The 57,671-nt window shown below is 67.0% G+C and carries 46 protein-coding genes (1 of these 46 only partly in view); 17 read left to right on the forward strand and 29 right to left on the reverse strand.

What is annotated here, in order from left to right:
- Positions 1-1,564 carry the 3' end of a hypothetical protein gene (locus RUU78_RS19785; RefSeq protein WP_313919367.1) on the forward strand. It extends 2,219 nt beyond the left edge of the window, so only the last 1,564 of its 3,783 coding nucleotides appear in the window; its start codon lies beyond the left edge, outside the window; it ends in the stop codon at positions 1,562-1,564.
- Positions 1,565-1,755: 191 nt separating this feature from the next.
- Here the strand turns inward: RUU78_RS19785 and RUU78_RS19790 are convergent, their stop codons facing one another.
- Positions 1,756-3,420 (reverse strand): YifB family Mg chelatase-like AAA ATPase, encoded by a 1,665-nt coding sequence (locus RUU78_RS19790; RefSeq protein WP_313919370.1) that lies wholly within the window; start codon positions 3,418-3,420, stop codon positions 1,756-1,758.
- Between the two features lie 393 nt (positions 3,421-3,813).
- On the opposite strand from RUU78_RS19790, the gene RUU78_RS19795 reads away from it, so the two are divergent.
- Both RUU78_RS19795 and RUU78_RS19800 read left to right on the forward strand, forming a co-directional pair.
- A complete protein-coding gene (locus RUU78_RS19795; RefSeq protein WP_313919372.1) occupies positions 3,814-4,731 on the forward strand; it encodes a hypothetical protein in 918 nt (305 codons plus the stop codon).
- Positions 4,732-4,767: 36 nt separating this feature from the next.
- Positions 4,768-5,064: a hypothetical protein gene (locus RUU78_RS19800; RefSeq protein WP_313919374.1), complete on the forward strand. Its 297-nt coding sequence runs from the start codon at positions 4,768-4,770 to the stop codon at positions 5,062-5,064.
- Between the two features lie 686 nt (positions 5,065-5,750).
- On the opposite strand, the gene RUU78_RS19805 is transcribed toward RUU78_RS19800, so the two are convergent.
- A complete protein-coding gene (locus tag RUU78_RS19805; RefSeq protein WP_313919375.1) occupies positions 5,751-6,701 on the reverse strand; it encodes an alpha/beta hydrolase in 951 nt (316 codons plus the stop codon).
- Between the two features lie 112 nt (positions 6,702-6,813).
- Here RUU78_RS19805 and RUU78_RS19810 point away from each other — a divergent pair, with 112 nt between their 5' ends.
- Both RUU78_RS19810 and RUU78_RS19815 read left to right on the forward strand, forming a co-directional pair.
- Positions 6,814-7,650, forward strand: a complete 837-nt coding sequence (locus RUU78_RS19810; RefSeq protein ID WP_313919376.1) for an AraC family transcriptional regulator — start codon at positions 6,814-6,816, stop codon at positions 7,648-7,650.
- Between the two features lie 357 nt (positions 7,651-8,007).
- A complete protein-coding gene (locus tag RUU78_RS19815) occupies positions 8,008-9,453 on the forward strand; it encodes an Hsp70 family protein (protein WP_313919377.1) in 1,446 nt (481 codons plus the stop codon).
- Between the two features lie 99 nt (positions 9,454-9,552).
- Here the strand turns inward: RUU78_RS19815 and RUU78_RS19820 are convergent, their stop codons facing one another.
- Entirely contained in the window at positions 9,553-10,410 is an 858-nt protein-coding gene (locus tag RUU78_RS19820) for an alpha/beta hydrolase (protein WP_313919379.1), read from the reverse strand.
- Positions 10,411-10,598: 188 nt separating this feature from the next.
- On the opposite strand from RUU78_RS19820, the gene RUU78_RS19825 reads away from it, so the two are divergent.
- Positions 10,599-11,102: a GNAT family N-acetyltransferase gene (locus RUU78_RS19825; RefSeq protein ID WP_313919382.1), complete on the forward strand. Its 504-nt coding sequence runs from the start codon at positions 10,599-10,601 to the stop codon at positions 11,100-11,102.
- 43 nt (positions 11,103-11,145) lie between these two features.
- Here the strand turns inward: RUU78_RS19825 and RUU78_RS19830 are convergent, their stop codons facing one another.
- Positions 11,146-12,114, reverse strand: coding sequence for a hypothetical protein (locus RUU78_RS19830; RefSeq protein WP_313919383.1), 969 nt, complete (start codon positions 12,112-12,114; stop codon positions 11,146-11,148).
- A 494-nt stretch (positions 12,115-12,608) separates the two neighbouring features.
- The gene (locus RUU78_RS19835) at positions 12,609-12,866 is read right to left on the reverse strand and encodes an accessory factor UbiK family protein (protein WP_313919385.1); all 258 of its coding nucleotides are present in this window, start codon (positions 12,864-12,866) and stop codon (positions 12,609-12,611) included.
- A 304-nt stretch (positions 12,867-13,170) separates the two neighbouring features.
- On the opposite strand from RUU78_RS19835, the gene RUU78_RS19840 reads away from it, so the two are divergent.
- Both RUU78_RS19840 and RUU78_RS19845 read left to right on the forward strand, forming a co-directional pair.
- Positions 13,171-13,509: a P-II family nitrogen regulator gene (locus RUU78_RS19840; RefSeq protein WP_313919387.1), complete on the forward strand. Its 339-nt coding sequence runs from the start codon at positions 13,171-13,173 to the stop codon at positions 13,507-13,509.
- A gap of 86 nt (positions 13,510-13,595) precedes the next feature.
- The gene (locus RUU78_RS19845; RefSeq protein ID WP_313919389.1) at positions 13,596-13,925 is read left to right on the forward strand and encodes a hypothetical protein; all 330 of its coding nucleotides are present in this window, start codon (positions 13,596-13,598) and stop codon (positions 13,923-13,925) included.
- On the opposite strand, the gene RUU78_RS19850 is transcribed toward RUU78_RS19845, so the two are convergent.
- Both RUU78_RS19850 and RUU78_RS19855 read right to left on the reverse strand, forming a co-directional pair.
- Positions 13,909-16,302, reverse strand: coding sequence for an ATP-binding protein (locus tag RUU78_RS19850; protein WP_313919391.1), 2,394 nt, complete (start codon positions 16,300-16,302; stop codon positions 13,909-13,911). The two genes, RUU78_RS19845 and RUU78_RS19850, sit on opposite strands and share 17 nt — an antisense overlap.
- Positions 16,299-17,504: an EAL domain-containing response regulator gene (locus tag RUU78_RS19855; RefSeq protein WP_313919393.1), complete on the reverse strand. Its 1,206-nt coding sequence runs from the start codon at positions 17,502-17,504 to the stop codon at positions 16,299-16,301. The genes RUU78_RS19850 and RUU78_RS19855 overlap by 4 nt, the downstream gene beginning before the upstream one ends.
- A gap of 392 nt (positions 17,505-17,896) precedes the next feature.
- Here RUU78_RS19855 and gltB point away from each other — a divergent pair, with 392 nt between their 5' ends.
- From gltB to RUU78_RS19875, 4 genes are all read left to right on the forward strand, one after another.
- Positions 17,897-22,354, forward strand: coding sequence for a glutamate synthase large subunit (gltB, locus tag RUU78_RS19860; RefSeq protein ID WP_313919395.1), 4,458 nt, complete (start codon positions 17,897-17,899; stop codon positions 22,352-22,354).
- The gene (locus RUU78_RS19865) at positions 22,351-23,772 is read left to right on the forward strand and encodes an FAD-dependent oxidoreductase (protein ID WP_313919397.1); all 1,422 of its coding nucleotides are present in this window, start codon (positions 22,351-22,353) and stop codon (positions 23,770-23,772) included. The genes gltB and RUU78_RS19865 overlap by 4 nt, the downstream gene beginning before the upstream one ends.
- A gap of 74 nt (positions 23,773-23,846) precedes the next feature.
- Positions 23,847-24,185: a hypothetical protein gene (locus RUU78_RS19870; RefSeq protein WP_313919399.1), complete on the forward strand. Its 339-nt coding sequence runs from the start codon at positions 23,847-23,849 to the stop codon at positions 24,183-24,185.
- A 7-nt stretch (positions 24,186-24,192) separates the two neighbouring features.
- A complete protein-coding gene (locus RUU78_RS19875) occupies positions 24,193-25,332 on the forward strand; it encodes a DUF2167 domain-containing protein (RefSeq protein WP_313919401.1) in 1,140 nt (379 codons plus the stop codon).
- A gap of 93 nt (positions 25,333-25,425) precedes the next feature.
- Here the strand turns inward: RUU78_RS19875 and RUU78_RS19880 are convergent, their stop codons facing one another.
- Entirely contained in the window at positions 25,426-26,142 is a 717-nt protein-coding gene (locus RUU78_RS19880; RefSeq protein ID WP_313919403.1) for a 2OG-Fe(II) oxygenase, read from the reverse strand.
- Positions 26,143-26,212: 70 nt separating this feature from the next.
- Here RUU78_RS19880 and RUU78_RS19885 point away from each other — a divergent pair, with 70 nt between their 5' ends.
- A complete protein-coding gene (locus RUU78_RS19885; RefSeq protein ID WP_313919405.1) occupies positions 26,213-27,496 on the forward strand; it encodes an acetyl-CoA C-acetyltransferase in 1,284 nt (427 codons plus the stop codon).
- A gap of 122 nt (positions 27,497-27,618) precedes the next feature.
- Positions 27,619-28,767: an RDD family protein gene (locus RUU78_RS19890; RefSeq protein ID WP_313919406.1), complete on the forward strand. Its 1,149-nt coding sequence runs from the start codon at positions 27,619-27,621 to the stop codon at positions 28,765-28,767.
- A 122-nt stretch (positions 28,768-28,889) separates the two neighbouring features.
- Here the strand turns inward: RUU78_RS19890 and RUU78_RS19895 are convergent, their stop codons facing one another.
- The 18 genes from RUU78_RS19895 to RUU78_RS19980 all read right to left on the reverse strand — a co-directional run bounded on the left by RUU78_RS19895 (position 28,890) and on the right by RUU78_RS19980 (position 48,875).
- Complete coding sequence (locus RUU78_RS19895) at positions 28,890-29,468, reverse strand: YkvA family protein (protein WP_313919408.1); 579 nt, start codon at positions 29,466-29,468, stop codon at positions 28,890-28,892.
- A 189-nt stretch (positions 29,469-29,657) separates the two neighbouring features.
- The gene (locus RUU78_RS19900) at positions 29,658-31,469 is read right to left on the reverse strand and encodes a phospholipase D family protein (RefSeq protein WP_313919409.1); all 1,812 of its coding nucleotides are present in this window, start codon (positions 31,467-31,469) and stop codon (positions 29,658-29,660) included.
- Between the two features lie 16 nt (positions 31,470-31,485).
- On the reverse strand, positions 31,486-32,061 hold the full coding sequence (locus RUU78_RS19905; protein ID WP_313919411.1) for a YceI family protein: 576 nt from the start codon (positions 32,059-32,061) through the stop codon (positions 31,486-31,488).
- An 11-nt stretch (positions 32,062-32,072) separates the two neighbouring features.
- Positions 32,073-32,549 (reverse strand): histidine phosphatase family protein, encoded by a 477-nt coding sequence (locus RUU78_RS19910; protein WP_313919412.1) that lies wholly within the window; start codon positions 32,547-32,549, stop codon positions 32,073-32,075.
- 67 nt (positions 32,550-32,616) lie between these two features.
- The gene (locus RUU78_RS19915) at positions 32,617-34,350 is read right to left on the reverse strand and encodes a serine hydrolase domain-containing protein (protein ID WP_313919413.1); all 1,734 of its coding nucleotides are present in this window, start codon (positions 34,348-34,350) and stop codon (positions 32,617-32,619) included.
- 146 nt (positions 34,351-34,496) lie between these two features.
- Positions 34,497-35,132: a ParA family protein gene (locus RUU78_RS19920; RefSeq protein ID WP_313919415.1), complete on the reverse strand. Its 636-nt coding sequence runs from the start codon at positions 35,130-35,132 to the stop codon at positions 34,497-34,499.
- Between the two features lie 94 nt (positions 35,133-35,226).
- Positions 35,227-36,921: a gamma-glutamyltransferase gene (gene ggt, locus RUU78_RS19925; protein ID WP_313919417.1), complete on the reverse strand. Its 1,695-nt coding sequence runs from the start codon at positions 36,919-36,921 to the stop codon at positions 35,227-35,229.
- Positions 36,922-37,019: 98 nt separating this feature from the next.
- Complete coding sequence (locus RUU78_RS19930) at positions 37,020-38,411, reverse strand: hypothetical protein (RefSeq protein ID WP_313919418.1); 1,392 nt, start codon at positions 38,409-38,411, stop codon at positions 37,020-37,022.
- Positions 38,412-38,644: 233 nt separating this feature from the next.
- Positions 38,645-39,364 carry a glycosyltransferase family 2 protein gene (locus RUU78_RS19935; RefSeq protein ID WP_313919419.1) on the reverse strand — a complete coding sequence of 240 codons (720 nt, stop codon included), beginning with the start codon at positions 39,362-39,364 and terminating at the stop codon, positions 38,645-38,647.
- Between the two features lie 91 nt (positions 39,365-39,455).
- Positions 39,456-40,175: a DUF3379 family protein gene (locus tag RUU78_RS19940; protein WP_313919420.1), complete on the reverse strand. Its 720-nt coding sequence runs from the start codon at positions 40,173-40,175 to the stop codon at positions 39,456-39,458.
- Entirely contained in the window at positions 40,172-40,684 is a 513-nt protein-coding gene (locus RUU78_RS19945) for a sigma-70 family RNA polymerase sigma factor (RefSeq protein ID WP_313919421.1), read from the reverse strand. The genes RUU78_RS19940 and RUU78_RS19945 overlap by 4 nt, the downstream gene beginning before the upstream one ends.
- 81 nt (positions 40,685-40,765) lie before the next feature.
- Positions 40,766-41,641 carry a ParB/RepB/Spo0J family partition protein gene (locus tag RUU78_RS19950; RefSeq protein ID WP_313919423.1) on the reverse strand — a complete coding sequence of 292 codons (876 nt, stop codon included), beginning with the start codon at positions 41,639-41,641 and terminating at the stop codon, positions 40,766-40,768.
- 8 nt (positions 41,642-41,649) lie between these two features.
- On the reverse strand, positions 41,650-42,444 hold the full coding sequence (locus RUU78_RS19955) for an AAA family ATPase (RefSeq protein ID WP_313919425.1): 795 nt from the start codon (positions 42,442-42,444) through the stop codon (positions 41,650-41,652).
- Positions 42,445-42,460: 16 nt separating this feature from the next.
- Positions 42,461-43,090 carry a 16S rRNA (guanine(527)-N(7))-methyltransferase RsmG gene (rsmG, locus tag RUU78_RS19960; protein WP_313919427.1) on the reverse strand — a complete coding sequence of 210 codons (630 nt, stop codon included), beginning with the start codon at positions 43,088-43,090 and terminating at the stop codon, positions 42,461-42,463.
- A 125-nt stretch (positions 43,091-43,215) separates the two neighbouring features.
- Positions 43,216-43,686, reverse strand: coding sequence for an SPFH domain-containing protein (locus tag RUU78_RS19965; protein WP_313919429.1), 471 nt, complete (start codon positions 43,684-43,686; stop codon positions 43,216-43,218).
- A 149-nt stretch (positions 43,687-43,835) separates the two neighbouring features.
- On the reverse strand, positions 43,836-45,437 hold the full coding sequence (locus RUU78_RS19970) for an ABC transporter ATP-binding protein (protein ID WP_313919432.1): 1,602 nt from the start codon (positions 45,435-45,437) through the stop codon (positions 43,836-43,838).
- The gene (locus RUU78_RS19975) at positions 45,434-46,324 is read right to left on the reverse strand and encodes an ABC transporter permease (protein ID WP_313919433.1); all 891 of its coding nucleotides are present in this window, start codon (positions 46,322-46,324) and stop codon (positions 45,434-45,436) included. The genes RUU78_RS19970 and RUU78_RS19975 overlap by 4 nt, the downstream gene beginning before the upstream one ends.
- On the reverse strand, positions 46,317-48,875 hold the full coding sequence (locus RUU78_RS19980; RefSeq protein ID WP_313919434.1) for an EAL domain-containing protein: 2,559 nt from the start codon (positions 48,873-48,875) through the stop codon (positions 46,317-46,319). The genes RUU78_RS19975 and RUU78_RS19980 overlap by 8 nt, the downstream gene beginning before the upstream one ends.
- 286 nt (positions 48,876-49,161) lie before the next feature.
- Here RUU78_RS19980 and hemB point away from each other — a divergent pair, with 286 nt between their 5' ends.
- On the forward strand, positions 49,162-50,148 hold the full coding sequence (gene hemB, locus RUU78_RS19985; RefSeq protein WP_313919435.1) for a porphobilinogen synthase: 987 nt from the start codon (positions 49,162-49,164) through the stop codon (positions 50,146-50,148).
- On the opposite strand, the gene sfsA is transcribed toward hemB, so the two are convergent.
- On the reverse strand, positions 50,145-50,843 hold the full coding sequence (sfsA, locus tag RUU78_RS19990) for a DNA/RNA nuclease SfsA (protein ID WP_313919436.1): 699 nt from the start codon (positions 50,841-50,843) through the stop codon (positions 50,145-50,147). The two genes, hemB and sfsA, sit on opposite strands and share 4 nt — an antisense overlap.
- A gap of 57 nt (positions 50,844-50,900) precedes the next feature.
- Between sfsA and RUU78_RS19995 the strand changes: the two genes are divergently transcribed.
- The gene (locus tag RUU78_RS19995; RefSeq protein WP_313919438.1) at positions 50,901-52,082 is read left to right on the forward strand and encodes a class I SAM-dependent rRNA methyltransferase; all 1,182 of its coding nucleotides are present in this window, start codon (positions 50,901-50,903) and stop codon (positions 52,080-52,082) included.
- Positions 52,083-52,456: 374 nt separating this feature from the next.
- Here the strand turns inward: RUU78_RS19995 and RUU78_RS20000 are convergent, their stop codons facing one another.
- The gene (locus RUU78_RS20000; protein ID WP_313919439.1) at positions 52,457-55,378 is read right to left on the reverse strand and encodes a hypothetical protein; all 2,922 of its coding nucleotides are present in this window, start codon (positions 55,376-55,378) and stop codon (positions 52,457-52,459) included.
- A 205-nt stretch (positions 55,379-55,583) separates the two neighbouring features.
- Positions 55,584-56,432 carry a DUF4097 family beta strand repeat-containing protein gene (locus RUU78_RS20005; RefSeq protein WP_313919440.1) on the reverse strand — a complete coding sequence of 283 codons (849 nt, stop codon included), beginning with the start codon at positions 56,430-56,432 and terminating at the stop codon, positions 55,584-55,586.
- Between the two features lie 149 nt (positions 56,433-56,581).
- Between RUU78_RS20005 and RUU78_RS20010 the strand changes: the two genes are divergently transcribed.
- A complete protein-coding gene (locus RUU78_RS20010) occupies positions 56,582-57,601 on the forward strand; it encodes a class 1 fructose-bisphosphatase (RefSeq protein ID WP_313919492.1) in 1,020 nt (339 codons plus the stop codon).
- The last annotated feature ends 70 nt before the right edge of the window (positions 57,602-57,671 follow it).

The raw sequence follows: 57,671 nt of genomic DNA on the forward strand, positions 1-57,671 counted from the left end.
TCCGACCCGGCCCAGCGCCGGTAGCGCGCCGTTTTCCGCCAGCTGGCTGCTGGCCGAGATGCTTGGCCTCACGCGCGACGGTGGTCGCTATGTCTACCTTTCCGACGGCGGCCATTTCGAGAACCTCGGACTGTACGAGCTGGTGCGGCGACGCTGCCGCTTCGTGCTCTGCGTCGATGCCGGCGCTGATCCGACACGCTGTTTCGCCGACCTGGGCAACGCGGTGCACAAATGCCGCGTCGACTTCGGCGCCGACATCCGCATCGACGTGAGCGCGCTCAAGCCCGGCGCCGACGGCTACAGTCCGCGCAGTTGCGCCGTCGGCAGCATCGCCTATGCGGACGGCAGCAGCGGCACGCTGCTGTACCTCAAGCCGACGCTGACCGGCACCGAGCCCACCGACGTCGCGCACTACGCGAGCGCGCACCCGAGCTTTCCGCACGAATCCACCGCCGACCAGTTCTTCGACGAGGCGCAGTTTGAAAGCTATCGCCGCCTCGGCGATTTCGTCGCGACCTCGGCCATCATCCCGGCGCTGGAACGGGCCGGCGCAGATGCGGCGACCGCGCCGCGCGCGGGACTCGGCGTGCACGACTCCGGCCTCAAGGAACGCGTCCTCGTCGAGCTGCGCCACCAGTGGGTCGCGCCGATCGGCGGACTGCAGCAACGCTTCGCCGCGCACGGCAAGGCGATGTCGCAACTGTTCGAAAAGCTGCGCAGCACGTCGGCGCTGGCGATCCTCGACGCGCAGATCTATCCCGCCTGGACCGACCTCGTCGCGGCCGATGCGACCGCACCCGCCGACGCGGCCAAGCCCCATGCGCGCCGCACGCGCCTGCCGGTCGGCGCGGACTTCCGCTGCTGCTTCTATTTCTGCCAGGAGCTCATGCAGCTCATGGAATCGGTCTATCACGACCTCGATCTGGAACGTACCTGGCAACATCCCGACAACCGCGGCTGGATGAATGTGTTCCGCCACTGGAGCTGGGCGCCGATGTTCCGCATCGCCTGGGCCGCGAGCGCGCCGACCTATGGCGCGCGCTTCGTCGCGTTCTGCGAAATCCGCCTGGACCTGCCGCGCATCAACGACGCGGTAAAAGTCGACGAACTTCGGCCGGACCCCGGGCAGGGCTGGCGCGAACAGATCGACGCGCTCGCCGACAGCGGCGTGATCAACCATGTCGAGCGCGGCATCCTGCTGTCCGACGCGCTGGGCGTGCTGCAGAAACCCGACGCGACTCCGCGGCTGTTCGTGCTGCGCCTGAAATGGAAACAGGTGCTTTCACGCAGCGCCGAACACATTCACGACAGCACGCTCGGCGTCGCCGTCGTCGACGGCAGCAGCCTGCGCACGCTGCGCATCCAGGACCACCTGCGCAAACTCGGCCTCGGCGCGGAATTCATGCGCCTGCTACTCGCCCGCGTGCATCTCCAGCGCGTGGAACTGCGCAGCGGCCACTACGGCGCCGTCGGCGTGGTCACGGCGCGCGAGGCGGTGGCGTTGCAGCAGCAGATCGAGACGCTGTGGCAGCAGGCGTTGAAGCATCGGCGGGCGGAGGAGTGACGAGGCGGACGTCTATATACGGCAGGCGGCAGGCGGATAGGTGTGCGAAGCCGACACCGGCATCAGCAGCGACGGACACCGAATGATGCGGGTTGCATCAGCGAGGAATGATCCACGAGCGTCGCGATGGCGGGCAGAATGCAGGCAGCCAAGCAACCGCGGCTGCCGCGTTGTTTCTTGTCGGTCGCCGTTCAGCGCCTCCGTTCCATGTGCCGGTACTGGATCGCTTCGGTCAGATGCGCGGTGCCGATACGCTCCTCACCATCGAGGTCCGCAATCGTGCGCGATACGCGCAGCAGACGATGGTAGGCGCGCGCCGACAGGCCGAGCGCATCGACCGCGCGTTCGAGCAAGGCACGGTCCGGCGGTCGCAGCGGGCAGTCGCGCTCCGCTTCACCGGTGTTCAATGCCGCATTGGTCTTGCCGGCGCGATCGAGCTGCTGCTGCCGCGCCGCCGCGACACGCTGGGCGACACACGCGCTGGTCTCGCCGTTCGCGCTCATGGCGTTGAGCTCGGACAAGGGCACGCGCGGCACTTCGAGTTGCAGGTCGAGGCGGTCCAGCAGGGGACCGGAAACGCGTGCGCGATAGCGCTGCACCTGATCCGGTGTGCAGCTGCAATTCCCGCGCGGATCGCCGGCGTAGCCGCACGGGCACGGATTCATCGCGGCCACCAGCTGGAACGCGGCCGGGAACTCGGCCTGGCGCGCCGCGCGCGAGATCAGGATGCGGCCTGTCTCCAGCGGTTCCCGCAATACGTCGAGCACATGCCGGTCGAATTCGGTCAGTTCGTCGAGAAACAGCACGCCGTGATGGGCGAGGCTGATTTCACCCGGACGCGGGATCGAGCCACCGCCGACGAGTGCAGCCGCCGACGCGGTGTGGTGCGGCGCGCGGAACGGACGCTGGCGCCAGCGCGCGATGTCCACGCCCTGCCCGGCCACCGAGCGTACGGCGCAGGACTCCAGCGCCTCGCTGTCCGACAGCGGCGGAAGGATTCCGGGCAGGCGGCTTGCGAGCATGGTCTTGCCGGTGCCCGGTGGACCGACGAACAGCAGGTGATGCGCACCGGCCGCCGCGATCTCCAGCGCGCGGCGCGCCTGCAGCTGGCCGCGCACATCGGCAAGGTCGGCAAGCAGTGGCTGGCGCGAAGGCTGGGCTGCTGCGACCGCGCCTGGCGCGGTGCCTGATGTCGAACGCGATGCCGGACCGGATGCCGCACCTGAAACTCGGACCGCACCCCCATGCGACGTTAGCCCCGGCGTTTCGCCCGCGGCCGCATTGCGCGCAAGCGCATCGGCCGCCGCCATCTCGGCGAGCGCCACTGCCGCACGCGGCAACTCAGCTAGACCACGCAGATGCGCGCAGACGTCGAGCAGGCTCGCCGCCACACGCACATCCGCGCTGTCGATCAGCGACGCTTCCGCAACGTTCGCCAGCGGCACGACCGCCTGACGCCCGGCCGCCTGCGCCCGCAGCAGCGCCGGCAATACGCCGTTGACGGCGCGCAGCTCGCCCGACAACGCCAGCTCACCGACGAATTCGCGCGACTGCAATGCATCACGCGGCAGATGCCCCGACGCCGCGAGGATGCCCAGCGCAATCGGCAGATCGAAACGGCCACCGTCCTTCGGCAAATCCGCCGGTGCCAGATTCACCGTCACGCGCCGACCCGGATAGTCGAGCCGCGCATTGAGTATCGCCACCCTCACGCGATCCCGCGCCTCCTTCACCGCCGTCTCCGGCAAGCCGACGATCGAAGTGCCCGGCAGTCCGCCGGACAAGTGCACCTCGACCGTGACCGGCGGTGCGGAAACGCCTTCCTGCGCACGGGAGTGGACGATGGCGAGGCTCATGGCGACGCTGCTCCATGATGCAGCGCGCGCGCCTCGGGTCCTGGGCGACGATGGATTGACAGTTTGTGCATAGTGCGATCTTGTTGCGATCGCATGGGGGATGCATCGTGGAATTTCGGGGCGGGGGGTCGGAAAGTTCCGGGACGCAATTTCGAATGGCTGGCCCGGACCGACAGCCCGCGTCTTCTGATCCGACGCCAGCGAGCCGCTCCTGCCAGATAGGTAGAACTGGAAAACACGAGCCACGCGTACCTACCCAAGCCGCTCCGGGCGCCGGGTACGCTTTGCTCGTCTTTCACGATGGGTGTGTTCGAGCGCTGGGTGAGAGAAATCATGCAGCGAAGGCCGCTTCAGTGCGGTTGTGTCCAAAACCGAAAACGACAGGGGAATCCTATGCGCCGGTTAGTTGCAGTTCTGCTCTCGATGTCGCTGCTCGCAACGGGCGGCTGCGGACCGGCAATTCGCGGTGGCCCACCGTCGACGCTCGACGTGCCGGCCGACACGAGCGACACCGACCGGACGAGCAAGATGCGTCTGTCGTTGGCTGGCCGGGATCTGCTGCTCGCCGATACGGACGCCAAGCGCAATGACGTGCTTGGGCCGCGTCTCGTGCTGATCGATCAGGTCTACGAGACCTACGTCTCCAACCTCCGCCGCGACAAGGCCATCATGGATCTTGCGACCGGTCTGGCCGGACTTGCGATCGGCGTCGCCGGCACGCTGACCGACGGTGTCACCGCAAAGACCAACTACGCCGCGGCCGGCACGCTGCTGTCCGGCGGTGTCGCGATCGTCGATCAGACGCTGTTCTACGAACAGACGGTGCTCGCACTCGTCGCGGCGATGGATGCCAGCCGCGCGCAGGTGAGGCTGACGATTGAAACAGGCATGACCAAGGATCTCGACACGTATCCGGGCCGCGATGCGTTCCGCGATCTGCAGGCCTACGAGCGCGCCGGCACCCTGCTCGCGGCGATCAGCTATGTCAGCGCCACGTCGCGCGGTATCCAATCCGATGCCGAAGCGGATCTCAAGAACGTGCGCGACATCGTGAAGCTGTCGCCACAGCAGATCGACCTCAAGGCGTGCTCGACCCGCAGCCTGTTCACGGCGAACCCGAAGCGCACAGCACCCGCGCTGCTGAAGGCCGCCCAGGCGCTGGGGGTCACTGTCGACGACGCGGACAAGTCAGACGCTGACAAGATCGCGGCGCAGCTGCGCGCCTTGAACCGGGATGCCGACCCCGCAGGCGTCGCGAAGATAAACAAGGCGCTCGCCGATGCGGGCGTGCTCAACGACTGCACCTCCTGACCAGACATCGCAACCTTGGACAAGGCAGGTATAACCATGTACTACCGAACCATACCGACGAATCTCGCGGTCAATGACATTACGACACTGATCGTCGGCGAAGAGGCCGGCGCGTCGAAATTCATCGACAACAAAGTCACTTTTCTCAAGACATCGGCCGACAAGACCGGCGGCCTGAAGAACGTGGCTCAGTTCCTCGCGCTGGACGACAACATTCCGGCGCCCCCGGTCGTCATCGTCAGCGGCGATGCCAAGCCCGACGGAAAAGCGCTGCAGTGGACCGGCGCCATGCTCGTCAAGGGCACGATGAAAATCGTGGAGATCTATCGCTGACGGCGTTGTGTTGCCCTGCTGGAACGTGATTCGTTGGTCGCTGTACGCGCATGCGCAGGGTCGTCGTTCGCGGTTTGCAATCTCATCGGGATCGGCGGTATCGACGCGTGGCGGAATCCCTCTCCGAGCGGATGAGCGGCCGCGCAGACTTCGTAAGGTCACAACAGACGAGTGCGGTCGACGACGCGGTGTGGTGCGGTGCTCGAAACCGGCTATGACGGCGAGCTGGTTGCACGGGCGATGGTTTGTCCATGCCGGGATCGTGGAGCAATCGCATTGCGTTTGCGTCGTCGGATTTCGGGTCGGGGGGTCGGAAAATTCCGGTGTGCGAGGTCAGCTGGCGTTTCGCGATGCGCGCCGGATCGTGGAGCGACCAAATCCTCGTCGTGCCGGATCATGGGTGTCCGAATCCTCGTGGGTGTCCGAATCCTCGGCAGATCCTCGTCGCAGCGACAGCGCGGGTCCTGGCCGAGCGCGCCGCCGAAGCGCGCTTGGTTTAGCTTTTCGCCGGGAGCGCCACATTCCTCCGCTGAGTTCGCGCAGCGTTCCGAGTCTCTGGCTCCCATGAGAGGCTTTCGTCAGTCCGAGCGGCGCTCACAGGTAGTGCGCCACGCAAGCGCCGAAGGGCGACCCAAAGAAAATGGCCAGGCCCGCATGCGGGCCTGGCCTTGTATTTCTGGGGGGGATTACTGCTTGAGGAACTCAAGCAGATCCTGGTTGAGCCTGTCCTTGTGGGTGTCGGCGAGGCCGTGAGGTGCTCCCGGATACACGATCAGCTTGGCGCCCTTGATCAGCGCTGCCGAAGCACGGCCAGAGCTATCGATGGGGACGATCTGGTCGTCGTCGCCGTGGATGACCAGGGTTGGCACGTCGAAGGCCTTGAGGTCGTCGCGGAAGTCAGTTGCCGAGAAGGCAGCGATCGAGTCGTAGGTGTTCTTGTGGCCACCCTGCATTCCCTGCGCCCAGAACGATTGGATCATGCCTTGGCTGGGCTTCGCACCGGGGCGGTTGAAGCCGAAGAAGGGGCCCGACGCAATATCCAGGTACAGCTGCGAGCGATCCGCCAGCGACGCCTTGCGCAGACCGTCGAACACTTCCAGCGGCAGTCCGCCCGGGTTATCGGCAGTCTTGAGCATCAGCGGCGGGACAGCGCTGATCAGAGCCGCGGCCTTGACCCGGCCCGTGCCGTGCCGGCCGATGTAGCGCGCCACTTCACCGCCGCCGGTCGAGAAGCCGACCAGCGTGACGTCGCGCAGGTCGAGCGCTTTGATCACCGCAGCGAGGTCGTCCGCATAGTGGTCCATGTCGTTGCCTTGCCAGGGCTGGCTGGAGCGTCCGTGGCCGCGTCGGTCATGCGCCACGACGCGGTAGCCCTTGTCGGCCAGGAACAGCATCTGGGACTCCCAGCTGTCAGAGTTCAGCGGCCAGCCGTGGCTGAAGGTCACCACCGGGCCACCCTTCGGGCCCCAGTCCTTGAAATAGATCTGCACGCCGTCGGGCGTGGTCACATAGCTGCCGCGGACCGCCTGCTGCGAGGTCGGTGCGGCGCCCTTGGCCTGAACGGCGTTGGCGGCGACGGCACCCTGGGAGGCGACCGCGAGGGTGGAGGCGGTGAGCATGCGAGTGAACAGGTTCATGGTGGGTCCTCTAGGTGGCTGGAAGGTTTGCCGGTTGGCGAGGCCTACTTTCCTGCTTCCAGCCGGCCGCAATGAGCCATAGAGTCCTGAAAACTTGTCCGAGAGTATTGCGATGGGCGACCGGCTGGCGGCATTGATCGAACGTTTCCCGGTGACGGCCCAGGTGTTCCATGCCGGCGCGCTGTGCGGAATCAACGCCCTGGACGCGGACGGGGACGCCGGCCAGCTCCACCTGGTTCGCCAGGGCCCGCTGGAGGTGGTGCACGGTCATCACCGGCAGGTCGTGGACCAGCCCAGCCTGTTGCTCTACCCCCGGCCGCTGGCGCACCGATTCATCAGCGACTCCGAGCGCGGCGCGGACATGGCTTGCGCCAACCTCCGGTTCGAGGGTGGACTCAGCAACCCGATCAGTAGTGCCCTGCCCGAATTCATCTGCCTGCCGCTGGCATCGGTCGCGGGCGCGGAGCCGGTGCTGACACTACTGTTCGAGGAAGCCTTTGAAAGCCGCTGCGGCCGCCACGCGCTGGTGAACCGCCTGTTTGAAGTGCTGATGATCCAGATCCTGCGTCAACTCATGGAGTCGGGGGAGCTGCGCAGCGGCATGCTGGCCGGACTGTCCCATCCTCGTCTGCGCAATGCGCTGATTGCGATGCATGAAGCCCCCGCGCAGGACTGGGGCCTGGACAGGCTTGCTTCCGTGGCAGGCATGTCGCGCAGCGTATTTGCAGCCCAGTTCCGCGACACCCTGGGCCTCACGTCTGGCCAGTATCTCCAGGGGTGGCGCGTTAGCCTGGTACAGCAGGCGCTGCGCCGCGGCCGTCAACTCAAGATGGTCGCCACCGAAGTCGGATTCGGTAGCGAGGCCGCTCTGTCGCGCGCTTTCAAGGCGCATTGTGGAGTATCGCCGCGGGAATGGCGTCGGAGGACTGGGCAGTCCGGCTCGACCTGAGCAGATCGATGTCAGGCGAAAACGCCGGCAGAGCCCAGGGAACATTGAACCGGCGAGCATGCGCATCTCGGTTCCGCATGTCTCACGTCGTAGACACCATGCGCTGCAGGCCTGGCATGTATATCGGCGATCCAACGACTGAAAATTGACTGAGGAATGTCAGGGCGTACGCTTGCAGAAATTTGCGTGAACCCACCGATGAGACGATGAGCTGCACGCCCATCATGTCGCCGATCGAGTGCGCGCAGGTTCGCCCGAGCCTCCGGAATCGCCAGTAGGCGTCTGTGCCTCGTGCTACACGCGACAGGCACGGCGCCGCTCACTACACTCCCGCGCCCCGCGAACCCCGGAGCCGTGATGCAGATCGGTATCGATTTTGGAACCAGCTATTCGGCGGCGGCCGCCTATGTCGGGGGCCGGCTCGAGGGGATTCGCTTCGGCGAGCAGGATCAGTTCCGCACGGCGGTGTTCTTTCCAGCGGCGGTGCCGGATCCGGCGGATTTCTATCTCGATGCTGAGCGCGAGCGGGAGGTCCAGGATTATGTCCGCTCGGCCCGGGCGGATCAGCGCAGCGTGTCGGCCGCCCGCCAGCAGCGCCGCGACGAGGCCGAAGGACTGAGCGGAGGGGACAGCGGCGACGCGCGCGGATACGAGCCCGTCGCGCGCAGCGATGCGGATCTGCGCGCGGCGGGCATACGCCATGTGCGGCGCAACTGGATGGAACGCCAGGTGCGCGAGTCGCAGGGGGCCGTGGTCAGGGTCAATGACGCGCTGTTCGGCGACGAGGCGATCGACGCATACATCAACGACGGCCTGGGTCATCTGGTCGAGTCACCCAAGTCCATGCTCGGCTACAAGCTGCTGCCGAATGCGCGCCGCGTGATCCTGCATATCGCCAGCCATGTGCTGGAGCACATTCGCCTGAGCGCGACACGCCAGCTCGGCGCGCCCGTACGGACGGCGATCCTCGGCCGTCCGGTGGAGTTCAAGAGCGCAATGGGCGCCCAAGGCACGGCGCAGGCGCTGGAGATGCTGACCGAAGCGGCGCAATCCGCCGGCTTCGAGCAGATCGCGTTCCTCGACGAGCCAGCCGCGGCCGCGATGCACTACCACACCCAGCTCATCGTGCCCGAGCGTAGCCTGATCGTCGATGTCGGCGGCGGCACCACCGATGTGGCCTTCGCCGAAGTCGGCGGCGATGCGGCCGCGGCGCGGATACTGGGCAGTTGGGGCCTCCCACGCGGCGGTACCGACATCGACATCGAGTTGAGCCTCGCCGCCTTCATGCCGCTGTTCGGGCGCGGCCATCACCTGATCCCGGTGCATCACTTCCGCGAGGCGGCCAGCGTGCACAGCCCGCCGCAGCAGAAAGAGTTCCGCGGACATAACTACCGCGACGCGCCGCAGCCCTTCGGTGCGCGGCTGCAGGCCCTGCAGCGCACCGGGTCAACCTCGCTGCTGAACCGCGAGGCCGAGCGCATGAAGATTGCGCTGGGCCAGATGGCCTCGGATCGTGTCGATCTCGATTTCATCGAGGACGGGCTCGTCGCGGATCTCGATCTGCGTCACCGCGATCAGGCCTACACGGATTTCCTCGATCGCCTGGGCGCGCTGTTGCGTCGCGTGCGAACCGATATCGATGCGGTGCCGGATTCCATTTTCCTGACCGGCGGATCGTCGCGGGCGCCGTTGATTCGCGAGGCCGTGGCGCGGGAATTCCCCGGCATCCGGATGGTGATCGGCGATGCGTCACTGGGCGTGGTTTCGGGGCTGGCGGTGGCGGCGCAGCAGTGGCAGCTGTAGCGCGTCTTGTCTGTCGCTTTCCTGGACACGTGTTTTCATGGGGGAAGACAACTGCCGCTGTGCCAGCAGATGCCAGGCACCACGCCGTCCTGAGAACAACTACGGCGATGCGGGCGGTGTCGACCGCACGAACGCCAGCACGTCAGCCAGGGTCGGCGCGAGCCAGGTGAAGCGCAGTGCGGCGAGCACACGGAAGTGGCCGGCGTTCGGATAGCGCCGGAACGTCACGGGCACCTTGTCCTGCTCCAGCGCAGTGACGAGCGACACCGCATTGCGCGGCTGCACGATGCGATCGCGGTCGCCCTGCACGACGAGGAACGGCGGTTCGTCGCCGTCGACGAAGCGCACGGGTTGGGAGGCTGGCCATTCGTCCGGGCTACCGAAGACCTCGACCAGGGCCGGGTCGGTCAGCGGCAGGAAGTCGTAGGGGCCGGCCAGGCCGATGGCGCCGGCGAAATCGGTCGGCTTCAGGCCCTGGCTAGCGAGGTAGTGCGCGTCGGTGGCCAGCAGCGCCGCAATGTGCGCACCGGCCGAGTGGCCCACGAGGAAAATGCGCCGGGGGTCACCGCCGAGCTCGGCTGCGTGGTCGACGGTCCAGCGTGCCGCCGCGGCGGAGTCGAATTCGAAGATCGGAAACGTGCCGGCCGGATACTTGCGGTAGTCGGCGATGACGGTCAGCACGCCGTTAGCCGCAAGCGCACGCCCGGCGAAGGCGTAGCCGCCACGCTCGCCGTTGCGCCAGCTACCACCGTAGAAGAACAGCGCCACGGGCAGTGGGCGGTCTGCGTTCGGCGGTCGATACACGTCGAGTTTCAGATCGTGTTCGGCCGAATAGGTATGCGCGCTGGCTTCGATGCCGTCATGCCCGGTGTTGACCGTGCGGAAGAACGCGGCCTGGCAGGCGCAGAGCAACGGTAGTGCCAGCATGACCATGCAGGCTCGAAACAGGGTTCGCATGCGCGCCCTCCGGGCGAGGCGGAAAAAGGCAGCCAGGGCAGGCTGGGTATATGCAATGACGCGACGATTCCAGCAACGCCCCGCGCTCAGCAGCCGAGCGTATCGCACGCGATTCGCACGCAGGAGCGCCGGCATGCAACAGAGCCACGCAGCCACCGGCTCCCCGGGTTCGCGCTGAAGCGGACCGCATGGCCGATGCGGCGTTCTGGTTCAATGGCTGGGCGGCACCGACGCCGTACGGACTGGGGACTACCGTGACCACCACCATACGCCGCCTTGCCGCGCAGGATCGCGCCGCTTGGGATCCTCTCTGGGCGGCCTACTGCGCGTTCTATCGCGCCGAGGTCGACGCGACGGTCACCGCGTACACGTTCGAACGGCTGTGCGAAGGTACAAGCATGAGCGGCTTCATCGCGCTCGACGAACAGGGCACGGCCGTCGGGTTCACGAATACCTTATTCCACGAATCTACCTGGTCGTTGCGCAGCTACTGCTACCTGGAAGATCTCTTTGTCGCACCGGAACAGCGAGGGACCGGCGTCGCCCGCGCGTTGATCGAGCAGGTCTACGCCGAGGCCGATGCGCGCGGCGCCGAGCGCGTCTACTGGCATACGCAGGAGTTCAATGCGGCGGCGCGTTCGCTGTATGACACGCTGGCCCGGCGTACGTCCTTCATCGTCTACCGGCGCTGAGCTGGCAGGCGCCGGCATCTTCGCCGACGCCTGCCCGGCCTGATCAATAGGCCTGTTTCACGTAAGTGATCTGCACATTGCCGCCGGTGACGTAAGCGTCGCGCTGGTTGTTGCAGGTGCCCGCGTCGCTGCGCTCGTCGCAGTAGGACGTCTTGCCGTCGGGTGACACGATCGGCGCGTAGGTCACGCCTTTGGGCGTGGCGCAGGAGGCCGGCGTGCCGGTGGCCAGCGGCGCATTTGTCGGCGCGCCGCAGGCGGCCGACGGATTCGGGTAGCCGGCGTTGGCCTGTGCGCCGTTACAGTTGGTCGCGGCCCAGCCGAAGACGCCGGGCTTGTTGGCATTGCTGCCCAGCAGGCCGTTCTGCGCCGTGCTGGTCGCGGCCGGCCAGCCGCTGCCGCTGGTGACGACCTTGAGGATCGCATTGACGCCGTTGACCGCGCTGATGTCGGTATCGTCGGCGTTCGCGCAACTGCCGCCGACCGAGCCGTTGACGCCGAAATTGATCGAGGCTTCGGCCAGGTTGGTCGCGTTCGGGAACGTCGCGTTGTTGCAGCCGTTGTTGTCGGCGAAACCGACGTTGGTCGGCGTGAAGAAGAAATTGAAGGTAACGGCCGGACTGCACTGGGCGGTGCCGCAGGCGGTGGTACTGGGCGTATAGGTGATGGTCTCGCCGGCCGCCATCTGGTACGAGCCCTTGTCGGTCACGCCGGTGACTGGGGTGAACTTCACGGTCTTGCCGGCGACGCTGGACGTGAATGCGAGATTGGCGTCGGTCAGGCTCGTGATCTGCGTGCCGAGGCTGCTGCAGCCCGCCGGTGGCGAGGCCGGCGGCTGGCCGAGCACGAGGTTGGCGTAGACGCTCGCGCTGGAACTGTTGGTGACGGCCACGCCGGTCGGTACGGCACCGCTCTTCAACGAATTCATCGCGCCCGACTGGGCCAGCGCATAGGCGGCTGGCAGCAAGGCTGCGACCACGACGGATACACGGAAACGAAGATCTGTCTGCTGCATGGCCATTCCCCTGGATGGTTGCAAGAAACCCGCCGATGGCGGGCATGTCGCAGCCGGCATGCATTCGACGATCTGTCGGATCGTCGTCTTCCCGTATTCGCCGCCGCTGCCCGCGCAGAAGCTACCTGTGTACTTCGCGTCTTACAAGCATTGTGCGCATTTCATTTTCGTGAACAAGGCGGGATCGCGTGCGCGGTGACTCTGGAGGGGCCGGGCCGAACTCGAGTCTTCCCCGACCGGGGCTGGTGGGCAGCGGGCTCGACATGTGGGCATTCCGAACGGAGCGACCAAACGGCTGGGCGCGGAGTGCTTTGCGCCCGAGGTAACCACAGGCGACGTAGTGCGAGGGGGGCCATCCATGGCCGTTTTCCGCGGTCCCCGCTCAGGGGGAACGGACTCCAGACGGGTGCTCGAGGTCGTGCCGCGGCGGTGATGGCGGCGGCGATGAGTGTCGCGGGCGATCGGGTGGCAGAGGGCTGCCTCGGGAGGTAAGGCTAATGCTTCGGCGCCTGCAGCAGCTGTTCGAGCTGCGCGACGCGGGCTTCCAGCGCCTCGACCTTCTCCCGGGTGCGCAGCAATACGCTGCGTTGCACATCGAATTCTTCGCGGGTGACCAGATCGAGCTTGCGCAGGCCGGCGCGCAGCGCGTCCTTGATGTTGTCGGCGACGTCGGCGCCGGCACTGCTGAGGCCGGCGGGAACGAGTTCCGTAAGGCGGCGGGCCAGTTCGTCTACGGTGCGTGCATCGATCATGGAGGTCTCCGAGGCGGTGGCTGCTCCTGACGCCTGCCGATGGCGCCGCGGACGAGCCGCGTGGCATTGCAGGATGGAGCAGGGCCGGCGCGGTGGCCGGCGATGGGCTTAGTTTAGCCGAGCCGGATGCGGCCGGCCGTCGGAAATCGCCTGACAAATGCCTCGGAAAAATCCGAGAGCACTTGCATCTGCTGCAAACGACGCACCGGAATGACACGATGAAGACCGGTGAGGCCACGCAAAGGCTTGGGCTATAGTCGCGCCGACGCGCAGTCTCGCGCGCAATCAGGCCGAGGCCGCAACCATGAAAATGATCACCGCCATCATCAAGCCGTTCAAACTCGATGATGTGCGCGAAGCACTGTCGGAGGTCGGCGTGCAGGGCATCACCGTGACCGAGGTCAAGGGCTTTGGCCGGCAGAAGGGCCACACCGAGCTGTACCGTGGCGCCGAATACGTCGTCGACTTCCTGCCCAAGATCAAGCTCGAGGTCGCGGTCAGCGCCGACCTGTGCGATCGCGTGGTCGAAGCGATCATGCAGTCGGCCAATACCGGCAAGATCGGCGACGGCAAGATCTTCGTCTACCAGCTCGACCAGGTGCTGCGCATCCGCACCGGGGAAATGGACGCCGAGGCGCTGTAATGGAGTCTGCCGCAGCGCCGCCATCGCAGCACACTCGTGGGCACTATGTCTGCCCGGCCTGTGCCGGCCGTTTCGAGTCGCGCGAGTTGCTGACCCAGACGCGACCGAAGATCCCCGCGCCGCTGCGCTGGCAGCACAAAGTGGTGTGTTGCCCGCATTGCGAGGCCGTGCTGCGCTCGCGTCACGAGCAGCGAATGACGTCGATGGAAAGCGGCATGTGGTTCGTCATAACCATTTTCTGGATCGTTTTGCGCGGTCCCGAGCGTGGTGTCGCAGATCTGTTTCTGATTGCGCTGGCCGGCGCTCTTCTCTACCACACCTGTATTTCTGTGCTGCGCCACCGCAAGGATCCGCGCGCCTATGTGCGCGACGTGGTCGTGGATCTGCCCCGCCCGGACATCACGCCGACCGCGTAGGCAATGCACTGAGTTCATCGAGCGCAGCCCGCAGCGGCGCGAGCTTGGGCAGCACGACGGACAGTGCCGCTGACCCGCGCAACTCCTGCTCGATCACCCCGGCCTGTTGCGCCAGTTCCCCCGCACCGACCAGCCGTGCCGCGCCCTTGATGCGGTGCGCCTCGCGCGCGGCGCCGTCGCGGTCGCCGCGCTCGAACGCGTGTTCCAGCGCGAGCAGGTCGCTTTCCGCAGCGGCCAGGAATTCGTCGATCAGCTGACGCGCCTCGCGCGCGTCGCCGCCGGTGATTTCGTCGAGCACGCTGCGGTCGATCGCACCGGGTAGCGCGATGGCGGCGGCATCGACCGGCGGCAACTCGGGAAACGGCACATGCGGCAGCCAGATCCGCAGCTTGGCCGCGAGCTGCGCGATGCTGACCGGCTTGCCGAGGAAATCGTCCATGCCGGCCGCCACGCAGCGCTCGGCCTCGCCCTTCGTCACGTTCGCGGTCAGGGCGACCACGGGAGTGCGTGCGCGCGACTCGCGCTGCTCGGTCGCGCGCATCGCGGCGACCATGGCATAGCCGTCCATACGCGGCATGTGGATGTCGGCCAGCACCAGGGCGAAGCGGCCGCTCAGCCACTGCTGCAGGCCTTCCTCGCCGTCACCGGCGCTGAGGCAGGCATAGCCGGCCTTGGCCAGCTGGCGGGCGATGACGTCCCGGTTGGTCGGGTGGTCGTCGACGAGCAGGATCAGGCTGCGTTCGTGCTCGGCCTGCGCGATGCCCGGGGCTGGCCGCTGCGGGATCCGCGTTTCGCGACGCAGTGGCGCGGCGTCCGCCGCGACTGCTTCGCGAGTCGCGGTCGGCAGCGCGAGGACGAGGCTGACCGATGTGCCTTCGCCGAGCCGGCTGCGCAGGCCGATTTCGCCGCCCATGGCCTGGGCCAGCCGCTGGCTGATGGCCAGGCCGAGGCCCGTGCCGCCGTAGCTGCGCGCCGTGCCCGCCTCGGCCTGGGCGAACGGCGTGAATAGCCTGTCCTGCTGTTCCTGGCCGATACCGATGCCGCTGTCGTGCACGCGCAGCGCGATGGTCTGGCTGGTCGGGTCCCCCATCAGCAGTTCCAGCTCCACGCGCACGCCGCCCTTGTGGGTGAACTTGAGCGCGTTGGACAGCAGGTTCGACACGATCTGGCGCAGACGCAGCGGGTCGACGAGGTGCGCGTCCGCAATGCCCGCGTCGATCTGCAGGGTCAGGTACAGGCCGCGCGACGACGCCACGCCCAGGAAATTGTTGATGGTCTGTTCCAGCAGCCGGCGCAGATCAGTCGCCGCAGGCGCTATCTCCAGCCGTCCGGCCTCGATCTTCGAGAAATCCAGAATGTCGCCGATGATCTGCAGCAGTGACTGCGCCGAGGTGTCGATGACGTCGACGCAGCGGCGCTGCTCGGCATCGAGGTCGGTATGCGTGAGCAGTTCGAGCATGCCGACGACGCCGATCATCGGCGTGCGGATCTCGTGGCTCATGGCGGCGAGAAACGCGGTCTTGGCGCGATTCGCCTCGGTCGCCAGCGCTTCGGAATGACGCAGCTCCACTTCGTGACGCCCGAGGGTCTCGCGCATCTCGACGAAGGCCGTGGCGACCTGGCCGAGCTCGCCGCGCGGCCATTCGCCGACTGGCGCCGCGTAATCTCCGGCACGCGCCGAGCGAGCGAGCCGCACCAGTTCTTCGACGCCGCGATAGATGTGCCGCAGGATGCGCCGCCCGGCGACGGCGACGATAGCGAACGCCAGCAGGCTCAGGCCTAGGCGCCACAGGCTGATGCGCACGGTGCGCCGCGCGTCGGCGTCGAGGTTGCCGTTGGCGGTGATCATCTGGAGTTCGGACAGGAACTTCAGCCGCGTCGTGACCGGATCTATCGCGGGATACAGTTCGGTGTCGGCGAAGCGGCCCAGATCGTCGATGTTCTGCGACTTGAGGATCGCGCGCAGCTTGGCCGCGGCGCGGTCGGCGCTCTCGCGCTGGCGGCGGATGTCGTCGATCAGGGTCTGCTGCACTTCGGTCAGGTGCGTGCTGAGCAGCTTGTCCCACTGGTCCTGGATCCGGTCCGAGGCGCGATCGAGCACTTCAACGCCCTGTTCCCAGCCCATCAGCTCGTTGCGCACGCGGAACGTCGTGTCGACCACGTCCATGCCGTAGGCATCGGAAATGTTCTTGACGTAGCGCAGGCCGGCAAGCGAATCCTCGCGCAACTGGGTAATGGTCCTGACCGTGGCGCGCTCGTTGAGCGTGTCGAGCACGAGCACGGTGGCCCCGGTCGCGAGCAGCAGGCCGAACAGGCCCAGCAGCTGCTGGCGGATGCTGAGCGTGAAGCGGCCCATTCGCGTCAGGCCCGGCTTCATGACGGCATCTGCGGCGATCTCCACTGGCGCACCTGTTCGACCAGCGCGGTGCCGGAGACGGCGGGACTGATCAGATAGCCCTGGGCGTAGTCGCAGCCCAGTTCGGCCAGCATCTGCCAGTCCTCCAGCGTTTCCACGCCTTCGGCCACGGTGCCGAGGTCGAGCTTGCGCGCAAGCGCCAGGCTGGTCTCGACCACGGCGCGCTTGCGCGGCTGGCGTACCGCGCCGGTGACGAAGCCCTGGTCGATCTTGAGCTCGGTAAACGGAATCTGCGACAGCTGAGAGAGCGAGGAATAACCGGTGCCGAAATCGTCGATGGCCAGGCCGAAGCCCTTCAGGCGCAGCCGCGCCAGCACGTTCAGCGCGCTGGCCGCTTCGCCCATGACTGAGCCTTCGGTGACTTCGAGCACGACGTCGCGCGTGCGCACACCGGCCTGCTGCACGATCTGCTGGTAGCGGTCGGCGGTATCCACGCGCGCGAGGTTGAGCATGGACACGTTGACCGAAAGGCGCAGGTCCAGCCCGGCGGCGGCCCAGCGCACACGCCAGCGACAGGACTTGCGCAGCATGCTTTCGGTCAATGCATCGATGAGGCCTTCGCGCTCGATCTGATGCAGAAACTGCGCCGGCAGCAGCACCTGGTCGTTGCGCACCCAGCGCGCCAGCGCCTCGACGCTGACCGCATGGCCGCTCGCGATGGACACCTGCGGCTGGAACCAGGGTTCGATCTCCTCGGCTTCGATCGCCTCGACGAGGGTCTGGCGGTCGAATTCCACGGGCACGAGATAGCCGCTCTCCTCGGCTTCGTGGTGGAACAGCGCCAGCACCTCCTGCAGCTTGGCGGCGGTCAGCGGCTTTTCCACCGCGCCGAGCACGCGCAGGCCGGAGGCACGCGCCATGGTCTGCACGGTGTGGAGCAGGGCCGGGTCCAGCGCCGACAGCACGACCACGGCGCGGGCGAGACGGCGGCTTGCGACATGCCCGATCAGTTCGATGCCGTCCATCTCCGGCAAGTCCAGATCGACCAGCAGCACATCGGGCTTTTCCTGCAGCGTAAGCAGGATATCCAGCGCGGCGCGGCCGTGCGCGGCTTCGTAGACGCGCTCGACGCCGAGCCCCGCCAGCAGGCGCAGCGCGATGTTGCGCTGGAAGCTGTGGTCCTCGACCACCATCACCGACAATTCAGCGATACGAGCAGTCATCCGCCCCCCCTGTCCCGTGGCGTGTCCGACTGTACCGCGAACGTCCGTGATGGTGCAGGCGCGAAGGGCAGACTCCGGACGACCCGCTGATGCCGACGCGTAGGTGCGTTGCGACAGGAACTTCGCGCATCCAGCCCACATTATTGCAATGTATATTTTGCCGCGTGCGTGGGCATGACCGGACATTTGGATGGATTGCTCGGGTTGCTTCTGCGAATGCTCGGCACCGGCTTCGAGTTTGATCATTTGACGCATCGCAGCATCTATGTTTGATTCGAAGCCGTGGCCCTGACCGGGCTTTGCCATCGGGCGCGAGGGACCGCGCGCCGCCCAAGCTTCCGTCGCGCTCGGCCGCACTGGATCGGTCCGCGCGGCTCCGCCAGGATTGCAGCATGACGCGACGCAGCACGCCGCGCCTGTACGACCCCGCCTTCGAGCACGACAGCTGCGGGTTCGGACTGATCGCGCAGATCGGCAACCGGCCCAGCCGCTGGCTCGTCGACCAGGCTTTTTCCGCGCTCGCGCGCATGGCCCATCGCGGCGGCGTCAACGCGGACGGCGTGACCGGCGACGGCAGCGGCATCCTGCTCTACCGTGCCCAGCCCTGGCTGCGCGCACTGGCGGACGAAGCCGGCATCGCACTCGGTGACCGCTTCGCCGCCGGGCTGGTATTCCTGGACCACGACGAGGCGCGGGCGCAGGCGGCGATCATGCAGTTCGAGCGCGTGCTCGCCGAGGAAGACCTCGTGCCGGCCGGCTGGCGCGACGTACCCGTCAATGCGGCGGCCTGCGGGCCGATGGGCCAGGCACATGCGCCGCGTGTGCGGCAACTGTTCGTCGAACCGGCCAGCGGCACCGACGAAGCGACCTTCGAGCGCCAGCTGTTCCGCGCGCGTCGCCGCGCCGGGCATGCGCTCGGTGACGATGCGAGTTTCTACATCGTGAGCCTGTCGGCCGCGACCATCACCTACAAGGCGATGACCGCGCCAGGCGCGTTGCGCGATGCCTTCCCCGATCTCGCCCACGCCGCGCTCAGCGCGAGCGCCGCGGTGTTCCACCAGCGCTTTTCCACCAACACGATGCCGAACTGGCGGCTGGCGCAGCCGTTCCGCCTGCTCGCCCACAATGGCGAGATCAACACGATTCGCGCGAACCGCACCTGGGCCGCGGCGCGTTCAGTGAAGATGGTCTCGCCGCTGCTCGATCTTTCCGACATCGGTCCGCTGGTCGGCACGCGCGGCTCGGATTCGCAGAGTCTGGACGAGATGCTCGACGTGCTGCTCGCCGGCGGCATCGATCTGCTGACCGCGATGCGCATCCTCGTGCCGCCCGCCTGGAACGCGCGCGAGTCCATCGACGAGGATCTGCAGGCGTTCTACGAGTACTACGCGCTGCACAGCGAGCCCTGGGACGGCCCAGCCGGCCTGGTCATGTGCGATGCGCGCTATGCCGCGTGCACACTGGACCGCAACGGCCTGCGTCCGACGCGCTGGCTGCGCACCGAGGACGAGCATCTCGCGATCGGCTCCGAAGCCGGCATCTGGGACATCGCCGACGAGGCCATCGTCGCCAAGGGCCGGCTCGGCCCCGGCGAGATGCTCGCGGTGGACCTGGCCGAGGGACGCCTGCTCGACAATGCGGCGATCGACGCGATCAACCGCGCGCGCGCGCCGTTCAAGCAGTGGCTGCGCGACGAGATGCACTATCTCGAGTCGCATCTGATCGACCCCGCGCTGGCGGCCGAACCGTTCCCGCCGGACATGCTCGCGCGCTTCCAGAAGCAGTTCGCGCTGACCCGCGAGGAGCGCGACGTCGTTCTCAAGGCGCTCGCCGAGGACGAATCCGAGGCGACCGGCTCGATGGGCGACGACACGCCGATCGCGGTGCTGTCACAGCAGTCGCGGCCGCTGTACGAATACTTCCGCCAGGCCTTTGCCCAGGTCACCAATCCGCCGATCGATCCGCTGCGCGAGCGTCTGGTCATGTCGCTCGTGACCCAGATCGGGCGCGAGGGCAACGTGTTCGAGCTCACCGCCGAGAACGCGCGCCAGGTGCTGCTGAATTCACCGATCCTGTCGCAGCGCAAGCTGCGCCAGATCCTGGCGCTGCCGCAGGCGTGCAACGCGCAGGTACGGCTCGATCTGTACTACGACCCGGCCGTCGGCCTGGAACGGGCGATCCGCGATCTTTGCGCGGCAGCCGAGGAGACGGTACGCGACGGCGCGCTGATCGTGCTGCTGTCGGACCGCTATCCCGTACCGGGCCTGCTGCCGATCCACGCGCTGCTCGCGACCGGCGCGGTGCACGCGCACCTGTTGCGTACGCAGCTGCGCTGCGACTGCAACCTGCTGGTCGAAACCGGCACGACGCGCGATCCGCATCATTTCGCCTGCCTGATCGGCTTCGGCGCGACGGCGGTATATCCCTACCTCGCCTACCAGACCCTGTTCGACATGAACCGCCGCGGCGAGCTCAAGGGCATGGAAGGCGAGCCGCCGTCGGAGATCGGCCGCAGCTACCGGCGCGGCATCCGCAAGGGCCTGCTCAAGATCATCTCCAAGATGGGCATCGCGACGATCGCCGGCTATCGCGGCGCGCAGCTGTTCGAGATCGTCGGCCTGTCACGCGAAGTCGTGGACCTGTGCTTCCCAGGCGCGCCCTCGCGTATCGGCGGCGCCGACTTCGACGACATCGAAGCCGAGTACCGTGCCCAGCTCGCCGCCGCACGCGACCCGAGCTATGCGCTGCCGCCGGGCGGCCTGCTCAAGGCCGTGCCCGACGGCGAATACCACATGTATAACCCGGCCGTGATCGGCAGCCTGCAAGCGGCGGTGCGCACCGGCGACGTGCGGCGCTATCGCGACTACGCCGAACACGTGAACAACCGCGCGCCCGCGGCGCTGCGCGACCTGTTCGCGCTGCAGCCGGCGCACGCCGCGATTCCGCTGGATGAGGTCGAACCGATCGAGGCCATCCTCGCGCGCTTCGATTCGGCCGGCATGTCGCTCGGCGCGCTGTCGCCCGAGGCGCACGAGGCACTGGCCACCGCGATGAACCGGCTCGGCGCGCGGTCCAATTCCGGCGAAGGCGGCGAAGACCCGGCACGCTACGGCACCGAACGCAGTTCCAAGATCAAGCAGGTGGCCTCGGGCCGCTTCGGCGTGACGCCGGCCTATCTGGTCAGCGCCGAGGTTCTGCAGATCAAGATCGCCCAGGGCGCCAAGCCCGGTGAAGGCGGCCAGCTGCCGGGACACAAGGTCAACGGCCTGATCGCGCGGCTGCGCTATGCCAAGCCCGGCATCGGCCTGATCTCACCGCCGCCGCACCACGACATCTACTCGATCGAGGACCTCGCCCAACTGATCCACGATCTGCGCGAGATCAATCCTCAGGCGCTGATCTCGGTCAAGCTGGTCTCGCACGCCGGCGTCGGCACGATCGCGGCCGGCGTCGTGAAGGCGGGGGCGGATCTCATCACCGTGTCCGGCCACGATGGCGGCACCGGCGCGAGTCCATTGACCTCGATCCGCTATGCCGGCTCGCCGTGGGAACTGGGCCTGGCCGAGACCCAGCAGACGCTGGCGATGAACGGCCTGCGCGATCGCGTCATCGTGCAGACCGACGGCGGCCTCAAGACCGGCATGGACGTGGTCAAGGCCGCGGCGCTCGGTGCGCAGAGCTTCGGCTTCGGCACCGCACCGATGGTCGCACTGGGCTGCAAGTTCCTGCGCATCTGTCACCTGAATTCCTGCGCCACGGGCGTGGCGACACAGAACGAGGTGCTGCGTCGTCAGCATTTCCACGGCATACCCGAAATGGTGCAGAACTATTTCCGTTTCGTCGCCGGCGAGACGCGCGAAATCCTCGCGAGCCTCGGCCTGCGCAGCCTCGGCGACGCGGTCGGCAACGTCGGCCTGTTGCGCCGCATCGACGGCGTCACGCGCAAGCAGAACGAGCTCGACCTCGACGGCCTGATCCATTCGGCCATCGCGCCTGAGGCGGGCGCCTGCGGTCCGTGTATCGCACCGCCCGCAGCCGACGGGCTGGCGGCGCGGACCGTGGCCGATACCGCCGCCGCGGTCGCAGCACGCCAGGGCGGCGATTTCCACTATGCGATCAGGAACACCGATCGCTCGATCGGCGCGCGGCTGTCCGGCGAGATCGCGCGCCGCTGGGGCGACGAGGGAATCCTCGAAACGCCGCTGACCCTGCACCTGAGCGGCAGCGCCGGGCAGAGCCTCGGCGCCTGGAACGCCACCGGCCTGCACATCGTGCTGCGTGGCGAAGCCAACGACGGCGTCGGCAAGGGCATGCACGGCGGCCGCATCGTCGTGCGTGCGCCGGACACGGCACGCTACGCGAGCCAGGACAGCGCCATCGTCGGCAACACCTGCCTGTACGGCGCCACCGGCGGTGAGCTGTACGTCGCCGGTCGCGCCGGCGAGCGCTTCGGCGTGCGCAATTCCGGCGCGCTGGCCGTGGTCGAAGGCGTCGGCGACCATGCCTGCGAGTACATGACCGGCGGTGCCGTCGTCGTGATCGGTCAGTCGGGCCTGAACTTCGGCGCCGGTATGACGGGCGGCTACGCCTACGTGCTGGATCTCTCGCGCGACTTCGTCGACCGCTACAACCACGAACTCGTCGACATCCACCGCATTTCGCTCGAAGGCATGGAGAATCACCTGCAGCATCTGCGCGCGCTGCTGCGCAACCACATCGACTGCACGGCCAGCCAGTGGGCGGCGCGCCTGCTCGGCGACTTCCGCGACGTGCTGCACAAGTTCTGGCTGGTCAAGCCCAAGGCCGCGAGCCTGGATGCGCTGGCCGAAGCGCTGAGGCGCGCCGCATGAGCGAGAAGACATTTCCGTTCCTCCAGTTCCATCGGGCGCTGCCGCAGGAAGTGCCGGTATCGATCCGCGTGCTCGGCCACGGAGAGATCCATGGCGGCTTCGCCAACGGAGACGCGGGCGACCAGGCCGCGCGCTGCATCGACTGCGGCAATCCGTACTGCTCCTGGGGCTGCCCGCTCGGCAACCGCATCCCGCAGTGGCTGCAGCTCGTGCGCGACGGCCGTATCGAGGACGCCGCGACGCTGATGCACGAGACCAATCCGCTGCCGGAAATCTGCGGCCGCGTCTGTCCGCAGGACCGCTTGTGCGAAGGTGCCTGCACCCTGGAGGAAGGTGGCTTCGGTGCGGTCACGATCGGTGGCATCGAACGTTGGGTCACCGACGAAGCCTTGCGTCGCGGCTGGCGCCCGGCCATGCATACGCAGGAACGTAGCGGCCAGCGCGTCGCCATCGTCGGCGCCGGCCCGGCCGGGCTCTCGGCGGCGGATCGGCTGATCCGTGCCGGCATCGCGGTCGACGTATTCGATCGCTACGAGGAAGCCGGCGGCTTGCTGACCTTCGGCATTCCGGCGTTCAAACTCGAAAAATCCGTCGTGCGCACGCGCCGCGCGGTGCTCGAGGAACTCGGCGTGGTGTTCCGGCTCGGCATCGAGATCGGCCGCGACCTGCCGTTCGCGCATCTGCTCGACGGCTACGACGCGGTATTCCTCGCGACCGGCGCCTATACCAGCGTCGATGCGCAGCTGCCCGGAGCCGAGCTAGACGGCGTGCATTCGGCGCTGCCGTTCCTGGTTGCGAACACGCGCCGGCTGCTCGGTACGGCGACGACCCAGGCGCTGCCCGATCTCGCCGGTAAGCGCGTGGTCGTGCTCGGTGGCGGCGATACGGCGATGGACTGCGTGCGTTCGTCCATCCGTCTGGGCGCGCAGCGCGTCTCCTGCATCTACCGCCGCGACGAGGCCAACATGCCCGGCTCGCGGCGCGAAGTGAAGTACGCGCGCGAGGAAGGCGTCGAATTCCTTTTCCAGCGCCAGCCGCTCGCGATCCTCGGCGGCGAGCACGTCGAACGCGTGCGCGTGGCGCAGACCGAGCTCGTCAGCGCGGCGGCTGGCCGCGCGCAGAGCCGCATCGTTGCCGGCAGCGAGCAGGAACTCGGCGCCGACGTCGTGATCCAGGCCTTCGGCTTTCTCGCCAGCCCGCCGGACTGGTGCGCGGAGCACGGCATCACGCTGGACGCGAACGGCCGCATCCTCGTCGGCGGCCCGGGCCGCGCGCCGCAGCAGACCACGAACCCGAAGGTCTTCGCCGGCGGCGACACCGTGCGCGGCGCCGACCTCGTCGTGCGCGCAGCGCTCGACGGCCGCGAGGCCGCGCGCGCGATCCTGAGCCGCCTGCAAGCTGTGACGGCGTCGACATAGGCGCTTGCGACGGGAGCGGAACGCCGCCGACAATCCGTCGGCCCAGGGGCGGGCCATCGCGGAGTTACTCTTTCATGCGGGCAGTGTGGGCAAGTGCAGTGATGGCCGTGGCCATGGATGCGTTCGCGGCCGATCCGGACGAAGCGCAGATCGAGCAGCTGATGAACGCACCGGCGAAGCCGGCAGCGGCCACTGCCAGGCCGGAGAAGAAGGGCGCGGCGAAGAACGAACCTGACAGCGCCGCCGATCTGGTCGGCCAGCGTGTCGCGGTCGAAACGCGCCAGCGTGGCTTCTATATCGGCACCCTGACCGCGGTCACGCGCGAGACGCTGACCCTCGCCATCGAGCTGCCGGCGCGCAGCGTGAGCTATTCCTTGCCGCGCGGCGACGTCGCCAGCGTCACGGTGCGCTGAGGCTGCCATGAAACTGATGCTGATCGCCTACGCACTGTCGCTGATGTTCGTTCTGCTCATGGTCGTGCGCGTCTGGCGCGCGAGCGTGCTGGACGGCGTGCTCACCCTGCTGGTGCCGTTCTATTTCATCGTCGCGATGATCAAGTACTGGAACGAGCCGGATCACACCATTCGCTTCCATGTGCTCGGTCTCGTGATCTGCAGCGGTATCGCCTACTACGCGGCGACCAACGTCGCGCGCGACGTCATCGTCGGCACGCCGGAGCAGCGTACCGCCATGGTGAAAGCCTTTCGCGACGAGGGAGTGGCCCTGACGGCGGAGCAGGAAAAGGGCCTGCTCAGCGATGATCCCGACGTCGTGATGGCGACCCTGCAGTCACTGGACATGGAATCCACAGACAGCGACGGCAACGCTGATGGTGCCGTCGCCACGCGCCCGCGCGACGCGGAGTTCGAGAATCCTGCGCCGGTCCCGGTCCAGGAACGTCCGGCCGAAGTGCTGAGCTACGCCGAAGCGGCGCGCCGTGCCGTGTTCAACCGCGGCCGCTACACGCGCGAAGCCATCGGCATCACGATCGATGTGCCGGCGAAGTTCCGCCTGATCAGTGCCACCGATGCGCGCCGGCTCGACCAGGCCCGCGGCCGCAGTGACGACACGCGCGGCCTGGGCTGGATCATCCACGAGAATCTTGCGCTGACCGATCCGGACGCCTGGCACGTCGGCGTGCGCTGGCACAGCGACGGCTGGGTTGCGGCGGCGGCGCTGGATCCGGTCGGCCTGCTCGACAGCGCGCTCGCCAACAAGGCGCCGGCGCCGCGGGTCGCAGTCAGCCACAGCGACCTGCTCGGCTACGCGGTCGCGCCGCAGTTCGATGGGCAGGTGATCGACTGGGCCGAAGAGCGTGTACTGGTCAATTCGGACGAACAGGTAGTCGACTGCCACGCTTTGCGCCTGGGCCGTCGTGGCGTGGTCGAGTTCAGCATCACCGGCATGTCGCCCAAATCGACTTCGCTGTGCCATGCAACCGTACGCCTGCTGGCGACGCGCGCGAGCTTCGCGCCCGGCAAGCAATACGAAGCGACCGCACCCGCGGAAGGCCTGCGCGCACCGTATACGGTAGCAACGCTGGCGACCCACGCGTTCTAAGCGAGGAATGAGGGGAGAGGAGTGAGAAACGAGTAGAAGCGGCGAGGCCAGCCCTCACTGTTTTCTCACTCCTCTGCTCTTATTTTTCGCCTTTCACGCATTGTATCCTTTGTACAAAGTACCATGCGCCTCGCGCGCTTCCTCGGGTGGACGCCGGGTCGTGTAGTAGTACAACGCGATGGACTGGCGGAAGACGCCGTCGGGCGCGGCCCAGGGATTCGGGTGGCCGTGGAAGGTATCCGAGCGCGTGGCGAACACCACAGCACGGTTGAACAGTGGCTCGACGCTGCGCACGCGACGCGTGCCGGTCGTATCCCACAGTTCCAGCTCGCCGCCGTAGCCCGGCTCCCAGTGCGGGCTCAGGTAGATCAGCAGGTTCAGGCGCCGGTGCGCCTGCAGGCCCTCATGCCAGTTGAAGTCGGCGTGGATGCCGAGGTGATCGCCCTGCCGGCTCAGATGGATGCCGCCGCCGACCAGGCCCGGATCGGGCAGCAGGTGGTCAATGCCGCTGAGGCGCTCGAGGAAACGGATGAAGGGACCGGAGTTGAGGTCGTGAATCGCGCGGCGCAGCGCCGGCGGGAAGCGCACCTCGTCGGAGGAGCCAAGCTTGACTTCGTAGCCGATCGCGCCGAAACGGTCCCAGGACAGGCGGTCTTCGGGCTTGGGGAACACGGCGGACAGCTCGCTCGCGGAAGCGGGCTCGAGGAAGTCCTCGAACACGGCGTGCGGGTACGGATCGGCGGCGCGAAAGTCCGCGGTCGCGGCGGCGCCCCGCGCATCCAGCCTGTCAAGATCGAAAACGTACGGCATAGAATAAGCAACTACCGTGAAACGCCTGATGATAGCAGGCGCTTCCCCCCCAGCCGCAGGAAGGCGAATCGTGAGCAGCAAGCAACGCGTAGGCATCATCGGCGGGGTGCGCATCCCCTTCTGTCGCAACAACACGGCCTACTCCGACGTGGGCAACCTCGGCATGTCGATCAAGACGCTCGGCGCGCTCGTGGAGAAATACGGCCTGCACGGCGTGGAACTCGGCGAGGTCGCGATGGGCGCGGTGATCCACCATTCCTCGGACTGGAACCTCGCGCGCGAAGCCGCGCTGTCCTCGGGCCTGGCGCCGACCACGCCAGGCATCACGATGGCGCGCGCCTGCGGCACGTCGCTGGACACCGCCATCCACATCGGCAACAAGATCGCGGTCGGCCAGATCGAGGCCGGCATCGCCGGCGGTTCGGACACGACCAGCGACGTGCCCATCGTCTACGGCAAGAAGCTGCAACAGCGCCTGCTCGCAACAGCGCGCGCCAAGACGCCGCTGGACAAGATCAAGACCTTCCTGCGCGGCTTCGGCCTCAGCGAGCTCAAGCCGCATTTTCCCGGCGTGGCCGAACCGCGCACCGGCAAGTCCATGGGCGATCACTGCGAGCTCATGGCCAAGGAATGGAAGATTCCGCGCGAGGCGCAGGACCAGCTCGCGTGGGAAAGCCACCAGAAGGCTGCGGCGGCGTATCAGCGTGGCTTCTACAAGGATCTGGTCGTGCCGTTCCGCGGCGTGGAGCGCGACAACATCCTGCGTCCCGAAACGACGCTGGAAAAGCTCGCGAGCCTGAAACCCGCCTTCGACAAGACCTCGGGCAACGGCACGCTGACCGCGGGCAACTCGACGCCGCTGACGGACGGCGCCTCAGCGGTGCTGCTGGCCAGTGACGCCTGGGCGCAGTCGCGCGGACTGAAGGTGCAGGCCTACCTGACCCATGCCAAGGCGTCCGCGGTCGACTTCGTGCATGGCGAAGGCCTGCTGATGGCGCCGACCGTCGCAGTCGCGCAGATGCTCAAGGACGCCAACCTCACCTTGCAGGATTTCGATTTCTACGAGATCCACGAAGCGTTCGCCGCACAGGTGCTGTGCACCCTGCGAGCCTGGGAAAGTGCGGACTACTGCAAGAATCGCCTTGGCCTGGATACGCCGCTGGGCAGCATCGACCCGGTGAAAATGAACGTCAACGGTTCCTCGCTCGCGCACGGCCATCCGTTCGCAGCGACCGGTGCGCGCATCGTGGCGAACCTGGCCAAGCTGCTGGAGGAAAAAGGCAGTGGCCGCGGCCTGATTTCAATCTGCACCGCCGGTGGCATGGGCGTCACGGCCATCCTCGAGCGCCCCTGACCGGACCACGCGGAGGCTCGCTCGCGGCGACTCCGTGTTCGTTTCGGGTTGCATGCGCGTTTTGAAACGGTAAAGTCGGGCCAGCGCGCCGGCCCGGCGCGCCTGCGTCTTCGGGGAGTCTCATGCAGAACACCAAACATGCCTTGGTGCTGACCGGCATCGTGTTGCCGGGTCACGCCGCGGAAACCGTCTGGCCAGCATTGGCGAGCTATTTCCGCATGGAACCGGACAAGGTGAGCGCGCAACTGGTGCCGCGCGCACCGGTCACGCTGAAGGAAAGCGACGACCTCGGCAAACTGCAGGGCCTGCAGGATGGCCTGCGCAGCATCGGCGCGGACAGCGAGATCCATGCGCTGGACGATCGCGGCAGCCTGTTCGCAGTGATTGGCGGAAAACCGCGCGGCCCGGTGCCGTATGCGTTCGTGGAGAGCAAGGTCGCCACGGGCGACTGGTCTGGCAATGTCGAAGTGGCGAAGGTTGGCGAAAACAACTGGGGCGCCTTCGGCCGACTCAGCGCACCCGCTGCCGCGGCTCCGCCACCGCCGCCGCCGCTGATGGCACCACCGCCTGCGCCGCGCGCGGCTGCGGCACCGCCGAGTTTCTCGATGTCGGCCGCTGCCGCGGAAACCGCGGTCATGCCGCCTTCGATGCCCGTCGCCGACCCGTATGCCTCGCCCTACGCCGCGCCCGACGCGCCGCTGGTGCGCAGCGGCGACATGCTCCAGGCCGGCGAACCATTGCCGCCCGGTGATGCGATTCACGCCGGCTTCTGGCGCCGTTTCGCCGCCTATACGCTGGACAATCTCATCCTGATCATCCCGGCGATGATCCTCGGCATCATCCCGATCCTCGGCATTCTGCTGTTCTACGTCGGCCGCTGGCTGTATTTCGCGCTGCTGGAGAGCGGCCCCAACCAGGCCACGCTGGGCAAGCAGGCCTTCGGCCTGAAGGTCACCGACGACTACGGCATGCCGATCACGTTCGGTCGCGCAACCGGCCGGTTCTTCGGTGGCGCGGTATCCAACATCATCCTGTACATCGGCTACATGATGGCCGGCTTCACCGAGCGCAAACAGGCGCTGCACGACCTGATGGCCAACACCTGCGTGGTGTTCAACACGGTCGAGCCCGGGCAGGACTACGAACTCGAGCGTCCGCCAATGCCGTGGTACGGCTGGGCACTGAATGTCGGCATCATCGCGCTGAGCGTCATCGGCATCATCGCGTGGTTCTGGGTCATGGCAGCCTTCATGAACAACTATCGCGGTTGAGCGACACGCGCGACGGGAAACCTGTCCCGTCGCGCGCCGCGCTGGGCCGCAAATGAAAAACCCCCGGCAAACCGGGGGTTTTTTGTCAGCGGCCTGTCATGGCGCGCATCAATCCGCTGCGCTCAGCCGAACTTGAACAGCGCCGGCTTCCAGGAGCTGCCACTGCCGCTGTAGGAATCCCGGCGACGACGGCGCATGCGGTCCTGCAGTTCTTCACGGCGGCCTTCGAGCCAATGCGCGCGCTGCACGTCATGGCTGGCCGGATCGACGCCGAGGCGGCCGGCCTCGGCATTGCGGAAATCACAGAAATCATCATAAGCGTCGAGTTCATGCTTGAGCTCGCGCACGCAGAGCTCGATCATGATCGCGTCGTCGAGGAAACCCAGTACCGGCACGGTGTCCGGGATCACGTCCTTGGGATCGGCGAAATAGGTCAACGCGGAAAGGACGCGGGTCTTGTCCTCGTCCGGCAGTGCCCAGCCGGCGTCGTGGACCATGTTGATCATGGCATCGAGCTTGGCCAGGCGATCGGCGATGAAATGCGGCACCACCACGTTGGCAGAATCGGCCAGCAGCTTGCGCGCCGCATCGGTGATCTGCTGCGCGGTCAGGTGCGTGGTTTCCTCCTGCGCCTTCTTCATGCCGTCGATGAAGTGCTGCAGATCGGCGTCGCCGAGGTCGATCGTGATGGTCAGAGACATGGCTGGTCTTCGGGTAGGCAGAGACTTCGCAGACTAGCCAGTGCAGGCCCGCGGCGTCAATTGAACCTTGGCGGTCCGCGCAGCGTCGCCAAGCCTCCCGATACCTGTGCTGCTGGAGTGCTTACGTAACACAGCGATCAAGCGTTCGCAGCCTCGGCGGTCGCCGGCAAAGGGTGCGCCCGCGTTGCCTCACAGGATCCCGACCAGCCCGGCCCCGAACGCCGTCACGATGCGCGTGTAGATGTGTTTCAGTGGCAGGTCGACGCCCGGAAAGTCCCCGACGGCTTCGTAGCAGTCGTAGAACCCCGGATCGTTGGTCCGCAGCGGTGTGCAGCCCGGCTTGAGTTCGAAGCTGGTCGCGTAGCGGAACGGCCAGAAATCGAACAGCGGCAGCGCGGTCGAGAAGTCGTGGATCGCGTTGTTGACGCGTTCGACCAGCAGCGGCCTGGGCCGCTTCGCGATGACCCAGGCGTTCTGCGGTTCGGTGTCGCGCAGCACGGATGCGCGCAACGCCCGCGCAAACGCCGCGTCGTGGATGATGAAGCCTGATTCGGTGTTGTAGTTGTCCGAACGCGGGTCGAAGTTGTGCGAGCCGATCAGGCTGATCCGGCCGTCGATGACGATGGATTTCGCATGCAGGCCGACACGCGGCCCCGGTGCCTTGTCGACCGGCACCGGCGTGGTATCGCTTTGCGGCGGATCGTCCGCGCTACCGGCCAGGGTTTCATAACCCGGGATCATGCGCGCCGCATCGCCAGGGAACGGCTTGAACTCGTGGATCTCGAAGCCGAGGTGCTTGATGTAGCGCTTTTTGTATTTGTGCGACAGCGCATATACGTAGAACGCGTCGGTCGCGGCCAGCGAGTTGGTCGACACGATCACGCGCAGGTCCGGTACGCGCTCGCGCAGGCTGCGGAACACGCGGCGCGCAGGCCGGCTGATGACGAGATACGGGGTCTGCAGCACGATTTCGTGCCGGGCATGTGCGAGCAGATCGACGATATGCCGCGTCAGCGCCTTGTCGGCGCGGTTTTCCGGCTCCAGCGGCTTGTTTGGCGAATCCGAGAAATAGTCGACCTGGGCCACGCGAAAACCGTGCGCGACGAAACGAGTGGTGATCCAGTTGCCGTCGTCGGCCTGGCGCAGGATCGCCGCGACGCGATCGGGCCGCTGCCACGCCGGCGTGTCCCAGGGCGGCGCGGGCTCACGCTCGATCTGCATCACGCGGCGGTTCACGTCCTTGAGCTGGGTCATGCTGCGCGTGCGCTTGTGCGACCAGAACTGCTCGAACGAGGCCTGCATCTGCCTGCCCGCATGCACGCCGGTCACGGCCACGTCGCGATCGCGGTAGTCGAACGCCGGGTCCCAGTCGAAATAGCGGTCTTCGTAGTTGCGTCCGCCGGCGACACCAGTCTCGCCGTCGACCAGCAGCAGTTTGTTGTGCATGCGCTGATTGAACTGGAAGAAGCAGCAGAGGATGTTGGCGGCAAATTCCAGTGGCTGCGTTGCGCCGTCGTCGAACGCCGGGTTGTACAGGCGCAGCTCGAAATTCGCGTGGGCGCGCGCCAGGCGCGCGAGCAGGGTGTAGTCGCCGAGCGAGAACAACTGGTCGGCGATGACGCGCACGTGCACGCCGCGGCGCGCGGCGCGGATCAGTTCGTCCAGGACCAGATAGCCGGAGTCGTCGGGAGAAAAAATAAAGGTCTGTACTTCGATACTCTTGCGTGCGCTGCGCACCAGGTGCAGACGCAGCGCGAGCGAGTCGGCGCCGTGATCGAGCAGGGTCACGAAATGACGCGCGCCGCCAGCCTGCACGCTCTCCTGGTACAGCTCGTGATACGGCGAGTCGGGCGCACAGTGGTCGGCGCGGTCGCAGCTGAGTGTGCGGTCGCGCAGTTGCTCGACCACCGCGTCGGCTCGGCGCACGCGTTCGCGCGACAGCGCGCAACCGGCCAGCAGCAGTGTCGCCAGCGCCAACAGGATCAGGCGTCCGTTCCGCATGGGGATCAATTCCGTTTCAATCGGGTGGCGCGACGGTGCGCACCGTGAAGTGCAGGCGCACCTTGTCCGCCAGGGTAGCGCGGCGCGTGCGCATGCCGAAATCGCTGCGCTGCACGGTGCCTTCGGCCACGACAGCGCAGCTCAGCGCGACGGCGCCGGGACACTCGCTCGGACTCAGCCGCAGGCTCGCCGGCCGGGTCAGCCCACGCAGGGTCAGGTTGCCGACGATGTCGCCGCCGCGTTCGAGTGTGGCGAGCGGAAAAGGCTCGGAGTCGAACTCGATGTAGGGATGCCGGGCCGCGTCGAAGAATTCGTCCGACCTGACCCACTCCTCGTAACTGGTGCGGCGCATCGACAACGCGCGCGTGTCGATGCGGGCGCGCACGCGCGCGCTGCGCGCCTCATGGTCGATTTCGACCTCGCCGGTAACCGCTCCGAAGCGGCCGGCGACATCGAACATCCACATTACGCGCACCTCGAATTCGGCCGAGGAACGCGCCGGGTCCAAAGCGATGGGCTCGCTTCGGGCCGTAGAACAGGCCAGCGCCAGTAGAAGGACGCCCGTGAAGCTCCACGCGCGCGGCTGGGACATGGCCCGTCCGCCTAGGGCGACCAGAACGCCTTCACGCTGCCGCTGCCCGGTTCGATGTCCTTGTCCTTGCCGATTTCCAGCCAGGCGATTCCGGCCGGCGGCACGCCGCGGAATTCACCGGACTGGCCGGTGGCCAGCAGCGCGACCAGGGTCTCGATGCCGGGGTTGTGACCGACGAGCAGCACTTGTCCGGCGTCGCGGTGCTGGTCGAGCAGGCCCATGAGATCGCCGGCCGTGGCTTCGTAGATGGCCGGTTCGTAGCGTGTGTCGGAATACTCGATGCGCGCGAGCACGCGTTCCAGGGTCTGCCGCGTGCGTGTCGACGGCGAACACAGCACGCGCTGCGGCCGCGCGCCGCTCGCCTTGAGCCACTCCGCCGCGGCGTCCGCTTCCGCCTCGCCGGTCAGGCTCAGCGTTCTGTCGCCGTCGGCCTGTTCCGCGCCGGGATTGCCGGCATGGGCGTGTCGCAGCAGGATGAGTTCTTGCATGGCTGGCTTCCTCGCCTGTCGTTAAGAGCCCTATGGTGCACCAAGCCCGGGCGGGTTTGGCGACCGCTCATTGCCGTTCGAACACATAGCCGGAATAGTGCAGGCGCGTGCGGCCGTCGCTGCGCTCCACGCGCAGGCGTTCGCCGACGATGGAACCCAGTCCTGGCACACGCAACGAGTCCGTGCCGCCGCCCTCGGGTTCCAGGGGCACGCGTGTGCGCAGCAGCGGGATGTCGAGTGGATAGCTGGCACTTAGCACCCCGTCGTCGAGGTCGACGCGCATCTGCGCGATGCCCAGCTCGTGGGTGATGCGGTCCGGGTTGAGCAGGCGGTATTGCCCGGCCAGTGCCTGCACTGCCGGGCTCAGCGCCGGTGGCTCCCAGGCACTGCCGATCAGGAAGCGACGGCGCACGGTCCAGACGATCAGCACGCGGTGTCCGTCGACGCGGGCCGGGGCAACCAGTACGCGGCGCAGCGGTCCCAGATCGAGCGGCAGGCCGAGCACGCGCAGGCGCAGGCGGTACCAGCCGTCCTCGCGACGCTCAGCAGCGAAGCGCAGGCCGAGCACGCGCACGTCGAAGTCGGTGCCATCCGGTGTGAGTTCGACCAGGCCCGCGGCGCTGGAGTAGTAGCGCGCGGCCTCGTCCGGCCGGGCCGTGTGCGGCCATTCGGCGGTTTCGGGCAAGGGCGCCTTGCGCTCGCGCGGCGCGATGCCGTGCGCGGCCTGCAGCCAGCCGTCGAGCAGGCGGTCGGTCGTGTCGTCGACGGTGTCGCCCGCATCCGCCCCATTGGCCAGCACGATGACCGCAGCGCGCTGGCGCAGCGCGATGTCGATGCGCGCACGCGAACCCGGATACAGCGAGCTCAGTCGCGCCACGGTGCCCACAGTCGCGCGCTGGTCGGCGAACAACGAAAAGGCGAGGCCGTTGCGGTAATCGAGGTCGAGCACCGATTCGGTGTTGTAGGGCTGGAACAGCGCAGTCAGGTCCATGGCCGGTTGGGCCGCGGTCAGCTGCTCGGCCAGCCGGGCAAGGTCGGCGAGACTGCCGCGCAGCCCCAGCGCAGCCTGCTCGCGCGCCAGCGGCGCCACGATCGGCCGGCCCTTGCGATGTCCCCGGGCGTCGTCGTCGCCAGCGGTGAAACCCGTATGGCGCAGGCCCAGCGGCCGCAGCACTTTCTCCTGTAGCAACGCCGCATAGGCCGTGTCGCCGGCGGCAGCCAACGCCCGGGCGGCGAGTTCCACGCCGATGTTGGAATAGGCGTAGACCTGTCCCGGCACCTGGGCAAGGTACAGCGCATCGGTCGGCGGCGAGTCCAGGCCCGGCGCGCCCACGTCGCGGTACATCCCGGCGAGGTGGTTGGGCGGCAGGCCGGCGTGATGGGTCAGCAGGCGTATCAGCGTCGCGGCCTGCGTATCGCCTCCGGCAATCACCAACTGGGGCAGGTAGCGCGCCGCTGGCGCGGTCAGGTCGATGCGTCCTTCGGCGGCCAGGCGTAGCGCGAGCGCAGCGACGAAAGGCTTGCTCAGATCGCCCAGGGCGTGGCGCGTCTGGTTGGTCAATGCGCGGCGCGCGGCGCGATCGGCAAAGCCGAAACTTTCGATCCAGCGCGTGCGGCCGTCGACGACCAGGGCGATGCCCAGTCCCGGCACGGTGCGGGTTCCGGCGAGATCGGCGAAGTCCGGACGCAGTTCGGCCTGGATCGCCTCCAGCGGCCCCGGATCAGCCGATATGGCGGAACGCGCGAACAGGATCGGTACGAGCAGGCTCAGCAGCAGCGGGAAGCGAACAAGGGCAGGCATACCACCGAGTGTGCCGATTGCCGGTAACGGTTGTGCGAAAGCCACCGGCGACCCGCTACGGTGACGGGACGCTACGCTCCGCGACAGCGTCACGAGCGAAGAACAAGCCGGAACCGGCGGCCCCGCCGTCGGCTTACACGCAGCGGCTAGGCGCCGCTCTTCTTCAGCCACTTCAGCAAGGGCTTCCAGTCGTCCTGGTGCGAGCGCACCGCTTCGGCGTGGTAGTCGAACAGGCTCTTGCCCAGCCCCGTGGCGACGACGTAGCCCTGGGTGTCCCGCAACTGCGCGATCACCGGCAGGTCGAACTGCCGCATTTCCTCCAGAGCGAGCTGGCTCGCATGCGTCCAGGGCCGCAGGCGGTTGGCGACCAGCCCAGCGACAACCTTGCCGCGCTTGATGCGGCTGAGCCCGGCGATGGATTCGACGAACGGCCGGCAAGCTTCGAGATCGAAAGGCGAGGGCAATATCGGGATCAGCACGGCGTCGACGTAGTCGAGCAGTTCGTCGACGTCATCGGCGCTCGCGCCGGCGGGCGTATCGACGATGACGCAGTCGGCGCCCGACGGGATGCGTTCACGCCAGTTGCGCCGGGTGCCGTCGATCGGCAGCACAGCGCTGGCCAGGCCGGCGCGGCGCTCGCACCAATGCCGGCTGGACGCGAGCCTGTCGCAATCCACCAGCACGGTGTTCTTGCCGTCGACCGCATAGTGCGCCGCAAGGTGCGTCGCCAGCGTGGTCTTGCCGCTACCGCCTTTGCAACTGGCAATCAGGACTTTCAACATCGAAGCGTCCTCGCGCGAGCCAAACGCCCCGCAGGGTACACCGTGTCACAAAGTCTGCAAATCGCGCCGTGCCAGCGCTGCGGGCGGCCTGCTTTCAGTAGCCGGCGGCCTGCCCGTCCTTGCGGCTTTCCGACGCTCCGATCCAGACCTGGTTCTTGTCGTCCCAGGCTATCGCCTGGTAACCGCCGTAGGGACCGTCGGCATAGGTGACCTTGTGGCCCTTCTGCATCAGGCCGCGCACGGTCTCCCAGCTGAAGCCGGTTTCGAGGTTGATTTCGCCGCCGTCGCTCATTGCCGTCACCTGACCGGTAGGTTCGGTCGAGCCCTCGTGCTGGATGCGCGGGGCGTCGCCGGCTTCCTGCAGGTTCATGCCGAAGTCGATGAGGTTCATGACGATCTGGACGTGACCCTGCGGCTGCATCGCGCCGCCCATGACGCCGAAGCTGAGCCATGGCTTACCGGCCTTGGTCACGAAGGCGGGGATGATGGTGTGGAACGGCCGTTTGCCCGGCGCGTAGGAATTCGGATGGCCGGTCTTGAGCACGAACATCTCGCCGCGGTCCTGCAGGATGAAGCCCAGTCCCGTCGGCGCCATGCCCGAACCCATGCCGCGATAGTTGGACTGGATCAGCGAGACCATGTTGCCGTCCTTGTCGGCGGTGGTGAGATAGATGGTGTCGCCGTCGTCGAGCGGCGGATGTCCGGCTTCCACCGACTTGGCCGCGGTCGCGCTGATCAGCTTGCGCCGCTCGGCGGCGTAGTCCTTGGACACCAGGCCCTGGAGCGGCAGTTTCGCGAATGCCGGATCGGCGAAATGCTGCGCGCGATCAGCGAAGGCCAGCTTCTTCGCCTCAGTGAAAATGTGCACATGTTCAATACTGCCGAATTCAATGGTCCTGAAATCGTAGCTTTCAAGGATATTGAGCATGGCCAGCGCGGCCACGCCCTGGCCGTTCGGCGGCAGCTCCCAGACATCGTAGCCGCGGTAGTTGGTCGACAGCGGTTCCACCCACTCGCCGCGGTGCGCGGCGAGATCCTCGGCGCTGAGAAAGCCGTCGTTGGCTTTCATGTAGTCGCCGATGACCTTGGCGATGCGGCCCTTGTAGAACGCGTCGCGGCCGCCCTTGCCAATTGCTTCCAGCGTGTTGGCCAGATTCGGATTCTTCCAGCGCTCGCCTTTTTGCGGCGCGACGCCGTCGCGCGTGAACTGTTCCTTGAAACCTGGGTACTTGGACAGGCGTGGCACCGAACGCTGCCAGTAATAGGCGATCAGTTCGCTCAGCGGGAAACCCTCGCGTGCGTAGCGCACGGTCGGCGCGAGCAGGTCCTTCATCGGCAGGCGGCCAAACTTTTCATGCAGGGCGAACCAGGCGTCGACACAGCCGGGTACGGACACAGGCAGCGGACCGAGCGGCGGGACGTCGGTGTAGCCGTGCTCCACGAACCAGTCCAGGGTCAGCGATTTCGGTGATCGGCCCGACCCGTTGTAGCCATAGAGCTTCTGCGTCCTGGCATCCCAGACGATGGCGAAAAGGTCGCCGCCGATGCCGCTGCCGGTCGGCTCCATGAGACCCAGCGCCGCATTCGCGGCGATCGCGGCATCCAGCGCGCTACCGCCGCGCTGCAGCACGTCGACACCGATCTGTGTGGCGAGCGGCTGCGAGGTCGCCACCATGCCGTGGGGTGCGATGACTTCAGAACGCGTCGCGAAGGCTTTGCCGGTGACGCGGTCGGCGGCCGATGCGGCAAGCGGGAGCAACAGCAGCAAGGCAACAGCCAGACGGGACATGCGAGTTCCAGTGTTCCATGGAACGCGCAGCATAAGCCGATTGCGCGCGCCGTCCATGGGCCGGACGGCGCGCGCGACCAAGGTCGAGCCGCGGCGCGTTAGCGCGGTACCGACACGGCAACCGGCGGCCACGTAACCGTGCCGCCGCCTTCCTCGATGCGGAACTGCTCGACGTGGATCACGCCCGTCGGAGCGATAGAGCCGGGCTCGTCCGCCGCAACCTCGTCGGCGGCCAGCACGACTTCGTCGCTATCCGGCACGGCGATCAGCGCGACGTTGCCGACCGGCTGCGTAAAAGGATAGGCATCGGTGCTGCGACGCCACATTTCCTTCCCACTCGGGCCCATCGCGGCGACCTGCACCGGGCCGGACTCGTCGGACTGCGGCAGCTTGAACGCTACGACACTGTTGCCGAGGCCGTCGCCGCTCCAGGCGAAACGCGTCGCCGGGAAGTCCGGCAGATACGGGAAGTGGGCGCCTGACAAGGCCGGAAAATCGAGCCAATGCTCGCGCCCGTCGATGAATTGCCAGGCACCGATCGCATGACCGGTCGTGTTGATGGCGGGAATCAGTCCGCCGCCGGTATGACGCGCGACGGGCTGCGGCACGAAGCCCGCCGGCAGCGGCAGGGCGTCGCCGTCGAAGTCGATATCGACGCGCCGCAGCACACGCTCGCCGCTGGCTACATCGTGCTGTTCGAGCACGAACGCGCCGTTGCCGATCGGCTGGGCCGCCACGACGGGTGCGGCGCTGTCGGCATACGGCCATCCGTAACGCGTCGCGAGCGGGCTGCCGGTCACGGCGTCGAAAGTTTCCACGGCGATCGCGCCCGGGGCGGAGACATGCAGGCAGCGGCTTACCGTGGTCAGCGTGTTCGACGGGAGGTCGACATCGAGCGCAAGTAGCGCCGCGGGAAGATATGGGCCAGCCGCGCAACCACGCACGTCGCGCGACCAGAACTGCGTTCCGGCGCCGTAGTACTGGATCATGGGCCGCGCATGGCCCGCAGGCAGGCGTGCGATGTAAACGCCGCCGCCACCGCCGCTGATCGCGTGGGTGACCGTGATGCCGCCCTGGAAGCTCAGCGAACGGTAGCGCGTGGTCTCGCCGGCGCGATACACGAACACCCTCGGCACGCGCGCGCCATCCGGTCCGGATTCGACCCAGTTCACGCGATCACCGTCGCGCGCGCTGACGCCGCGCGGCATGAAGGTGCCATCGTTGAAGATCGGCAGCGCCGAGGTGAGCCAGGTCAGGCGCGCGCCTTTGGCATTGAGCGCATGCACGTCGATCGAGGCAGGGCCACTCACGCTCAGGTTGCGGGTCTGCACGAACAGCAGGCCCGCGCCGTCCATGGCGAGCGAGCGCTCGGGCGCCAGAGAGAGAAACTGTTCGGGTGCGGCGGATTGGATGACCTGGGTCCAGCTCTGTGCGTGCGCGAGCGGTGCGGCCGAACAGGCCAGCAGTGCGGATATCAGTTTCCCTTTCATAATTTTCCCTGCGGTATGGTGAGTGGTGTCGCGGCCGCAGTCTGGCCGCAAACCGTGGCAACGGTCAGCCGCAACGGCGGCGTCTTGCGGGCACGCATCGTGCGCATAACGGCAACAAGCCGTGCCGGACCATGGACGCCGACACGACGGCCGGCGTCGCAGCACTGTCGCCGCACGCCGTCGCAAGGGTTGAGCCGGGCGCCGCGTGGGGCGCGCCGGTCATGCGGCGAGGGCTACTGCACTTCTTCGACCGCGGTGCGCTTGGCACGGCGGATCAGCCAGGCCACGCCACGCAGGTCAGCGATACCGACGAGGGCACGGTTGAGGTTGTTGTACTTCGATACGCCGGCGCCGCGGGCGCGATGGTTGACGGGCACGCTGACCGTTTTCCAGCCCGCGCGCTGCATCAGGGCCGGCAGGTAGCGGTGCATGTGGTTGAAGTAGGGCAGGTCCAGGAAAGCGTCGCGTTCGAACAGCTTGATGCCGCAGCCGGTGTCCGGCGTGGCGTCGCGCAACAGGCGCGAACGGATCGCGTTGGCAATCTTCGAGGCCCAGCGCTTGCTGCCGGTGTCCTGCCGGTTGACGCGCCAGCCGGCATAAAGCTTGACGTCGGCCGGGCCGGTGTCGCGCGCGGCAATCAGCTTGGGAATGTCGGCCGGATCGTTCTGGCCATCGCCGTCGAGAGTGGCGACCCAGCCGCCGCGCGCTGCCTTGACACCGTTGCGCACAGCGGTACTTTGTCCACTCTGTGAAATATGCTTAATGATACGAAGCTCGGGGACCTGCGGCTTGAGCCCCTGCAATACGGCGAGACTGTCGTCCTTGCTGCAGTCGTCGACGTAGACGATCTCGAAGTCATGCCGGCCGCGCAGCGCGGCGACGATCTCGTCGATCAGCGGTTTGACATTGTCGCGTTCATTGAAGACGGGCACGACGACGGAAAGCTGAGGCATTGCGGGAGTCCGGAGCAGGTGCGGCGCGCATTATCGCCGCTGCACCGCCCAGGCCCAAACGCGGCATGCGGCCGCAGCCGGCAGCAAACCGCTACGGTACGCCGGCGGCCGTCGCCGGACTGCCTTCGAGGCTGCGCCGCCAGCCCGCTTCCAGGGTGTCGAAATGAAGCGTGTCGGCGGCCACCAGCGCGAGTGTGCCGGCCGCCATCGGTATGGCGCGCACACGCATGCCGCCGTCGGCGTAGTCGCTACGAGGTTCCGTGTGGCCAGGCAGGAAGAACACGGTGACCGGACCTTCGCGCTCGGGCATGACCATGTGCACGGAGCCCAGCAAACCAACCGGACAAGCCTGCGCATAACTGATGCCAGCCGGCGGCGGCGCCGCGAGGCGCACGCCACGCTGGCTGAACCGGCGCTCGACGTCCGCCACCGGCAACGGCGTATGCGTGATCAGCGCGGCGGGTTCGTGCTCCAGATGGACGATGAGCTGCTGCGCCAGCGGCGAGAAAAGCTGCAGCTGATGCACCCCCAGCCCCAGCGCGACCAGCACCACGGCCGCGGCCGCGAACAACCCGAGGCGCCACCGCCGGCCGCGGTCGCCGCGCTCGCTCGTGGTCTGCGCCAGCAAGATGCGTTCGGCCAGACCGTCGGGCACGGGCACGGTCAGCGCGCGCTTGAGCGCCAATTCGAACCCCAGCGCGCGCGCATGGTGCGCCGAGCAACCTGTGCAGCCACGCCGATGCAGCTGCATTTCGGCGCTCTCGCGGCGCGGTTCGGAGGCCAGCTCGCGGCGGTACTCGAGGCAGTTCATGCGCTGGCCTCGCTGCGACCGTCGGCGAGCAGACTTTTCAGCTTCTGACGTGCGCGAAACAGCTGGGTCATGACCGCGGCGGCGCCCAGGCCAAGCTCGCGCGCGATCTCGTCGCAGGAAAAACCACCGAGCACCTGCAGCAGCAGGGGTTCGCGGTACTTGGGTTCGAGCTGCAACATGGCGGCGCGCACGATGGAATCCTCGCCCAGTTGTTCGGGGGTGAGCGAATCGCGGTCGTCCAGTTCCAGTTCGCCGATGTCGGTGGTCTCCAAGCGCTTGCGCTCGTACAGGCGCGCATGCTCGCGACGCAATATGGTGATGAGCCAGGCCTTGGCCGCGTCCGGTTCGCGCAGCGCGTCAAGCGAGCGCCAGGCGCGCAGGAAGGTTTCCTGGGCCAGGTCCTGGGCCAGGGACGAATCACCGCACAGCCAGTAGGCGTAGCGGTAAAGGTCCCCGTTGTGCGCCCGGACGAGGGCGTCGAACTGTCGTTGTCGGCTGCTCACGCGCATACAGACCCTCGTTGCGCCAAAACGCTTTCACGCGGCGGTCCCATCGGATGCAGCGGCGGTGCGGCTGCCGACAGGCGATGCCTACTTGATGCGGCCGAGGATGCCGTCGAGCTCTTCCAGACTGTGATAGCGGATCGTGAGCTTGCCGCGGCCGTTGCGGCTGTGGGTGATGGCGACGCGGGCGCCGATGCGCTCGGACAGATCGCGTTCCAGGGCCTCGACGTTCGGGTCGCGCAGCGGCGCGGCCGGCTTGGCTGCGGTCGGGCGCGGCTCGGTTTGCGCGGCGCGCGCCGCTTCTTCGAGTTCGCGCACCGACCAGCCATGTTCGGCCGCCTGCCGGGCCAGGCCGACTGCCAGCGATTCCGGCAGTGTCAGCAAGGCACGGGCATGGCCCATGTCGAGCTTTTTCTGCTCAAGCAGATGCTTGATTTCGGCCGGCAGGTCCATCAGGCGGAGCAGATTGGATACCGCTGCCCGGGAACGTCCGACCGCATCGGCGACCTGCTGGTGGGTCAGGTCGAATTCGTCGATGAGGCGCTTGAGCGACTGGGATTCTTCCAGCGGCGTGAGTTCTTCGCGCTGGATGTTCTCGATCAGCGCGATCGCGACGACCGCGCGATCATCGACATCGCGCACCAGCGCCGGGATTTCCGCGAGGCCGGCAAGCTGCGTCGCGCGCCAGCGTCGTTCGCCGGCGATCAGCTCGAAGCGGTCACCCGCGGCACGCACGACAATCGGCTCGATGACGCCCTGGGCCCTGATGGAGGCGGCGAGTTCTTCGAGCTTTTCCGGGTCGATGATCTGGCGCGGCTGGTACTTGCCCGGAAAGATACGGCCCACGGCGATGTGGCGCAGTTCGCTGCCGCTGCCGTCAGGCGATTCGCTGGTTTCCGGTTCCAGGTTGCCGAGCAGCGCGTCCAGGCCGCGTCCGAGTCCCCGTTTCTTCGCTGCCGACATGGTATTCCTCAAGTGGAATGCGCGGCGGCGGCCGCGGCGGCGCCGCGCTCCAGCCGCAGCATTTCGCCGGCCAGACCGAGATAGGCGATGGCGCCACGCGACTCCCGGTCGTACAGGTTGATGGGTTGGCCGTGGCTGGGCGCCTCGGCCAGGCGGATGTTGCGCGGAATGATCGAGCGCAGCACCTTGTCGCCGAAATGCTTGGTGAGCTGGGCCGACACCTCGTTGGACAGGTTGTTGCGCACGTCGTACATGGTGCGCAGCAAGCCGTCGATTTCCAGGCGTGGATTCAGGCGCCGGCGCACCGCCTCGATGGTTTCGCGCAGGCTTGCCAGCCCTTCGAGCGCGAAGTATTCGCACTGCACCGGAATCAGCACGCCATGCGCCGCGCTCAGCGCATTGATCGTGAGCAGGTGCAGTGTCGGCGGGCAATCGATGAGGATGGTGTGGTAGGTGTCGCCGAGCTTGGCCAGCTGTTCCTTCAGACGGCTTTCGCGCGCGAGCGCATCCATCAGCTTGAGTTCGGCCGCGGTCAGGTCGGAACTGCCCGGCAGCAGGTCGAAATGGGCTTCGGTCGAGATGATGGCGCGTTCGATCGGCACTTCGTCGAGCAGGACTTCATAGCCGTTTGGCTTGGCCGCGCGCTTGTCGATGCCGGAAGCCATGGTCGCGTTGCCCTGCGGGTCGAGGTCGACGAGCAGGATCTTGCGCCGCGTCTCGGCCAGCGCCGCCGCGAGATTGACCGCGGTCGTCGTCTTGCCGACTCCGCCTTTCTGGTTGGTGATGGCGATGATGCGCGTCATGGGGAAACCGGTTCGTTCAAGCCCTACGTACAACGATGAGATGGCGTTCGCCGACGAGTGCCGGCACGTCCAGCGCGACGACCTGCTCGACGCGGAATCCGGCCGGCACGGCCGCGATTTCCTCGTCGGCCAGCTTACCCTTCATGGCGAGCCAGCGGCCGCTTTCCGCGAGCAGCCCACCGGCCCAGTCGAGCATGTCCGCGAGCGTCGCAAACGCGCGCGACGTGACGCAATCGAATTGTCCCGGGACATCCTGCACCCGCCCCTCGACAACGCGGACGTTGACCAGCTTCAATGAACGCACCGCTTCGCGCAGGAAGCGGGCTTTCTTGCCGTTGGAATCGACCAGCGTGACCTGGCGCTGCGGCTCGACCAGGGCCAGCGGAATACCCGGCAGGCCGGCACCGCTACCCAGATCCGCCAGCGTAGTGCCGCTGACGTAAGGAACGATCGCGAGCGAATCCAGCAGATGGCGCGCGATCATATCGCCTGGATCGCGTACCGCCGTCAGGTTGTAGGCCGCGTTCCAGCGCGCCAGCAACTCGACATAGGCGATCAGCCGAACGCGAGTCGCATCCGGCAAATCCAGACCCAGGACCGCGAGGCCGTCGTCGAGCCGGTGACGCAGACGATCCCGTTCTGCCATCGCCGGGCTGTCCGTATCGAAAAGGCCGGCAAGTATCCGGGCCGCGGTCGGTAAAATCCAGTCGCGGTGACTAGGGACCCGCGAGCGCGGGTCGTGGTGTGGTGCCCGCGGCGCTCAGAACGGAATCAGGCAAGGCCGACCTGGACGCGGGTGATGACGATGCCGACGTCGCGCAGGCTGTCATTCAAGGCCGCCTTCAACCGGCTGTTGCGCAGTTCCGGGGTCTCCTCCCGGGGATTGTCGGTCGCTCGAGCCGCATTGAGTGCCCGGGCCCGGATCAGCGCCTCGGCGCGATCAATCGAGGCATCGGCGCGTTCGGCATCGACGACCTGCCAGAAGATCTTGCCGCTGAGGCGTGCATTGACGCCGGAAACCGGGAACAGCTCGTCGAGCGGAAGAACATGGCCGGTGAGGGAAATGCGATGGACAACGCGTTCGAGCAGCGGCCAGATGAGATGGGTGCCCGGCTGCAACGTGCGCGCCTGGCCGTTGAAACGGCGCAAGGTGTAGACGGTGCCTTCGGGTATGCGCTTGATCGACAGCAGAGCGGCGACGACAGCAGCACAGAGGACAAGAAATAGTATGTTTTGGGACATAATTAAACCTCTTTATTTCAAGAGGTTGCGGCGAGTTCTTCAGTGGGCGACCAGATTTATCATCCAGTCTTATGAAAAGATGCGACTTAATTATTCCTTAACGGAATCCAACTGTCGCTGAACGGCTTCGCGGAAGTCACGGAACTGCTTCACAGTTCTCGCGCGTTGCACGCCTCGCGACGGCCGGCAGCCGCCAGCAGCTGGCGCGTGTGGATATGACGCGGCCGGGCGAAAATCTCCCCAACGAGTCCCTGTTCGACGAGTTCTCCGCGCCACAGCACGCCCACGTCATCGGCGAAGTCCGCGACCAGATCCAGGTCGTGGGTGACGAACAGCAAAGCCAGTCCGCGTTCGCGCTGCAGGCGGCGCAGCAGTTGCAGGATCTGGTGCTGCACCCGTACGTCCAGCGCGCTGGTGGCCTCGTCCAGCAGCAGCGCCGACGGCTCTGCCGCCAGGGCGCGCGCGATCGCGACACGCTGGCGTTGTCCGCCCGACAGCGCATGCGGATAGCGCGTGGCCAGCGCCGGATCCAGGTCGACATCGGCCAGCAGCGCGGCGACGCGCGGATGACGCTCCTGTCGCGATAGCGGCTCCCGGCCGAAGCGCAACGGCTCAGCGACGATATCGCCCACGCGCCATAGCGGATCGAGCGAGGCGCCCGGATCCTGGAAAACGAGCTGCAGACGCCGGCGCAACGGCGCCGGATCGGCCAGGTCGGACAGATCGAACACCTGCCCGTCGAGGATCAGGCGGCCGCGGTCGGCGCGGTGCAGGCCGAGCAGACAGCGCAGCAAGGTGGACTTGCCCGATCCGGATTCGCCGACGATCGCCAGCGTGCGGCCCGCGCACAGACAAAATCCGATATCCCGTAGCGCCATCCGGCCGGTCACGCCCCAGAACCCAGCCGGCGAGAAACTGGCATCGAGCCCATCGAGTTGCAGCAGGACAGCTGGCGCCGCCACCGGCGCCGCGACAGACGGGTTGCGCAATGCCAGCAGCGCGCGTGTCTGCTCGTGTTCCGGCGCGGCGAACAACGTCGCGGTATCGGCCAGCTCGACCAGCCGGCCCTGATCGAGCACCGCGACACGATCGGCGATGCGCCGCACCAGCGCCAGATCGTGACTCACGAACAGCAAAGCCAGGCCGCGCTCGCGGCGCAACCGGTCCAGCAAATCGACGATCTGCAGGCGAACCGTGGTGTCGAGCGCGCTCGTCGCTTCGTCGGCGATCAGCAGGCGCGGATCGGCGGCCAGGGCCAGGGCGATCAGCACGCGCTGACGCTGGCCGCCGGAGAGCTCGTGGGGATAACTCGCCAGACGCTCGACCGGCCGGTCGATCCCGACTTCGTTCAACAGTTCCACCGCGCGGCGCCCTGCCGCCTTGCGCGTAGCGGCGCCGGCATGACGCAGGGCCTCGACCAGCTGTACCCCGACGCGGCGCAAGGGATGCAGGCTGGCCTGGCTGTCCTGCCAGATCATGCCGATACCGCTGCCGCGCACACGTCGCCAGTGATCTGACGCGGTGCCGATCATTTCTTCGCCGGCGAAGACGATGGAGCCGCTGACACGCGCCGCCGCCGGCAGCAGGCCGATCAGGGCAGTACTGGTCAGGCTTTTGCCCGAACCGGACGCGCCGACCAGCACGAGGCACTCGCCTGACTTCAGCGTGAAATCGACTCCATCGACGAGCGCGTCGGGGCGTGGCGGCAGGGCGATGCGTAATCCGCGGACGCTCAGCAGCGGCGCGCTCACACGCTGGCCCGTCGCGGATCGAGGCGCCGGCGCAATGCTTCGCCAAGGAACTGGCAGCAGATGAGGGTCAACCCCAGGGACAGCGCGGGCGCAATCAGGGTCCACGGCGCCAGATCCATTTCCTGCGTGCCGTCGAACAGCATCCCGCCCCAACTCGCACCGGGCTCATCGACAGACAAACCCAGAAAACCGAGGAAGGATTCGATCAGGATGGCGTTGGGCACCCCGAGGCTCAGATAGACCACGGCTAGCCCGAGCAGGTTGGGCGCGATATGCCGCCCCATGATCCAGCCGGGACCCGCGCCCAGCAGGCGCGCGGCGTCGACGAACGCGAGGCTGCGCAGGCGCCCCGCCTCGGCGCGCATCACGCGTGCGAGATCCATCCAGACGTAGCCGCCGATCGCGCCCAGCAACAGCAGTAACGTGCGCTCGAACACGGTCAGCAGCAAGATCACGATAAGCAGGAACGGCAATGCCGCCATCAGGTCCAGCGCGCGCATGAGCACGCGGTCGACGAGGCCGCCCACGTAGCCGGCGACCACACCGTAGGCCATGCCGAGGATCAGCGCGACTGCGCTCGCGAGCAGGCCGATCAGCAGCGACAGACGGCCGCCGATGCACAGGCGGACGAACACATCGCGGCCGATCGCATCCGTGCCGAGCCAGTGGCCGTGGGCCAGCCCGGGGGCGACGGAGAGGTGTTCCCAGTCGGTATGGTCCACGCCGTAGCGGCTGAACCAGGGGCCGGCGACGCACAGCACAGCGAGCGCGCCGAGGACGACGAGACAGCGCCGGATCGTGCGGCCGGCAGTGTCGGGGAAAACAGCCGCCGCGGCCGGATCGCCGCGTCCCGGGGACGCGGAATCCTGCGCCGGGATTTCAGCCATGCGGGAACAGCGCGGCGAAATCGACGCTGCGCAGCGGCCGCGGCTCGCCGAGATAGTTGCCTTGCGCGTAGTCGGCACCGGACGAACGCAGCGCCTCGAGCGTTGCGAAGCTGTCGACGTGCTCGCCGATCACGCGCAGCTTCAGCGACTGCGCCAGCTGGGTAATCGAACCGACCATCTTGCGATCGAGCTCGCTGCCCGGCATGCCCTGCACGAAGCTGCCTTCGACCTTGACGAAGTCCACCGGCAGATGGCGCAGATGGGTGAAGCTCGAAAAGCCCGTGCCGAAATCGTCGAGCGCGAAGCGGACGCCGAGCTTCTTCAGCGCCGAGATGAACTTGCGCGCGCTGTGCAGGCTGGTCAGCTCCGAGGTTTCGGTGATCTCGAACACGAGCTGGCGCGCGGGCACGCCGGAGGTGCGGATCGCCGCCTCGATCAGCTTGAGCGAATCGGGGTCGGCCAGCGTCATGTTGGACAGGTTGACGTGGAAGGCGACCGGCGCCTTCACGCCGCGCACGCCGGCCAGGTAGCGCAGCAGGCGGTTCAGCACCCACAAGTCCAGCTTGGGCATCATGCCGACGCGTTCGGCCAGCGGAACGAATACGCCGGGCGAGATCAGCTGGCCGTCCTTGCCGACCATGCGGATCAGAATTTCGAACAGGTATTCCTGCCCCGCCGTACCCGAGCCGTTGACCCGCCAGCCCTGGCGCTGCACCACGGCCGACTCGCTGCGCGGCAGCGCGGCGATCGGCACGATGGGCTGCACCAGCAGCACGATGCGCTCCTGCTCCATCGCCTGGCGCAGACGTTCGGTCCAACCGGCTTCGATCTCGCGCGCGATGCGGGCGTCGTGCTCGCCGACATAGATCTCGGTCTGGTCACGGCCGCGCTGCTTGGCCGTGCGACAGGCCAGGCGCGCATGCTCGACCACGTATTCCGCCGACGGCGTCTCGCGACTGATGACGGCGACGCCGATCGACGCCGTGACCGGTCGGGTCGCGCCTCCGGCCTCGTATTTGCACTGGTGCAGGAGTTCGCGGTAGCTGTCGGCCAGCGGAAACAGATTTTCCAGCTGCACGCCGGACAGCATCAGCGCGAGGCGGTCGCCCTCGATGCGCGCGAGCACGTCGTGCTCACGCAGGCGCTTGCCGAGCACGGTCGCGATTTCCACCAGCAGCCGTTCGCTGGCAGGCAAGCCGGCGGCGTCGACGATGGCGCTGAAGCGGTCGAGATCGATGTAGAGGATCGACGAATAGCCACCCGCTTCGCGTCGGCGCTGCAGTTCCTGAGCGACCTGGTGCGTGAAATGCCGAGCGTTGACGAGGCCGGTCAGCTTGTCGTGGGTCATTTCCCAACGCAGGCTGTCGGCACTCTTGCGTTCGGAGATGTCGCGGAACACGACGACGGAACCCTGGCGCCGGTTCTGTATCGCCAGCGGCAGCACCGAACATTCGACCGTCATGCCGCTCTTGTCGCGACGCCAGAACACGGTCTCATGGCCCTTGAGCGAATTGCCGGCCGTATAGGCCTGACCCAGGCCCGATTCGACGACGTCGGCGCTGGCCTCGTCCGCCGGATGATGGATCAGGCCCTGGGCCTGCTTGCCGATCAGCTGCTCTTCGTCGGCATAGCCCAGCAGGCGCAGGCCGGTCGGGTTGATGAAGGTGATCACGCCCTGCTGATCGACGCCATATACGCCATCACCGACCGAGCCTAGGATGCCGTCGAGCCGCTGGCGTTCGGCCTCGACCGACTTCTGCATCTGGATCTGCCGCGACAGCGTCTTGACGCGCGCGAGGAACAGCTCCTTGGCTTCGTTCTTGAACATGCACTCGATCGCGCCAGCGTCGAGGCTCTTGACGATGATGTCTTCGCGATAGGTGCCGGTGATGACCGCGAGCGTCGGCGCACCGGGCAACCCGGCCAGCTGGCGGCACAGTTCGTCGCCGTTTCCGTCAGGCAGGAAGTAGTCGACGATGGCCAGGTCGAAGGTTTCGCGAGCGGCTTTCTCGGCAGCTTCGTTCAGGGTGCCCGCGGTAGCGACCGCATAGCCCTGCCGCTCCAGCAGCTGCTGGTAGGCCAGGCGCACGCTGTGCGAATCGTCGACGAAAAGAATGCGTATGCCTTGCGACGGCACTGCGACCACAGCGGGCTGCGCAGCCAGTTGCGCGGGCCTGGGTTCCAGTTGCGCCAGCGCGGTCGGAATCTTGCTGAATTGTGTCCACAGCACAATCAGGGCCTTGCCGTGCCGACGCTGCCACGCGTCGAGCTCGGGACTTTGCTCGTGCACCATCAGCAGGACCGGCAGCACGCGCTGCGCGTCCGTCGCGAGAAAGTCGAGCAACGCCATGCAGTCGCGCGTCGGTCGCGCGGGCACGCCGACGATCAGCACACCGTAGGGCTGGGCGAGTTCCACCGACTGCTTGAGATGGTCGATCGTATCCAGATACGTCGCCAGTTCGCTGCGGGCCGCCAGACCGGCAGCCGCGAGCGTGCGCTTGAGCAAATGGCTCAGCGTCGTTGACCGTTCGACGACCAGAATACCGGACAAGGTGTGGTTTCCTGCTGGACCGCGCCTGCACGGCGAGCATCATGCCCGCACTGCATCCCCGCAGCGGCCGCGCAATATGACCAGCTCAAGCCAGTCATTTCAAGTACGGATGCGGTCTGCGCGGCGATTGCTGCGGGGCGGCCGCACTGTAGTCGATTACGGAAAAGTGCGGCGAAAACCGCCATGGCGCGACTTTGGTCGCCGCGGCAGGCTGCCGCGGACCGGCACGACTGCCGCGACGATGCGCTACGCTGTTGCGCTTCGCACGATTGCCGGAGTGTCTGCCATGGCCTTTCCCGCCACCCGCCCGCGACGCATGCGGCGCGATGCGTTTTCCCGCGCGCTCATGCGCGAGACCACACTGACCAGCGCCGATCTGATCCTGCCGGTATTCGTGCGCGAAGGCAGTGGCCGCGAGGCGATTTCGTCGATGCCCGGTGTCGAACGCGTCGGCATCGCTGAACTGCTGGAGCTTGCCGGACAGGCCCAGGGCCTCGGCATTCCGGCGCTGGCGCTGTTTCCGGTCACGCCGCCCGAAGCCAAGAGTCTCGACGCGGCCGAGGCGTGGAATCCGGATGGGCTCGCCCAGCGTGCGGTACGCGCGCTCAAGCAGGCCTGGCCCCAACTCGGCGTCATCACCGACGTGGCGCTGGATCCGTTCACGACGCACGGCCAGGACGGGCTGATCGATGATTCGGGCTACGTGCTCAACGACGAGACGGTGACGGCGCTGGTGCGCCAGGCCGTGTCGCATGCGGCCGCTGGCGCCGACGTGGTGGCGCCGTCGGACATGATGGACGGCCGCATAGGCGCGATCCGCGCCGCGCTGGAAGATGCCGGCCATATCCACACGCGCATCCTCGCGTATTCGGCCAAGTACGCGTCCAGCTTCTATGGCCCCTTCCGCGACGCGGTCGGCTCCGCCGCCAATCTCGGCAAAGGCAACAAATATACTTACCAGATGGACCCCGCCAACAGCGACGAGGCGCTGCGCGAGGTCGCGCTCGACCTGGACGAGGGCGCGGACATGGTGATGGTCAAGCCGGGTCTGCCCTACCTCGACATCGTGCGCCGCGTGAAGGATCGCTTCGGCGCACCGACCCTGGTCTACCAGGTCAGCGGCGAATACGCGATGCTCAAGGCCGCCGGCCAGAATGGCTGGATCAACGAGCAGGCCTGTGTGCTGGAAGCGCTGACGAGCATCAAGCGCGCCGGCGCCGATGCCATCCTCACGTATTTCGCGCTCGACGCGGCACGCTGGCTCAAGGGCTAACGCAACAGCGGGAGTTTTCGCGTGAGCGTGATCTCCCGGGTCGATATCGCGCATTGCCAGGCCATTGTCTCCACTCCGGCCGCCTGCGCCTCGCGCAGGCCGCGCGCATAGGCCGGGTCGATTTCGCTGGCCGCACGCAGGGCAAGCACATCGGCGCGCTGGACGCAGAACAGCAGCACCGCGCGGCCGCCGCGGGCCGCGACGCCCTGCAGCTCCCGCAGGTGCCGCAGGCCGCGTTCGCTGACCGCGTCGGGGAAGATGCCCAGGCCGAACTCATCGGCCGCCGTGACCGACTTCACCTCGACGTAGCAGTCGGCGCGACCAGCCGCGCGCAACAGCAGGTCGATGCGGCTGCGTTCCGTGCCGTAGCGCACCTCGCGCCGCGACTCGGCGTATCCGGCCAGCGGCGGGATGCGCTGTAGCCCTATCGCCTCCGACGCCAGCGCATTGGCTCGCGCCGGGTGCACGCCGACCAGCGCACCGCCGACGTCGGCCAGCTCCCAGGTCCAGGCACAGCGCCCGCCCGGCCCGCGCTCGCTCGCCCATACCGTCATGCCGGGCGCCGAGTAGCCGAGCATACGGCCGGTGTTCGGACAGTGCGCCAGGATGTCGCGGCCATCGTCGAGGCGGATATCCGCGAGAAAGCGCTGGCGGCGCGCGAGCAGCGTGCCGCGGTGCAATGGAGGAAAACGCATGGGGCGACGATGCGGGTGGTTGCCGGGCGGCGCAAGCGGCGCTGGTATCATGCCGCGATGAAATCCTCCGACCCCGCCAATCCCACTGTCCAGCTCAAGATCGAGCGCCGCTCCAACCATCCATGGATCTTCCAGAAGATGGTCGAGAAACCCGCCGAACGGCCCAAGCCCGGCAGCGTCGTCGACATCTACGACCGCGACGGCACCTTCGCCGGACGCGGCTTCTACAACGGCCACTCGCGCATAGCGCTGCGCGTGCTGACCCAGGATCCCGACGAAGCCGTCGACGTCGCGTTCTTCGAGCGCAAGATCGCTCGCGCCGTCGAACTGCGTCGCGAGATGCTCAAGCTCGACGCGGTGACCGACGCGTACCGTGTCGTGCATTCCGAAGGCGACGGTCTCTCCGGACTGGTCGTGGACCGCTTCGCCGACACGCTCGTGATCGAGTTCTTCTCCGCCGGCATGTTCCGTCAGCGCGATGTAATCCGCCGCTGTCTGCTGGCGCATTATCCTGACAGCCAGGTCTACGCGTTCGCCGAAGACCATGTGCAGAAGCAGGAGAGTTTCGACTGCTCGACACCGCCGACGCCGCGGCCGACGGTGATCCAGGAGCACGGCGTGAAATTCCACGCCGCGCCGGGCACCAAGCACAAGACCGGCTTTTTCGCCGATCAGCGCGACAACCGCCTGGCGCTGGCCGCGTTCTGCCAGGACAAGCGCGTGCTGGACCTGTGCTGCAACTCCGGCGGTTTTGCGATTTACGCCAAGACCATCGGCGGCGCGAGCGAAGTCGTCGGCGTCGATCTCGACGAGGAGATCCTCGAGGTCGCCGAGTCGAACGCGCGGCTCAACAAGGTCAAGGTGCGCTTCGTCCAGGCGGACATCTTCCACTGGCTGCGCGACATTGCGGCAGGCCGCGCCGAGAAGTTCGACGTCGTCGTGCTCGACCCGGCCAAGATGACGCGCGACCGCGAGCAGGTCATCCCGGCGCTGAAGAAATATCTGGACATGAACAAGCTCGCCCTGGGCGCAGTCAAGCCGGGCGGCCTGTTCGTGACCTGTTCCTGCACCGGGCTGGTCAGTGAAGAGCAATTCCTCGACATGCTGCGACGTGCCGCGTTCTATTCGAACCGCACCGTGCAGGTGCTCAAGGTCACCGGTGCCGGCCCTGATCATCCGTGGCAGGCGCACGTGCCCGAGTCGCGCTATCTGAAGGCCGTCTTCTGTCGCGTCGAGTGAGTGTGACCACGGTCACCAAATATTTTTCGCCCGGGTGAGCCGATCGCGAACCCCACTTCGAGTAACTAATACAAGGCGGTCATCGCCTTGCCAAGGCGCCACCGTAGGGCACCCCCTGAGCCCTGCGGTGGCGTTTTGGTATCTGCGTTTCGGAAGCTTCCGATCGTTCGCACGGCTCGCCCAGAGCCGCCTCGCGAGACACGCCCTACCCTATCCGCTCGAACCAGCCGCGATCACGATGTAGCGGAAGCGATTTCGCTCCCGCCGGCCGATGTCGGCGTCCTCTCGTTGCAATGCGGCCGAGGCAACTGTCGACCGCAGCAATGAAAAGGCCGCCTCGCGGCGGCCTTTTCGTCAGTGCCTGGTCAGCAACCTCAGAGTTCGAAGTCGTCCGCGAAGATCAGGTCGACCGGAACCGAGCAGCTCTGCACCTTGATGTCGTCGACGAACCAGCCCAGCGGCGTGTCGCCGACCGAACCGTCGGTCGAAGCACGGAAGCGGAAGTTCACCGTCTGGCCGGCGAAGCTGTTCAGGTCGACGATCGTCTTGCGGTACGGAATCGTGCCGCACCAGCCCTGCAGACCGTTGCCCGGACCGTCGTTGAGCGCGCCGGTATACGGCGTGCTCATCTGTGCGCTGGTGATCTGGGTCCAGGTCGAACCGCCATTGGTCGAGATCTCGAGCAGGCCGCCGTCCCAGCAGCCGCCAGCCGTGCGCTCTTCCATGTTGACGTCGTTCTGGAAGCTCAGGCTCAGCGGGTTCTGACCGCTCGGCAGCACGATGGCCGGCGAGATCAGGCGCTGGTCGGACGTGGTCGTAAGATCCACGGCGAGCCAGGACTTGGTCGGCGAGGCCGGACGCGCGGTGCTCACGGCCCAGGTCGACGCGCCGGTGCTGCCGGTCGTGGTCCAGCCGGTGACGCTGCCTTCCACGTCGTCGCTGTAGACGCTGGTAGCCACTTGCGTCTCATCGCAGTCGCCAAGAGCCGGCGACGTCTTGAACGTGAACACCGGCGAGTTGGCGCTGGTACCGCAGATGTTGTCCGCGCGCACGCGCCAGTAGTAGCGCGTGTTGCTGGACAGTGCCGGCGACACAGTGACGTTGGTGCCGCCGCCACTGACGGTCTGCGTGAACGCGATGCTGCCGAAGGCGGGATCGGTCGAGACTTCGACAACGTAGCTCTTGGCCTGGGCCGAGGCGCCCCAGCTCAGGGTCGGCGAGAACGAGACGCCGACCGCGTTGTTGGCAGGCGAAGTCAGAGCCGGCACCACCGGCGTCGCGGTCGCGACGCTGACATTGAGGTTGGCGGTCTTGGTCGTCGCGCCGCTCGTGCCGGCCAGACCGATGGTCTGCGTGCCCGGTGCGGCGGTATTGGCCACGCTCATCGCCATCGTGCTCGTGCCGGGCGGCGTCACGGCGGTCGGCGTGAAGCTGCCGCTGAAGCCGGTCGGCAAGGCGTTGGCGAAGGCGAGGTTGACCGTGGTGGTGAAGCCGTTGACCGAACCGACGTTGAGCGTGACCGGTGTCAGGGCGGCCGTACCGGTGGCGGTACAGACTTCCTGGCTCAGGTTGTTGCCGTTGACGGTGAAGGTCGGCGAGCCGCAGGCATCGAACCGGAACGCGCCGATGCGCGTGCCCTTCTGGGTGCTCGGCATGTATTCGCCGGTGAACCAGAAGGTGCAGCCGTCGACCGGGTCGACGCCCATCTGGAAGTAGTCGCCCCAGCGTTCGTTCGGGTGGTTGCCGACGCCGGCGATCAGCGTCGTTTCCGGCGTCGTCATCGTGCCGAGCGGATCACCGGCCTCGCGACCCACGTAGCCCAGCGCCGGGAACAGCGCAGGCGACTGGCGCACCATGGAATAGGCCATCGCGATATTGCCGGAGCTGTCCATCGAGATGCCGGCCATCCAGCGGTCGATGCCGTCCTGCGGCGTAGCGGCGCCGGCCCAGGTACCTTCCTGGTACAGCGTCCACGGGCTGGCGATGCCGCCGACGCGACGCAGTTCGAACCAGCGGATGCCGCCGGTGTCGTTGGCGTCGATATCGGTGACGAGGTTGCCGATGAGCGCTTCATAGCTGCCGAAATTGCGATAGGCGAGACGGTTCATGACCGGTTCGCGCAGCGGATCGAGCTTCTGGCCGCCCGGCTGCGGGAAAGCGTTGAACGCGGTCAGGCCGTTGAGGTTGGAGCTGAATTCGGCGATCGGAATCTGTACCGGGCCAGTCAGAACCGTGTTGGCCGGCGTGGCGAAGTCCACGGCCAGCTGGTACAGCTCCAGGAAGTCCTGCGTCGGATTGTTCGAACCCGCGTTGTGCGATTCGTCGTCGCGATGGCGCATGAAGATGCCGCGCGCGCCAGCAGGCGGCGCATCGATGCCGTCGTGGTCGGCCGGCGTCGTCATCTGGAAGCTGAAGCCGGCCAGGTTCGGAATCGTGACGCGCTGGAACGTGGCGGGCAGGCCCGCGAGCATCTTGGTGCGTTCCATGGCGTAGACCGGGCGTGCACCACTGGTGCCGCTTTCGTTGGCGCCGACATAGTACGCATCGCCCCAGACGCCGTATTTCGGGTAGTCGGGGAAGGACGGCATGGTAAAGGTGTACTTGTACCAGGTGACCGTCGGGGCTTCGAGGTTGTCGGTATCACTGACATAGACACAGAGCGAACGGCCGGACTGGCTGGAGAATTCAGTCAGCACCCAGCGGTTGGCAATCTCGTCGAACAGGATGATCGGATCGCCGAGGCCCGACGCGCAGGCGCCGGTGCCACCGAGCGATACGAGCGAGAAGCTGTTCACGAAGCTGCCGTCGGCCTTGCGGTAGATGCGGATTTCGCTGCCACCGCTACCGTTGACGCCCTGTACGAAATGGCTGGTGCCGATGTCGCCGGTCGGATCCGGCGGCGATGCCTGGGACGTGCTGCCGGCGACGTTGACGATCGGCGTCGTGAAGGAGCCGGTGCCGCGCGTGGGCTCGTTGAACTGCAGCGGGACCAGCGGGTCGTTGAGATCGGTCGGATTGACCGGCGTCGGCGCCTGGTTCGGCTTGAATTCCCAATGCTGGCGCGGAATCTCGACCAGCGGGTCGCCGGGCTGCCACGGGCGGACCGGCGGCAGGTCGGCCATATTGACGCGGACGACATCGGGATAGGAGATACCGAGCGCCTCGGCACCGCGGACGACGCGCACACCCTGCGCGTCGACGGTCACCTCAGGCTGGTAATCGGGTTTTTGCGCGATGGCGGCGCCAGACAGCGCCAAACTCAGCGCGCAGAAAAGACTGTTACGTAACAGATTCACTTGAAACCTCCCGACACCTGATGAAGAGCCCATCGCTGCGATGGCGATGGATTCCGACTGAAGTAACCCCTGGTAAGCCGTGCAGCCCCGAACAGAAGCCAGCCTGACGACTGACGTCGATTCATACCACAGACCTAGTCGTCAACAACAGTGACCCGGCGCCGGTTCGACGGAACATGCGCCGGCGTATCCGCGAGGAACGGCTTCAGCGCTGCGGTAGCCGGTCGATCGGTATCAGATAGATGTCACCGGACTCACTGGTCACGCGAATCTGCTGGCTGCCGCCGGCGCGACGCAGCTGTCCGTGCTGCCGGCCCTTGCCCGCATCGCGCAGCTCGAGCGGCACCTGGCCGGCGATGCTGCCCGCGGTTTCCACGTCGAGCTGAATCTCGCCGTACAGCGGCACTTCCATGAGGATGTCGCCGCTGCGCGTATGGAGTTTCATGGGCTTGCGCCACTTGGCCACGGTGGGGAACACACGCAGGGAGCCACTGTCGGTTGCTGCATCGATGGAGCCGGAACCGGCCACCATGAGCTTGCCGTCCCGCGTGCGCGCGAACACTTCGTTGTCGACACGACGCACCTGGATGTCGCCGTACGTCGTCGTGACATGGAGATCCGGGCCGGCCGGCAGGAACATGCCGAGGTCGACGCGGCCTTTGCGAAACCCGTTGACCAGCCTGTCGGTGCCGAGCTGCCGGTCCGAGGCATAGCTGACCTCGACGATGGCGCTGTCGCCGTCGATGCGCATCTGGATATCGGGCTTCTCGGGTGTCTCGCCGATCAGTTGCACGACTTCGTAGGCACCCAGCGTGCGGTTGTCGATGGACTTGATGCCGACGCTGCCATGGGGGTTGCTGATGCGCACGTGCTTCACGCTGTCGGGCAGGATCAGGTCGCGCTTGATGCGCTCGACGGTATACGGAGGCTCGGCCGCCGGTGTCGCGGCGGTCTCGTTGCGAACCGGCGTCTTGCCGCAGGCGGCCAGCAGGACCAGGGCGCCCGCGGCGAACGCAAGACGCAGTGCTACGGAAGTGGAAGTCGCAGTACGCATGAACGAATCTCGGCAATAGGACCTAGCTCCCGACCATACCATCGTTGCAAACAGCTGCCGACCCTTCCGCCGCCGCGCGGAGACATGGACGGCGGCGCGACGCTGCCGCGACAATCGCGGTTTTCCCGCCGCGGCCTACTGCCATGTCCTTGTCCCGCTCGATTTCCCTGACGCGTTTTCTGATCGAGGAACAGCGCGCCCACCAGCACATCAATGCCGACCTGCGCCTGCTCATCGAAGTCGTCGCGCGCGCCTGCAAGACCATCTCGATCGCGGTGGGCAAGGGCGATCTCGGCGGATTGCTCGGCGAGGCCGGCAGCGGCAACGTGCAGGGTGAGGCGCAGCAGAAGCTCGACGTGCTCTCCAACGAGATCCTGCTGGAAGCCAACGCGTGGGGCGGCCACCTCGCCGGCTGCGCGTCCGAGGAGATGGACGATCCACACCCGATCCCGGACGTCTATCCCAAGGGCAACTATCTGTTGCTGTTCGATCCGCTCGACGGGTCGTCCAACATCGATGTGAACATCTCTGTCGGCACCATCTTCTCGGTGTTGCGCTGTCCGGACGGCGTGACCGAGCCGCGGGCCGAACACTATTGCCAGCCCGGCACCACGCAGGTCGCCGCCGGCTATACGGTCTACGGGCCGAGCACCGTGCTCGTGTTGACCCTCGGCCATGGCACGCACGTGTTCACGCTGGATCGCGAGCTCGGCAGTTTCGTGCTGACCCGCCGCGACGTGGAGATCCCCGCGCAGACGCGCGAATTCGCGATCAACATGTCCAACCAGCGCCACTGGGAGGAACCCACGCAGCGCTACATCGCCGACCTGCTGGCCGGCAAGGAGGGGCCGCGCGGCAAGGATTTCAACATGCGCTGGGTCGCCTCGATGGTCGCCGACGTGCACCGCATCCTGACCCGCGGCGGCGTCTTCATTTATCCCTGGGACCGCAAGGACGCGAGCAAGCCCGGCAAGCTGCGCCTGATGTACGAGGCCAACCCGATGGCCTTCATCGTCGAGCAGGCGGGTGGCAAGGCCACCACGGGGCGCGACCGCATCCTGGAGGTCACACCGACCGCGCTGCACCAGCGCGTGCCGGTGTTCCTCGGCTCGCGCGAGGAAGTGGACGAGGCGACGCGCTATCACCGCGACCCGGACGCGTCGCGGTAGCCCGCAGCAGTGCCGCACGCCGCGCCGGCCTCGCACGAACCGGCGCCTGGCGGGGTCTTGGCGCACGCCA

This window comes from Tahibacter sp. (genome assembly GCF_032229445.1).
Classification (GTDB): Bacteria; Pseudomonadota; Gammaproteobacteria; order Xanthomonadales; family Rhodanobacteraceae; genus Tahibacter.

Excerpts from the sequence above, each read along its gene's own strand:
- RUU78_RS19935 (WP_313919419.1), bottom strand. The coding sequence starts at position 39,364 with ATGCCTCAGCTTTCCGTCGTCGTGCCCGTCTTCAATGAACGCGACAAT.
- sfsA (WP_313919436.1), bottom strand. The coding sequence starts at position 50,843 with ATGCGTTTTCCTCCATTGCACCGCGGCACGCTGCTCGCGCGCCGCCAG.
- ggt (WP_313919417.1), bottom strand. The coding sequence starts at position 36,921 with ATGTCCCGTCTGGCTGTTGCCTTGCTGCTGTTGCTCCCGCTTGCCGCA.
- RUU78_RS19950 (WP_313919423.1), bottom strand. The coding sequence starts at position 41,641 with ATGTCGGCAGCGAAGAAACGGGGACTCGGACGCGGCCTGGACGCGCTG.
- RUU78_RS19920 (WP_313919415.1), bottom strand. The coding sequence starts at position 35,132 with ATGTTGAAAGTCCTGATTGCCAGTTGCAAAGGCGGTAGCGGCAAGACC.
- RUU78_RS19835 (WP_313919385.1), bottom strand. The coding sequence starts at position 12,866 with ATGATCGATGCACGCACCGTAGACGAACTGGCCCGCCGCCTTACGGAA.
- RUU78_RS19905 (WP_313919411.1), bottom strand. The coding sequence starts at position 32,061 with ATGTCCCAGCCGCGCGCGTGGAGCTTCACGGGCGTCCTTCTACTGGCG.
- RUU78_RS19865 (WP_313919397.1), top strand. The coding sequence starts at position 22,351 with ATGAGCGAGAAGACATTTCCGTTCCTCCAGTTCCATCGGGCGCTGCCG.
- RUU78_RS19890 (WP_313919406.1), top strand. The coding sequence starts at position 27,619 with ATGCAGAACACCAAACATGCCTTGGTGCTGACCGGCATCGTGTTGCCG.
- RUU78_RS19815 (WP_313919377.1), top strand. The coding sequence starts at position 8,008 with ATGCAGATCGGTATCGATTTTGGAACCAGCTATTCGGCGGCGGCCGCC.
- RUU78_RS19965 (WP_313919429.1), bottom strand. The coding sequence starts at position 43,686 with ATGTCCCAAAACATACTATTTCTTGTCCTCTGTGCTGCTGTCGTCGCC.
- RUU78_RS19790 (WP_313919370.1), bottom strand. The coding sequence starts at position 3,420 with ATGAGCCTCGCCATCGTCCACTCCCGTGCGCAGGAAGGCGTTTCCGCA.
- RUU78_RS19800 (WP_313919374.1), top strand. The coding sequence starts at position 4,768 with ATGTACTACCGAACCATACCGACGAATCTCGCGGTCAATGACATTACG.
- gltB (WP_313919395.1), top strand. The coding sequence starts at position 17,897 with ATGACGCGACGCAGCACGCCGCGCCTGTACGACCCCGCCTTCGAGCAC.
- RUU78_RS19995 (WP_313919438.1), top strand. The coding sequence starts at position 50,901 with ATGAAATCCTCCGACCCCGCCAATCCCACTGTCCAGCTCAAGATCGAG.
- RUU78_RS19840 (WP_313919387.1), top strand. The coding sequence starts at position 13,171 with ATGAAAATGATCACCGCCATCATCAAGCCGTTCAAACTCGATGATGTG.
- RUU78_RS19930 (WP_313919418.1), bottom strand. The coding sequence starts at position 38,411 with ATGAAAGGGAAACTGATATCCGCACTGCTGGCCTGTTCGGCCGCACCG.
- RUU78_RS19875 (WP_313919401.1), top strand. The coding sequence starts at position 24,193 with ATGAAACTGATGCTGATCGCCTACGCACTGTCGCTGATGTTCGTTCTG.
- RUU78_RS19820 (WP_313919379.1), bottom strand. The coding sequence starts at position 10,410 with ATGCGAACCCTGTTTCGAGCCTGCATGGTCATGCTGGCACTACCGTTG.
- RUU78_RS19855 (WP_313919393.1), bottom strand. The coding sequence starts at position 17,504 with ATGACTGCTCGTATCGCTGAATTGTCGGTGATGGTGGTCGAGGACCAC.
- RUU78_RS19830 (WP_313919383.1), bottom strand. The coding sequence starts at position 12,114 with ATGCAGCAGACAGATCTTCGTTTCCGTGTATCCGTCGTGGTCGCAGCC.
- RUU78_RS19945 (WP_313919421.1), bottom strand. The coding sequence starts at position 40,684 with ATGCGCGTGAGCAGCCGACAACGACAGTTCGACGCCCTCGTCCGGGCG.
- RUU78_RS19940 (WP_313919420.1), bottom strand. The coding sequence starts at position 40,175 with ATGAACTGCCTCGAGTACCGCCGCGAGCTGGCCTCCGAACCGCGCCGC.
- RUU78_RS19880 (WP_313919403.1), bottom strand. The coding sequence starts at position 26,142 with ATGCCGTACGTTTTCGATCTTGACAGGCTGGATGCGCGGGGCGCCGCC.
- RUU78_RS19805 (WP_313919375.1), bottom strand. The coding sequence starts at position 6,701 with ATGAACCTGTTCACTCGCATGCTCACCGCCTCCACCCTCGCGGTCGCC.
- RUU78_RS19850 (WP_313919391.1), bottom strand. The coding sequence starts at position 16,302 with ATGAAGCCGGGCCTGACGCGAATGGGCCGCTTCACGCTCAGCATCCGC.
- RUU78_RS19810 (WP_313919376.1), top strand. The coding sequence starts at position 6,814 with ATGGGCGACCGGCTGGCGGCATTGATCGAACGTTTCCCGGTGACGGCC.
- RUU78_RS19915 (WP_313919413.1), bottom strand. The coding sequence starts at position 34,350 with ATGCCTGCCCTTGTTCGCTTCCCGCTGCTGCTGAGCCTGCTCGTACCG.
- RUU78_RS19955 (WP_313919425.1), bottom strand. The coding sequence starts at position 42,444 with ATGACGCGCATCATCGCCATCACCAACCAGAAAGGCGGAGTCGGCAAG.
- rsmG (WP_313919427.1), bottom strand. The coding sequence starts at position 43,090 with ATGGCAGAACGGGATCGTCTGCGTCACCGGCTCGACGACGGCCTCGCG.
- RUU78_RS19910 (WP_313919412.1), bottom strand. The coding sequence starts at position 32,549 with ATGCAAGAACTCATCCTGCTGCGACACGCCCATGCCGGCAATCCCGGC.
- hemB (WP_313919435.1), top strand. The coding sequence starts at position 49,162 with ATGGCCTTTCCCGCCACCCGCCCGCGACGCATGCGGCGCGATGCGTTT.
- RUU78_RS19895 (WP_313919408.1), bottom strand. The coding sequence starts at position 29,468 with ATGTCTCTGACCATCACGATCGACCTCGGCGACGCCGATCTGCAGCAC.
- RUU78_RS20005 (WP_313919440.1), bottom strand. The coding sequence starts at position 56,432 with ATGCGTACTGCGACTTCCACTTCCGTAGCACTGCGTCTTGCGTTCGCC.
- RUU78_RS19795 (WP_313919372.1), top strand. The coding sequence starts at position 3,814 with ATGCGCCGGTTAGTTGCAGTTCTGCTCTCGATGTCGCTGCTCGCAACG.
- RUU78_RS19825 (WP_313919382.1), top strand. The coding sequence starts at position 10,599 with ATGGCCGATGCGGCGTTCTGGTTCAATGGCTGGGCGGCACCGACGCCG.
- RUU78_RS19870 (WP_313919399.1), top strand. The coding sequence starts at position 23,847 with ATGCGGGCAGTGTGGGCAAGTGCAGTGATGGCCGTGGCCATGGATGCG.
- RUU78_RS19900 (WP_313919409.1), bottom strand. The coding sequence starts at position 31,469 with ATGCGGAACGGACGCCTGATCCTGTTGGCGCTGGCGACACTGCTGCTG.
- RUU78_RS19975 (WP_313919433.1), bottom strand. The coding sequence starts at position 46,324 with ATGGCTGAAATCCCGGCGCAGGATTCCGCGTCCCCGGGACGCGGCGAT.